General features: G+C 67.2%; 59 protein-coding genes (2 of these 59 cut by a window edge). 38 read left to right on the top strand and 21 right to left on the bottom strand.

The features are described 5' to 3' along the window. Together ACP7AZ_RS05380 and ACP7AZ_RS05375 are read right to left on the bottom strand one after the other, a co-directional pair. Positions 1-894, bottom strand: the 5' portion of a protein-coding gene (locus ACP7AZ_RS05380) for a S41 family peptidase (protein ID WP_426036792.1). It extends 393 nt beyond the left edge of the window; only the first 894 of its 1,287 coding nucleotides appear in the window; its start codon is at positions 892-894; its stop codon lies off the left edge, out of view. A gap of 65 nt (positions 895-959) precedes the next feature. Then, positions 960-1,655, bottom strand: a complete 696-nt coding sequence (locus tag ACP7AZ_RS05375) for an EF-hand domain-containing protein (RefSeq protein WP_426036790.1) — start codon at positions 1,653-1,655, stop codon at positions 960-962. A 129-nt stretch (positions 1,656-1,784) separates the two neighbouring features. On the opposite strand from ACP7AZ_RS05375, the gene ACP7AZ_RS05370 reads away from it, so the two are divergent. From ACP7AZ_RS05370 to rpoH, 11 genes are all read left to right on the top strand, one after another. After that, positions 1,785-2,507 carry a response regulator gene (locus tag ACP7AZ_RS05370; protein WP_426036788.1) on the top strand — a complete coding sequence of 241 codons (723 nt, stop codon included), beginning with the start codon at positions 1,785-1,787 and terminating at the stop codon, positions 2,505-2,507. Continuing rightward, on the top strand, positions 2,504-4,057 hold the full coding sequence (locus ACP7AZ_RS05365; RefSeq protein WP_426036786.1) for an ATP-binding protein: 1,554 nt from the start codon (positions 2,504-2,506) through the stop codon (positions 4,055-4,057). Before ACP7AZ_RS05370 ends, ACP7AZ_RS05365 begins: the two co-directional genes overlap by 4 nt. 106 nt (positions 4,058-4,163) lie before the next feature. Beyond that, positions 4,164-5,171, top strand: coding sequence for a type I glyceraldehyde-3-phosphate dehydrogenase (gene gap / locus ACP7AZ_RS05360; RefSeq protein ID WP_303695268.1), 1,008 nt, complete (start codon positions 4,164-4,166; stop codon positions 5,169-5,171). A 151-nt stretch (positions 5,172-5,322) separates the two neighbouring features. Next, entirely contained in the window at positions 5,323-6,519 is a 1,197-nt protein-coding gene (locus ACP7AZ_RS05355) for a phosphoglycerate kinase (protein WP_426036783.1), read from the top strand. Positions 6,520-6,637: 118 nt separating this feature from the next. After that, positions 6,638-7,204, top strand: a complete 567-nt coding sequence (locus ACP7AZ_RS05350) for a heme NO-binding domain-containing protein (RefSeq protein ID WP_426036781.1) — start codon at positions 6,638-6,640, stop codon at positions 7,202-7,204. Further along, positions 7,201-8,406, top strand: coding sequence for a GAF domain-containing sensor histidine kinase (locus ACP7AZ_RS05345; protein ID WP_426036779.1), 1,206 nt, complete (start codon positions 7,201-7,203; stop codon positions 8,404-8,406). Before ACP7AZ_RS05350 ends, ACP7AZ_RS05345 begins: the two co-directional genes overlap by 4 nt. After that, a complete protein-coding gene (locus ACP7AZ_RS05340) occupies positions 8,364-9,047 on the top strand; it encodes an ATP-binding response regulator (protein WP_426036916.1) in 684 nt (227 codons plus the stop codon). Before ACP7AZ_RS05345 ends, ACP7AZ_RS05340 begins: the two co-directional genes overlap by 43 nt. 84 nt (positions 9,048-9,131) lie before the next feature. After that, positions 9,132-10,217 (top strand): class II fructose-bisphosphate aldolase, encoded by a 1,086-nt coding sequence (gene fba, locus ACP7AZ_RS05335; protein ID WP_426036777.1) that lies wholly within the window; start codon positions 9,132-9,134, stop codon positions 10,215-10,217. Positions 10,218-10,267: 50 nt separating this feature from the next. Beyond that, positions 10,268-11,224, top strand: coding sequence for an RluA family pseudouridine synthase (locus tag ACP7AZ_RS05330; RefSeq protein ID WP_426036914.1), 957 nt, complete (start codon positions 10,268-10,270; stop codon positions 11,222-11,224). Positions 11,225-11,233: 9 nt separating this feature from the next. Next, entirely contained in the window at positions 11,234-11,539 is a 306-nt protein-coding gene (locus ACP7AZ_RS05325; RefSeq protein WP_426036775.1) for a GNAT family N-acetyltransferase, read from the top strand. 223 nt (positions 11,540-11,762) lie between these two features. Continuing rightward, positions 11,763-12,650 (top strand): RNA polymerase sigma factor RpoH, encoded by an 888-nt coding sequence (rpoH, locus tag ACP7AZ_RS05320; RefSeq protein WP_303695256.1) that lies wholly within the window; start codon positions 11,763-11,765, stop codon positions 12,648-12,650. Between the two features lie 74 nt (positions 12,651-12,724). On the opposite strand, the gene ACP7AZ_RS05315 is transcribed toward rpoH, so the two are convergent. From ACP7AZ_RS05315 to ACP7AZ_RS05295, 5 genes are all read right to left on the bottom strand, one after another. Continuing rightward, positions 12,725-13,534 carry a response regulator gene (locus ACP7AZ_RS05315; RefSeq protein WP_426036772.1) on the bottom strand — a complete coding sequence of 270 codons (810 nt, stop codon included), beginning with the start codon at positions 13,532-13,534 and terminating at the stop codon, positions 12,725-12,727. A 94-nt stretch (positions 13,535-13,628) separates the two neighbouring features. After that, positions 13,629-14,924, bottom strand: a complete 1,296-nt coding sequence (locus tag ACP7AZ_RS05310) for an adenylosuccinate synthase (RefSeq protein ID WP_426036770.1) — start codon at positions 14,922-14,924, stop codon at positions 13,629-13,631. An 80-nt stretch (positions 14,925-15,004) separates the two neighbouring features. Then, complete coding sequence (locus ACP7AZ_RS05305) at positions 15,005-16,162, bottom strand: phosphoserine transaminase (RefSeq protein WP_426036768.1); 1,158 nt, start codon at positions 16,160-16,162, stop codon at positions 15,005-15,007. After that, entirely contained in the window at positions 16,162-17,085 is a 924-nt protein-coding gene (locus tag ACP7AZ_RS05300) for a J domain-containing protein (protein ID WP_426036766.1), read from the bottom strand. The genes ACP7AZ_RS05305 and ACP7AZ_RS05300 overlap by 1 nt, the downstream gene beginning before the upstream one ends. 100 nt (positions 17,086-17,185) lie before the next feature. Next, positions 17,186-18,664, bottom strand: a complete 1,479-nt coding sequence (locus tag ACP7AZ_RS05295; RefSeq protein ID WP_426036764.1) for a phage tail protein — start codon at positions 18,662-18,664, stop codon at positions 17,186-17,188. Between ACP7AZ_RS05295 and ACP7AZ_RS05290 the strand changes: the two genes are divergently transcribed. Genes ACP7AZ_RS05290 through ACP7AZ_RS05280 form a run of 3 tightly spaced genes read left to right on the top strand, consistent with a single transcriptional unit; the run spans position 18,629 to position 19,636 of the window. Beyond that, the gene (locus ACP7AZ_RS05290; RefSeq protein ID WP_426036762.1) at positions 18,629-19,036 is read left to right on the top strand and encodes a phage major tail protein, TP901-1 family; all 408 of its coding nucleotides are present in this window, start codon (positions 18,629-18,631) and stop codon (positions 19,034-19,036) included. The two genes, ACP7AZ_RS05295 and ACP7AZ_RS05290, sit on opposite strands and share 36 nt — an antisense overlap. Then, positions 19,033-19,332 carry a GTA-gp10 family protein gene (locus ACP7AZ_RS05285; RefSeq protein WP_426036760.1) on the top strand — a complete coding sequence of 100 codons (300 nt, stop codon included), beginning with the start codon at positions 19,033-19,035 and terminating at the stop codon, positions 19,330-19,332. Before ACP7AZ_RS05290 ends, ACP7AZ_RS05285 begins: the two co-directional genes overlap by 4 nt. 19 nt (positions 19,333-19,351) lie before the next feature. Then, entirely contained in the window at positions 19,352-19,636 is a 285-nt protein-coding gene (locus ACP7AZ_RS05280) for a hypothetical protein (protein WP_426036759.1), read from the top strand. On the opposite strand, the gene ACP7AZ_RS05275 is transcribed toward ACP7AZ_RS05280, so the two are convergent. The 5 genes from ACP7AZ_RS05275 to ACP7AZ_RS05255 all read right to left on the bottom strand — a co-directional run bounded on the left by ACP7AZ_RS05275 (position 19,593) and on the right by ACP7AZ_RS05255 (position 24,709). After that, entirely contained in the window at positions 19,593-20,045 is a 453-nt protein-coding gene (locus tag ACP7AZ_RS05275; RefSeq protein ID WP_426036912.1) for an HK97 family phage prohead protease, read from the bottom strand. The genes ACP7AZ_RS05280 and ACP7AZ_RS05275 overlap by 44 nt on opposite strands. Before the next feature lie 5 nt (positions 20,046-20,050). Next, the gene (locus tag ACP7AZ_RS05270; protein WP_426036757.1) at positions 20,051-20,278 is read right to left on the bottom strand and encodes a hypothetical protein; all 228 of its coding nucleotides are present in this window, start codon (positions 20,276-20,278) and stop codon (positions 20,051-20,053) included. After that, on the bottom strand, positions 20,278-21,426 hold the full coding sequence (locus ACP7AZ_RS05265) for a phage portal protein (RefSeq protein WP_426036755.1): 1,149 nt from the start codon (positions 21,424-21,426) through the stop codon (positions 20,278-20,280). Before ACP7AZ_RS05265 ends, ACP7AZ_RS05270 begins: the two co-directional genes overlap by 1 nt. 204 nt (positions 21,427-21,630) lie before the next feature. Beyond that, positions 21,631-24,111, bottom strand: coding sequence for a PAS domain-containing protein (locus tag ACP7AZ_RS05260; RefSeq protein ID WP_426036753.1), 2,481 nt, complete (start codon positions 24,109-24,111; stop codon positions 21,631-21,633). A 52-nt stretch (positions 24,112-24,163) separates the two neighbouring features. Then, a complete protein-coding gene (locus tag ACP7AZ_RS05255; protein ID WP_426036751.1) occupies positions 24,164-24,709 on the bottom strand; it encodes a YcgN family cysteine cluster protein in 546 nt (181 codons plus the stop codon). On the opposite strand from ACP7AZ_RS05255, the gene ACP7AZ_RS05250 reads away from it, so the two are divergent. The 6 genes from ACP7AZ_RS05250 (at position 24,708) to ACP7AZ_RS05225 (ending at position 32,041) form a co-directional block, all read left to right on the top strand. Further along, positions 24,708-26,525 carry an ABC-F family ATP-binding cassette domain-containing protein gene (locus ACP7AZ_RS05250; protein ID WP_426036749.1) on the top strand — a complete coding sequence of 606 codons (1,818 nt, stop codon included), beginning with the start codon at positions 24,708-24,710 and terminating at the stop codon, positions 26,523-26,525. The two genes, ACP7AZ_RS05255 and ACP7AZ_RS05250, sit on opposite strands and share 2 nt — an antisense overlap. Positions 26,526-27,409: 884 nt before the next feature. Then, a complete protein-coding gene (locus ACP7AZ_RS05245) occupies positions 27,410-28,444 on the top strand; it encodes an ABC transporter substrate-binding protein (protein WP_426036747.1) in 1,035 nt (344 codons plus the stop codon). Then, positions 28,437-29,198 carry an ABC transporter ATP-binding protein gene (locus ACP7AZ_RS05240; protein ID WP_426036745.1) on the top strand — a complete coding sequence of 254 codons (762 nt, stop codon included), beginning with the start codon at positions 28,437-28,439 and terminating at the stop codon, positions 29,196-29,198. The genes ACP7AZ_RS05245 and ACP7AZ_RS05240 overlap by 8 nt, the downstream gene beginning before the upstream one ends. Then, a complete protein-coding gene (locus tag ACP7AZ_RS05235; RefSeq protein ID WP_426036743.1) occupies positions 29,195-29,959 on the top strand; it encodes an ABC transporter permease in 765 nt (254 codons plus the stop codon). The genes ACP7AZ_RS05240 and ACP7AZ_RS05235 overlap by 4 nt, the downstream gene beginning before the upstream one ends. Positions 29,960-30,041: 82 nt before the next feature. Continuing rightward, entirely contained in the window at positions 30,042-30,932 is an 891-nt protein-coding gene (locus tag ACP7AZ_RS05230; RefSeq protein WP_426036741.1) for a hypothetical protein, read from the top strand. Continuing rightward, positions 30,929-32,041: a DUF2336 domain-containing protein gene (locus tag ACP7AZ_RS05225; RefSeq protein WP_426036739.1), complete on the top strand. Its 1,113-nt coding sequence runs from the start codon at positions 30,929-30,931 to the stop codon at positions 32,039-32,041. The genes ACP7AZ_RS05230 and ACP7AZ_RS05225 overlap by 4 nt, the downstream gene beginning before the upstream one ends. 58 nt (positions 32,042-32,099) lie before the next feature. Here the strand turns inward: ACP7AZ_RS05225 and ACP7AZ_RS05220 are convergent, their stop codons facing one another. The 3 genes from ACP7AZ_RS05220 to cysK all read right to left on the bottom strand — a co-directional run bounded on the left by ACP7AZ_RS05220 (position 32,100) and on the right by cysK (position 34,944). After that, positions 32,100-32,507: a MucR family transcriptional regulator gene (locus ACP7AZ_RS05220; protein ID WP_425988274.1), complete on the bottom strand. Its 408-nt coding sequence runs from the start codon at positions 32,505-32,507 to the stop codon at positions 32,100-32,102. Positions 32,508-32,703: 196 nt separating this feature from the next. Next, entirely contained in the window at positions 32,704-33,921 is a 1,218-nt protein-coding gene (locus tag ACP7AZ_RS05215) for a DUF2336 domain-containing protein (RefSeq protein ID WP_426036737.1), read from the bottom strand. A 45-nt stretch (positions 33,922-33,966) separates the two neighbouring features. Then, positions 33,967-34,944, bottom strand: coding sequence for a cysteine synthase A (gene cysK, locus ACP7AZ_RS05210; RefSeq protein WP_426036735.1), 978 nt, complete (start codon positions 34,942-34,944; stop codon positions 33,967-33,969). Between the two features lie 159 nt (positions 34,945-35,103). Here cysK and ACP7AZ_RS05205 point away from each other — a divergent pair, with 159 nt between their 5' ends. The 4 genes from ACP7AZ_RS05205 to ACP7AZ_RS05190 all read left to right on the top strand — a co-directional run bounded on the left by ACP7AZ_RS05205 (position 35,104) and on the right by ACP7AZ_RS05190 (position 38,338). Further along, the gene (locus tag ACP7AZ_RS05205; protein ID WP_426036733.1) at positions 35,104-35,862 is read left to right on the top strand and encodes a LuxR C-terminal-related transcriptional regulator; all 759 of its coding nucleotides are present in this window, start codon (positions 35,104-35,106) and stop codon (positions 35,860-35,862) included. A gap of 160 nt (positions 35,863-36,022) precedes the next feature. Beyond that, the gene (locus ACP7AZ_RS05200; protein ID WP_426036731.1) at positions 36,023-36,796 is read left to right on the top strand and encodes a bacteriorhodopsin-like; all 774 of its coding nucleotides are present in this window, start codon (positions 36,023-36,025) and stop codon (positions 36,794-36,796) included. Between the two features lie 131 nt (positions 36,797-36,927). Continuing rightward, positions 36,928-37,797, top strand: a complete 870-nt coding sequence (locus tag ACP7AZ_RS05195; RefSeq protein WP_426036729.1) for a Brp/Blh family beta-carotene 15,15'-dioxygenase — start codon at positions 36,928-36,930, stop codon at positions 37,795-37,797. A 25-nt stretch (positions 37,798-37,822) separates the two neighbouring features. Next, on the top strand, positions 37,823-38,338 hold the full coding sequence (locus ACP7AZ_RS05190; RefSeq protein WP_426036727.1) for a CBS domain-containing protein: 516 nt from the start codon (positions 37,823-37,825) through the stop codon (positions 38,336-38,338). Positions 38,339-38,579: 241 nt separating this feature from the next. On the opposite strand, the gene ACP7AZ_RS05185 is transcribed toward ACP7AZ_RS05190, so the two are convergent. Beyond that, positions 38,580-40,109, bottom strand: coding sequence for a hypothetical protein (locus tag ACP7AZ_RS05185; RefSeq protein WP_426036725.1), 1,530 nt, complete (start codon positions 40,107-40,109; stop codon positions 38,580-38,582). 169 nt (positions 40,110-40,278) lie between these two features. Between ACP7AZ_RS05185 and fliI the strand changes: the two genes are divergently transcribed. The 4 genes from fliI to ACP7AZ_RS05165 all read left to right on the top strand — a co-directional run bounded on the left by fliI (position 40,279) and on the right by ACP7AZ_RS05165 (position 43,879). Further along, on the top strand, positions 40,279-41,622 hold the full coding sequence (gene fliI, locus ACP7AZ_RS05180; RefSeq protein ID WP_426036723.1) for a flagellar protein export ATPase FliI: 1,344 nt from the start codon (positions 40,279-40,281) through the stop codon (positions 41,620-41,622). Between the two features lie 16 nt (positions 41,623-41,638). Then, positions 41,639-42,049, top strand: a complete 411-nt coding sequence (locus tag ACP7AZ_RS05175; protein WP_303695216.1) for a flagellar export protein FliJ — start codon at positions 41,639-41,641, stop codon at positions 42,047-42,049. 13 nt (positions 42,050-42,062) lie between these two features. Continuing rightward, complete coding sequence (locus tag ACP7AZ_RS05170; protein ID WP_426036721.1) at positions 42,063-43,118, top strand: endo-1,4-beta-xylanase; 1,056 nt, start codon at positions 42,063-42,065, stop codon at positions 43,116-43,118. A 122-nt stretch (positions 43,119-43,240) separates the two neighbouring features. Next, complete coding sequence (locus tag ACP7AZ_RS05165) at positions 43,241-43,879, top strand: SOUL family heme-binding protein (RefSeq protein WP_426036719.1); 639 nt, start codon at positions 43,241-43,243, stop codon at positions 43,877-43,879. A 105-nt stretch (positions 43,880-43,984) separates the two neighbouring features. Here ACP7AZ_RS05165 and ctrA read toward each other — a convergent pair whose 3' ends face one another. Next, on the bottom strand, positions 43,985-44,698 hold the full coding sequence (gene ctrA, locus ACP7AZ_RS05160) for a response regulator transcription factor CtrA (RefSeq protein WP_426036717.1): 714 nt from the start codon (positions 44,696-44,698) through the stop codon (positions 43,985-43,987). A gap of 344 nt (positions 44,699-45,042) precedes the next feature. On the opposite strand from ctrA, the gene ACP7AZ_RS05155 reads away from it, so the two are divergent. Further along, the gene (locus tag ACP7AZ_RS05155; RefSeq protein ID WP_426036715.1) at positions 45,043-45,408 is read left to right on the top strand and encodes a chromosomal replication initiator DnaA; all 366 of its coding nucleotides are present in this window, start codon (positions 45,043-45,045) and stop codon (positions 45,406-45,408) included. Continuing rightward, a complete protein-coding gene (locus ACP7AZ_RS05150; protein ID WP_426036713.1) occupies positions 45,405-46,124 on the top strand; it encodes a DUF6456 domain-containing protein in 720 nt (239 codons plus the stop codon). Before ACP7AZ_RS05155 ends, ACP7AZ_RS05150 begins: the two co-directional genes overlap by 4 nt. Before the next feature lie 86 nt (positions 46,125-46,210). On the opposite strand, the gene ACP7AZ_RS05145 is transcribed toward ACP7AZ_RS05150, so the two are convergent. Further along, positions 46,211-46,639 carry a SufE family protein gene (locus ACP7AZ_RS05145; protein ID WP_426036711.1) on the bottom strand — a complete coding sequence of 143 codons (429 nt, stop codon included), beginning with the start codon at positions 46,637-46,639 and terminating at the stop codon, positions 46,211-46,213. 189 nt (positions 46,640-46,828) lie between these two features. Here ACP7AZ_RS05145 and ACP7AZ_RS05140 point away from each other — a divergent pair, with 189 nt between their 5' ends. Further along, a complete protein-coding gene (locus ACP7AZ_RS05140; RefSeq protein WP_426036709.1) occupies positions 46,829-48,532 on the top strand; it encodes a sensor histidine kinase in 1,704 nt (567 codons plus the stop codon). Between the two features lie 69 nt (positions 48,533-48,601). Here ACP7AZ_RS05140 and ACP7AZ_RS05135 read toward each other — a convergent pair whose 3' ends face one another. After that, positions 48,602-49,474 (bottom strand): hypothetical protein, encoded by an 873-nt coding sequence (locus ACP7AZ_RS05135; RefSeq protein WP_426036707.1) that lies wholly within the window; start codon positions 49,472-49,474, stop codon positions 48,602-48,604. Positions 49,475-49,529: 55 nt separating this feature from the next. Between ACP7AZ_RS05135 and ACP7AZ_RS05130 the strand changes: the two genes are divergently transcribed. The 4 genes from ACP7AZ_RS05130 (at position 49,530) to ACP7AZ_RS05115 (ending at position 51,958) form a co-directional block, all read left to right on the top strand. After that, positions 49,530-49,856, top strand: a complete 327-nt coding sequence (locus ACP7AZ_RS05130) for a DUF1491 family protein (protein WP_426036705.1) — start codon at positions 49,530-49,532, stop codon at positions 49,854-49,856. A gap of 114 nt (positions 49,857-49,970) precedes the next feature. Further along, positions 49,971-50,351, top strand: a complete 381-nt coding sequence (locus ACP7AZ_RS05125) for a hypothetical protein (protein WP_426036703.1) — start codon at positions 49,971-49,973, stop codon at positions 50,349-50,351. 76 nt (positions 50,352-50,427) lie between these two features. Next, on the top strand, positions 50,428-50,847 hold the full coding sequence (locus ACP7AZ_RS05120) for a hypothetical protein (RefSeq protein ID WP_426036701.1): 420 nt from the start codon (positions 50,428-50,430) through the stop codon (positions 50,845-50,847). After that, the gene (locus ACP7AZ_RS05115; RefSeq protein ID WP_426036699.1) at positions 50,765-51,958 is read left to right on the top strand and encodes a hypothetical protein; all 1,194 of its coding nucleotides are present in this window, start codon (positions 50,765-50,767) and stop codon (positions 51,956-51,958) included. Before ACP7AZ_RS05120 ends, ACP7AZ_RS05115 begins: the two co-directional genes overlap by 83 nt. Positions 51,959-51,963: 5 nt before the next feature. Here the strand turns inward: ACP7AZ_RS05115 and ACP7AZ_RS05110 are convergent, their stop codons facing one another. Next, positions 51,964-52,125, bottom strand: coding sequence for a hypothetical protein (locus ACP7AZ_RS05110; RefSeq protein ID WP_426036697.1), 162 nt, complete (start codon positions 52,123-52,125; stop codon positions 51,964-51,966). Positions 52,126-52,306: 181 nt separating this feature from the next. Here ACP7AZ_RS05110 and ACP7AZ_RS05105 point away from each other — a divergent pair, with 181 nt between their 5' ends. Further along, positions 52,307-53,938, top strand: coding sequence for a peptide chain release factor 3 (locus ACP7AZ_RS05105; RefSeq protein ID WP_426036695.1), 1,632 nt, complete (start codon positions 52,307-52,309; stop codon positions 53,936-53,938). 52 nt (positions 53,939-53,990) lie between these two features. Then, complete coding sequence (locus ACP7AZ_RS05100; RefSeq protein WP_426036693.1) at positions 53,991-54,689, top strand: hypothetical protein; 699 nt, start codon at positions 53,991-53,993, stop codon at positions 54,687-54,689. Here the strand turns inward: ACP7AZ_RS05100 and ACP7AZ_RS05095 are convergent, their stop codons facing one another. After that, positions 54,690-55,301, bottom strand: coding sequence for a YczE/YyaS/YitT family protein (locus ACP7AZ_RS05095; protein WP_426036691.1), 612 nt, complete (start codon positions 55,299-55,301; stop codon positions 54,690-54,692). Positions 55,302-55,360: 59 nt separating this feature from the next. Between ACP7AZ_RS05095 and ACP7AZ_RS05090 the strand changes: the two genes are divergently transcribed. Beyond that, positions 55,361-55,615 carry the beginning of a PLP-dependent aminotransferase family protein gene (locus ACP7AZ_RS05090; RefSeq protein WP_426036689.1) on the top strand. Its footprint extends 1,179 nt past the window's final position, so only the first 255 of its 1,434 coding nucleotides appear in the window; its start codon is at positions 55,361-55,363; its stop codon lies beyond the right edge, outside the window.

Genomic DNA, 55,615 nt, shown 5'->3' with positions numbered 1-55,615 from the left:
CGGCATGATCGACAGGGTCACCGGCCGGCCGCTGCGCGACACCCGCGTCGCCCATTCCTGCCGCGCCGGGAGGAAGCAGGACAGGGCCGCGTCGGCCTCGAGCAACAGACCGCCAGGGTTGCCGCGCAGGTCGATGACGACGTCGGTTTCTGGCGAGACCTCGGCAAGGCGTTGCCCCAGCCAGCGGCCGAGGCCGGACTCGAACCCTTCGATCCGCAGCACGACCACGCCGGGTCGCGACGCATCCACGCTGAAGGCCGGGATCGGATCCATGACGCGCGGGGTGACCAAGACACGCTGCAGGGCGCCGGCTTCGTCGGTCAGGTCGAGCTGCAGCGCACGGCCTTCCTCGACGTCGAAATCGACACCCCAGGACTGGCCGTCGATGGCCTGGAGCACCCAGCCCGGCTGGAGGCCCGCTTCCGCCGCCGGAGATCCGACGCGGACATTTTCGATACGCCACTGGTCGCCGTCCTGACGGGCCAGGGAGACCCCCATCACCGCGCGCCGGGTCCGCTGCTGGTCCTGACGGCGGGCGACGGCGGCGGAAATGGCGCCGGCGTGATCGTCGTCCAGCAGGTCCAGCATGCCGCTGAGCGCCCGGTACAGGTCGCGGTCGTCGTCGGCGGCGATGGCCTGGGGTCGCCAGGTCTCGCGGACGGCGTTCCAGTCCAGTCCGTGCAGGTCCGGGTCGTAATACTGGCGACGAACGAGGTTCCAGACCGTGTCGAACACCCGCCCGTTCATGCGGGCGCGGTCGCGGGTCGGGATCGCGGGCGCCTCGATCGTCTCGACCGCCTGGGCGGAAACGGTCGAAGGCGCGAACGCCGCCCCCGTGAGGAGGACGGCGCCGGCGATCAGGGCAAGGAAGGCGCGGCGGGCGGGGAGAACCATCCCCGCCAGCCTAGACCGCCGAACCGCCGCGCCTCAAGTCACGAAACCGATGGCGCAACAGCGGATCAGTCGGCGTGCGGCCGTGCGGGATGTCCTTCGCCTTCGTCGAGGAAGCCATTGTTGTCAGCGTCCATCTGGCCGAACGCTTCGCGCATCGGGGCCAGGAACTCTTCCTGCGAGACCTTGCCGTCGCCATCCTTGTCCATCTCGCCGGGGCCGTCCGGACCGCCGAAACGATGGACGAAGACCTGATGCGAACTCGAACCGCCGGGGCCGGCGTGGGGCGGACCGCCCTCGGGACCACCCTCCGGGCCGCCGTGACGGAAGGAGAAGACGCGGACATCGCCGCCCGGACCGCCGGGGCCTTCGGGGCCGCCGAACATCATCATGCCGGGAGCGCCGTGACCGCCCGGGCCGCCTTCGCGGGTGATGATGTGAACGCCCGGACCACCGGGGCCGCCGGGACCGCCCATCATCATCATGCGATGGCCGGGGCCGCCTTCGCCGTGGCCGGCGGCCAGCTCTTCGGTCGACAGGCGTCCGTCGTCGTTCGCGTCGAGGCGATCGAAGGCGTCGCCCATCGGAGCCGAGAACTCCTCGCGCGTCACCACGCCGTCGCCATCCGCGTCGAGCCGGCCGGGGCCTTCGCCGCCCGCATTGACGATGCGGATCTCGGAGCGGGTCTCGACCCGGGGCGCGGCCTGATCCTGGGGTGCGGCGCCGTTCAGGGCGGCCAGCAGGGCGATGGCGATGACGGACATGAAGTCTTTTCCTTCAAGTTTCTGATGCGCCCTTGGACCATGGCGGGCTTGCCGGGGTATTTCAGGCTCCGGATCAATTGTTTCAGCCGTGAAATGGTACGGTCTATCTGTCAGGGCATGTAGGCGGCCATGAGCGATCCCTCCCCACGCATCCTCGTCGTCGACGACGATCCCGGCATTCGGGAAGTCCTGTGCGACTACCTGGGTCAGCACGGCTATCAGGCGCGCGGCGCGGCCTCGGCGGCCGAGATGGACCGGGCCCTGGCCGAGAGCCCCACCGACCTGATCGTGCTGGATCTGATGATGCCGGGCGAGGACGGGCTGTCGGTCGTGCGCCGGCTGTCGGGCACGCCGCCCGTCGTCATGCTGTCGGCCATGGGCGAGGACACCGACCGGATCGTGGGGCTGGAACTCGGCGCCGACGACTATCTGGCCAAGCCGTGCAATCCGCGCGAGCTGCTGGCCCGCATCCGAGCGGTGCTGCGTCGTCCGCGTGAGGACGAGGCTCCGGCGGGGGCGGCCCTGATGTTCGACGGCTGGCGGCTGGACCTCGTGCGGCGCGAACTGTCGCAGCCCGGCGGAGAGATCGTGACCCTGTCGGCCGGAGAGTTCGGCCTGCTGCGCGCCTTCGCCGAGCGGCCGGGCCGGGTCCTGACCCGCGACCAGCTGCTGGAAGCCGCGCGGGGCGCCGACGCCGACGTCTTCGACCGCGCGATGGACGTACAGATCAGCCGCCTGAGGAAGAAACTCGACGACGGCTCGGGTCGCGAACTGATCACCACGATCCGGGGCGAGGGGTATCGCTTCGACGCGCGCGTCCGACGGGCGGACCGGGCCGGGGCGCGGGCATGAAACCCCGGTCTTCGCCCTTCGGCTCCATGTCGGTCCTGATGCAGGTGGCCCTGCTCTCCGTCTTCGCGGTCGTCGCCTCCCAGGCCGTGGTCTTCGCGGTCGTCCTGACCGCGCCGCCGCCGCAGCCCGCCGGTTTCGGCATTCCGGCCGCCGCCGACGCCCTGGCCGGACGGCCCGCCGAGACCTCCGACGGCCGCGCACTCGTCCGCCGGGTCTCGGACCAGCCGCCCCAACACGACCCCGGTGACGGACCGGTTGAACGCGCGATCAGCATGGGGCTGGCCCAGAGGCTGGGCCGGGGACCGGGCGACGTGCGGGTGTGGCTGTCGCCGGAACGCACGCACTGGCGCCCCGCCCTGCCGCGCGGACCTCGCCCCCCGGATCAGGGGCCGCTGGTCGCAGGCGCCCGCATCACCGGGAGCAGTTCGAGCATTGTCTTCACCCGCCGGGCCGCGCCGGGCGAGGATCACCGGGCGGACCACGACGCCATCATGGCCGAGGTCGGCGAGGTGCTGGCGCGGCGCGGCATACCCTCACCCCCGGGCTCGAACGACGTTCGCGTGGTGACGGCTGGCGAGGGACCGACGCGGTTTACGGTCACCGCCGACCGCCTGACCTTCGCGCCCTTCTCGGCCTCGGTGCGGATGGACGACGGGCGCTGGGCCACGGTCGAGCCGCCGCATGGCCTGATCGACCCGTGGCAGATGCGGCTGCTGATCGCCCTGGGCATCACCGCCCTGTTGCTGGCACCGCTGGTCTGGCTCATGGCGCGTCGGTTGACCCGCCCGATCCGCCAGTTCGCCGAGGCGGCCGAGCGGCTCGGCGCCGATCCGGACGCCCCCCCTCTGGTCCCGTCCGGCCCGTCAGAGGTACGCACGGCCATCGGCGCCTTCAACGACATGCAGGCCTCGATCCGGGGCCATATGCGCCAGCGGACCCAGACTATCGCCGCTATCGCCCACGATCTGCGCACCCCCCTGACGCGGCTGCGGTTCCGCGCGGAACAGGCGCCCGAGGCCCTGCGCGACAAGATGGCCGCCGACGTCGAGGAGATGGACGGGCTGATCGGCCAGGCCATGGCCTTCGTGCGCGGCGAGGTCCAGGCGGAACGTCGCGAACGGCTCGACCTCGCGCATCTCGCCGCCGACTGCGCGGCGGGCTTCGCCGAGACCGGGGCGGCGGTGACCTTCTCGGGCGATCAGCCCCTGCCGGTCGAGGGCGACCCGGCGGCCTTGCGGCGGGCGGTCGCCAACCTGATCGACAATGCGCTGAAGTTCGGCGACGCGGCTCGCGTCGAGGCGGTCCGGTCGGGAGACAGGGTCGTCCTGACCGTCGCCGACGACGGCCCCGGCCTGCCAGAGGCCGAGCTGGACACGGTGTTCGAGCCGTTCCAGCGCGGCGAACGCTCCCGCAACCGTCAGACCGGCGGCGCGGGGCTGGGCCTCGCCGTGGCGCGTCAGGCGGCGCGGGCGGCGGGCGGCGACGTGACCCTGACCAACCGCGCCGGAGGCGGGCTGGAGGCCCGGCTGTCCCTGCCGCTCGCAAGCTGAACCGTTACATCCGATCATCCCTTGTGACGCTGCCGGGGTTGATACTCAGCGCCGCCGGTCCCATTGAAGCGCCAACCATAAAACGCCGCTTCAGGAGCTCGCCCCCATGACCGTTCGCGTCGCCATCAACGGCTTCGGCCGCATCGGCCGCCTCGTCCTCCGTTCGATCGTCGAGCATGGCCGCCGCGACATCGAGGTGGTGGCGATCAACGACCTGGGGCCGGTGTCCACCAACGCCCACCTGCTGAAGTACGATTCGGTCCACGGCCGCTTCCCGGGCACGATCGAGCACGGCGACGACTGGATCGATGTGGGCCTCGGCAAGATCAAGGTCACGGCCGAGCGCGACCCGGCCAACCTGCCGCACAAGGCGCTGAACGTCGACATCGCCTTCGAGTGCACCGGCATCTTCACCGCCCGGGACAAGGCCGAAGCCCACCTGAAGGCCGGCGCCAAACGCGTCCTGATCTCGGCGCCCGGCGACAACGCCGACAAGACCATCGTCTACAAGGTCAACCACGACACCCTGACCGCCGACGACATCATCGTCTCGAACGGTTCGTGCACGACCAACGCCCTGGCCCCTGTCGCCAAGGTGCTGAACGACCTGTTCGGCATCGAGCGCGGCTATATGACCACCATCCACTCCTACACCGGCGACCAGCCGACGCTGGATACGATGCACAAGGATCTGTACCGGGGCCGGGCCGCCGCCCTGTCGATGATCCCGACCTCCACCGGCGCCGCCAAGGCCCTGGGCCTGGTCCTGCCGGAACTGAAAGGCAAGCTGGACGGCTCGTCGATCCGCGTCCCGACCCCGAACGTCTCGGTCGTCGACCTGAAGGTCGTCGCCGGTCGCGAGGTCACCGTCGAGGAAATCAACGCCGCGCTGCAGGCCGCCGCCGACGGTCCGATGAAGGGCGTCCTGGCGACGACGACCGAGCCGCTGGTCTCCACCGACCTGAACCACATCGCCGCCTCGTCCACCGCCGCCCTGCCCCAGACCCAGGTCGTCGACGGCAAGCTGGCCCGCGTCCTGACCTGGTACGACAACGAGTGGGGCTTCGCGACGCGGATGGCCGATACGGCGCTGGTGATGTCGAAACTGATGTAGGCTCTTTTCCGCTCATCCCCGCGAAAGCGGGGACCCAGTCCTTTGGGCGACAATCGCCTTCCGTTTCGCGCACCGCTCATGACCCGGGTCATCATGTCTCACGAAAGCACTGGGTCCCCGCTTTCGCGGGGATGAGCGGAGGAGATTTCGAATGACGTTCCGCACCCTCGACGACGCTGGTTCCCTGGTCGGCAAGACCGCCCTTGTCCGCGTGGACTTCAATGTCCCGATGGAGGACGGCAAGGTCACCGATGACACCCGGCTGCGGGTCGCCATCCCAACCATCAACCGGCTGCGCGACGCGGGAGCCAAGGTCGCCCTGCTGGCCCATTTCGACCGGCCGAAGGGCAAGGTCGTGCCGTCCATGAGCCTGAGGCTCGTGGTCGATGATCTGGAGCATCTGCTGGGCGCCCCCGTTCGCTTTGCCAGCGACTGTGTCGGCGACGAGGCCAGGGCCGCCATCGCCGACATCGACGCCGGCGGGGTGATCCTGCTGGAAAACGTCCGATTCCACGCCGGCGAGGAGGCCAACGACCCGGCCTTCTCCGCCCAGCTGGCCGAACTGGCGGACCTGTACGTGAACGACGCCTTCTCCGCCGCCCACCGGGCGCACGCCTCGACGGAGGGTGTCGCCCACCTGCTGCCCGCCTATGCCGGCGAGTCGATGCGGCGTGAGCTGGATGCGCTCGACGCCGCCCTGGGCAATCCCAGGAAGCCCGTCATCGGCATCGTCGGCGGGGCCAAGGTCTCGACCAAGCTGGACCTTTTGAAGAACCTGGTCGGCAAGCTCGACCGGCTCGCCATCGGCGGCGGCATGGCCAACACATTCCTGTTCGCGCAAGGGGTCGACATCGGCGGCTCCCTGGCCGAGCGCGATATGGCCGACACGGCGCTCGAGATCATCGTCGAGGCGAAGGCGCGGGGTTGCGAACTGCTGCTGCCCGTGGACTTCGTGGTCGCCACCGAGGTCAAGCCCGGCGCGGCCGCCCGCCCCGTCGTCGCCGGCCAGCCGCTGTCGGCCGACGACAAGATCCTCGACGCCGGCCCGGCCTCGGTCGCCCGCCTGATCGACGCCATCGACGCCTCGAAGACCCTGATCTGGAACGGTCCGCTGGGCGTTTTCGAAGTCCCGCCCTTCGACGACGCCACGATCGCGGTCGCCCGCCACGTCGCGGCCCGGACCAGGGGCGGACATCTTGTCGCGGTTGGCGGCGGCGGCGACACGGTCGCGGCCCTGCACCACGCAGGCGTGGCCGACGACATGACCTTCGTCTCTACAGCAGGCGGTGCCTTCCTGGAGTGGATGGAGGGCAAGCCCCTGCCGGGGGTCGAGGCGCTGCGCGCCTAGTCCCCGGCCTGCTGCCAACGTCCTGTTGGACGCTTGAAATCATTGGACCTCTTGCTGCGCGTTAAGGGTCTCGTTTCGCATCAGGGGTAGTTCACCTTCGAGTTCGAAGGAGGATTTTATGAAGGGCGTTGTCTTCAACCTGCTGGAGCAATCCGTGCAGCGCGCATTCGGAGCCGACACCTGGGACACGCTGATCGAGAGTGCCGGTGTGTCGGGGGCCTACACCTCGCTCGGCAACTATCCCGATAGCGAGATCGAGGCGCTGGTGACCGCAGCGATGGAGGCACTCTCGCTGGACCGGAACCAGGTGCTGCGCTGGTTCGGCCAAAGCGCCATACCCGTTCTGGCCGAGCTCTATCCAGCCTTCTTTGAAGGTCCCCGCTCGGCGAGCGAGTTCACGGCCGGCGTCAACACCATCATCCACGCCGAGGTCCGCAAGCTGTATCCCGGTGCCGCCTGCCCCTATTTCCGTATGTCGGATGGGACGGATGGCCGGCTTCTCATGGAGTATCTGTCGACCCGCAACATGTGCGCCCTGGCCCAGGGCTTCGTTGAAGGGGCCGCCGTCTGGTATGGCGAAGAGGTCATGTTCGAGCACGCGGCCTGTACCCAGCGCGGTGATCCGCACTGCACGTTCTTGATCAGCTGGAAAGCAGCCCCAGACCTCGGGGTCGCTGCAGCGTGACCATCGTCCCGCCGCGAACCGGGCAGCCCGATCCCGCCATCCAGATCGCGCGGCTGGAACGCCGCTTCGCGCGCGAGCGCGAGGCGCGTCTGGCAGCGGAAGCCATAGCCGAAAGCGGCATTCTGGCCCTGTATCAACAGCAGGAACGCCTGCGGCTCGTCCAGGCCATCGCGACCGCCGCCAATCTCGGCGACGATCCGGCCATCGCATTCGGCGAGGCCTTGCGGGAAGTCTGTGCCTTCACCGGCTGGCCAGTCGGCCACGTCTGCATGTTCGACGACGACGACCCCTCCCGGCTGGTGTCTTCGGGCGTCTGGTACGGTGCCGACGAACCACACCTGGCACCGTTCCGCGAGGCCTCCGCGCATATCACCTTCACCTCCGGCGTAGGCCTGCCCGGCCAGGTGCTGGCGGCAAAGGCGGGAGTCTGGGTCGAGGACGTGACGCTGGAACCGAACTTCCCACGCGCGCTGGCCGCGGGCCGCAGCGGCCTTCGCGGCGGTTTCGCCTTCCCCGCCCTGATCGGCGAGGAGGTGGGTGCGGTGATCGAATTCTTCCAGCGGAGCGCGATCCCCCCCGACCCCGAACTGCTGGATATGATCAACCAGATGGGAGCCCAACTGGGTCGGGTGGTGGAACGCTATCGTAATGCCCGTCGCCTGCGCATCCACAACGCCGAGCTAACGACCCTCTACGCCGAGGCACAGGGGCAAAAGGAGGCCGCGGAGGCCGCCAACCGGGCCAAGTCCAACTTCCTCGCCGTCACCAGCCATGAGGTGCGGACGCCGCTGAACGCGGTGCTGGGCCTGTCCGAGGCGCTGAAACGCGAACCCTTGACGGTGGCTCAGCATGAATTGAACGACGGCGTGCTCGCCTCGGGGCAAATGCTGCTGCGGCTACTGGACGCGGTGCTCGACATGTCGCGTATTGAGGCCAACCAGGCAACGGCCCGGTTGAGCGATTTCGACATCCGCGCGAAGCTTGACGCCATCATCGCCATCTGGACACCGAGGGCGCGGGAGATGGAAGTCAATCTTCGGCTGGACACATCTCGCCTCGACCTCGATCGAATCCGGCAGGACGAGGGCCGGGTCGAACAGACCCTCGTCAACCTGATCTCAACGCCCTCAAATTCACCCCTGCGGACGCCGAGGTCCGGATCGTCGCCGCCTCCGCGGACAAGCAACTCCGTCTCGAGGTGATCGACGGCGGACCCGGGGTGCCTGAGGCAGATCGGGAGCGGATTTTCGAGGCCTTCGAACAGACCGACTCCGGGCGTGCCGTCGGCGGGGCCGGGCTCGGCCTGTCGATCTGCGTCGGCAATGTGCGGGTGCTGGAGGGACAGATTTGCTCCGACCGCACGGACGACGGACGCAGCCGGTTTTGGTTCAGCTGCCCGGTCGGCGACGCGGCCCCGGCCGAAAATTTGCCCGTAGCCTTCGCGCCGGTCAGGGGCCTGCGCGTGCTCGCCGCCGAGGACAACGCCGGCAACCGTCGGGTGCTGCAGGTCCTGCTGGCACCCGCGGCCGTCGAGCTGACGCTGGTCGAGAACGGGCTTCAGGCGGTCGAGGCTCTTCGAGCCGGTCGATTCGACCTGATCCTGATGGACGCCAACATGCCGGTGATGGACGGACCCACCGCCGTGCGGCAGATTCGCGCCGAAAACATCGCAGGCGTCGCGGCCGTACATATGCTCACCGCCAACGTCTTCGCCGAGGACATCGAACGCTATCTCGCGGCCGGCGCAGACGGCGTGCTGGGCAAACCGATCCAGCTGCCGCAGCTTTTTGCGGTGCTCGCCGAGTGCCACGATGCGGACCTCGGCCCGCGTCGCATCGTCTGATGCGACCTGTAACACGGCGTGACTTCGCCGCCGTCGCCCGCTAAACCAACCGCAAAATAGACACTGGCTCAGGGGTTTCACACCATGGCGCGCATCACGCTGCGACAGCTTCTCGACCATGCGGCCGAGAACGACTACGGCCTGCCGGCCTACAATATCAACAATATGGAACAGGGCCTGGCGATCATGGAGGCGGCCGAGGCCGTCAACGCGCCGGTCATCATCCAGGCCAGCCGCGGGGCGCGCAGCTACGCCAATGACATCGTTCTGGCCAAGCTGATCGACGCCCTTGCCGAGCTCTATCCGCACATCCCGGTCTGCATGCACCAGGACCACGGCAACGGCCCCGCGACCTGCGCCACCGCCATCCAGTATGGCTTCACCTCGGTGATGATGGACGGCTCGCTGATGGAGGACGGCAAGACGCCCGCCGACTACGACTACAACGTCGACGTCACCCGTCGCGTCACCGAGATGGCCCACGCCTGCGGCGTCTCGGTCGAGGGCGAACTGGGCGTACTCGGCTCGCTGGAGACCGGCATGGGCGAGGCCGAGGATGGTCACGGCTTCGAGGGCAAGCTGGATCACTCCGCCCTGCTGACCGACCCGGATCAGGCGGTCGACTTCGTCAGCCGCACCAAGGTTGATGCGCTCGCCATCGCCATGGGCACCTCGCACGGAGCCTACAAATTCTCGCGCAAGCCCGACGGCGAGGTCTTGGCCATGCATGTGATCGAGGAGATCCACCGCCGCCTGCCCGACACCCACCTGGTCATGCACGGCTCGTCGTCGGTGCCGCAGGACCTGCAGGACATCATCAATCAATACGGCGGCCAGATGCCCCAGACCTGGGGCGTTCCGGTCGAGGAAATCCAGCGCGGCATCAAGCACGGCGTGCGCAAGATCAACATCGACACCGACAATCGCATGGCCATGACCGGCGCGGTGCGGAAGATCCTGATGGAAAAGCCGGGCGAGTTCGATCCGCGCGCCTGGCTGAAGCCGGCCAAGGACGCGATGCGCAAGCTCTGCATCGAACGCTACCAGCAGTTCGGCTGCGAGGGGCAGGCCTCGTCGATCCGACCGATGTCCACCGCCCAGATGGCCAAACGATACGCCAAGGGCGACCTTGACCCGGTCTATGGCCGCGAGCTGAAGGCGGCGTCCTGAACGATCCGCTCGAAGACACCGATCCGGACGATACGTCCGGCGGCGAGACTCTGACTGTCGCAGTGACGGTCCCCGGCCAGCGCCTCGACAAGGCGCTGGCCGACGTCGTTACCCATCTGTCGCGCGCCCGGATCCAGGCCCTGATCGCAGACGGTGCGATCAGCCTGAACGGAGTGGTCCTGACTAACGGCTCGTCAAAGGCCTCAGCCGGGACCTATGCCATCGCTGTCCCTCCGGTCGCCTCGGCCACGCCCCTGCCCCAGGCGATTCCTCTGACCGTCCTCTATGAGGACGCCGACCTGATCGTCATCGACAAGCCTGCGGGCATGGCCGCCCATCCGGCTCCCGGCACACCGGACGGCACCCTGGTCAATGCCCTGCTGCATCACTGCGGCGACAGCCTGTCCGGCATCGGCGGCGTCGCTCGCCCCGGCATCGTTCATCGGCTGGACAAGGACACCTCCGGCGTGATGGTCGCCGCCAAGTCCGACCGCGCCCATGCGGGATTGTCCAAACTGTTCGCCGCCCACGACATCGAACGGACCTACATCGCCTTGACGCGCGGCGCCCCGTCGCCGGAGCACGGTCGGATCGAGACCCAGATCGGGCGCTCGTCCTCGGATCGGAAGAAGATGGCGGTGCTGAAGGCCGGCGGGCGAAACGCCGTCACCGACTATGTCGTTCAGGCTCGCTACGGCTTGCCGGCGAAGGCGGGGTCCGCACCTCAGGCCGGGCGTGTCGCCTGCACTCTGCATACCGGCCGGACCCACCAGATCCGGGTGCATCTGGCCTCGAAGGGTTCGCCGATTCTGGGAGACGCCGTCTACGGATCGGGCAGCCCCGCCGCCGCCGTGAAGGCCGCCATCATCGAAGCCGGCCTGATGCGCCAAGCCCTGCACGCTGCCGTCCTTGGCTTCGTCCATCCGGTAACAGGGGAGGCGTTGCGATTCGAGACGGCGCTCCCACCTGATATGCAGGCGCTCGGGACCCTGCTCGCCGCGCTCTAGAGGCCCGTCATGACCGACGCTCAAATCCGCGACAACGTCGAACAGCACCGCTATGAGCTGCCGGTCGGCGATCAGGTGGCGATGGTGACCTACAACCTGTCCGAACCCAATCTGATGATCACCGAAACACTAGTGCCCCAGGCGCTGGAGGGTCAGGGCATCGCCAGCCGCCTGGCCAAACACGTCATCGCCGACGCCACGGAGCGCGGCCTGCTGATCCTGCCGGTCTGCCCGTTTTTCTCGGCCTATTTCCAGAAACACCCGGAACTCGCCCAGGTTGTTCACCCCCGATATCGCGACATTCTGGGCATCTAAACGCCGTCGCGAAAGTAAGTCTTGATAGAAGACTCACTACCCGCTATACCCCTCGTCATGGACGCAAGTGGCGCCAGGGTCACGGTCACGCTGTGGTGTGACGATCCGCCTCTGACAAAGGAGGCAACCCATAGCTACTTGTCATGTTGAGGGGTGAGGAGACCGCGCACATTCGGTGGCCGTCTGCGCTGAGCCTGCTCTTATCTAGGTTCGGAGGGACCAAATGGCTGCACTGAAATCACTCGCGGTGATGTCGCCTGAACAGGGACTGTCGCGATATCTGACGGAAATCCGCAAGTTTCCGATGCTCACCAAGGACGAGGAGTTCATGCTCGCCAAGCGGTGGACCGAGCATCAGGACTCCGAGAGCGCGCACCGCCTCGTCACATCCCACCTGCGCCTCGTGGCCAAGATCGCCATGGGCTATCGCGGCTACGGCCTGCCAATCGGCGAGGTGATTTCCGAGGGCAACGTCGGCCTGATGCAGGCCGTCAAGAAATTCGATCCCGACAAGGGTTTCCGCCTAGCGACCTACGCCATGTGGTGGATTCGCGCCTCGATCCAGGAATACATCCTGCGTAGCTGGTCGCTCGTGAAGATGGGCACCACGGCGGCTCAGAAGAAGCTGTTCTTCAACCTGCGCAAGGCCAAGAGCCAGATCTCGGCCTTCGAGGAAGGCGACCTGCATCCGGAACACCTCTCCGCCATCGCCACCAAGCTGGGCGTGTCGGAGGAAGAGGTCACCAACATGAACCGCCGTCTCGGCGGCGACGCCTCGCTGAACGCACCCCTGCGCGTAGATGGCGAGAGCGAGTGGCAGGACTGGCTGTCGGACGACAACGCGGTGTCACAAGAGACGGCTCTGGCCGACTCTGAGGAGAAGTCGTTGCGAATGGGCCTGCTTCAGGAAGCCATGGGCGAGCTGACCGATCGCGAGAAGCACATCCTGACCGAGCGTCGCCTCAAGGACGATCCGGTCACCTTGGAAGAGCTGGCCGGCCAGTACGGCGTCTCCCGCGAGCGCGTGCGTCAGATCGAGGTCCGCGCCTTCGAGAAACTTCAGAAGGCCATGCGCGCGGCAGCCGAGGAACGGAACCTCGTCGACGCATAGCGCGCTTAACGCGGGCGCAAGAAAACAGGCGCACGAGAGCCTCGCGCGCCTGTTTTGCCATTCGATTTTGAGAGTTAGCCGGCTCGGGTTAATTCCGTGCCCGGGTCGGCCAGGGCGAGGATCGCTCCGATCGGTCCGGCCAGACCGGCCTTGGTCGGAGCGCCCGCGGCGAGACAGCCCTCAAGCCCGGCGGCGGCCACCGCCAGCCGCGTATCGGATGTCTTCATCGCCAATGCCTTGAGCGTCTCCGCCTGCTGTTTGACGGCGCGCACCGCTTGCATCGGATCGCTGTCGAACTGAGCCAGCGACGCCGCCAGAATACGCAGTGCCTGATCCTTGACCGCCAAGGCGGCTCCAGCGGCCGTCGTCGGCTTGTCGGCCTTGCGCTTCTGGGGCCCCGCATACTCCCCCGAATTGAACCGGCGCCGGTCCGGCCCGACGTAGCCGACCGCCTCGATCCAGTCGCGTGGCTTCAGCGCCACGTTCTCGACACGCCGGAACAGATCAGCAGAGGTGAAGGGCTTTCTGAGGAATTCGTGGATGCCGGAATCGCGGGCGCCCTTGATCGAGGACGCCGTCGCATCAGCGGTCATCATGATGATCGGCGCCCGACGGCAGCCCAGATTGGAGCGGCGAATACTTTTCGCCAGACGTTCGCCATCCAGCCTCGCGCCCGAGCGCTCGGTGAAGATCAGGCCCGGCTCCATCTCGCGCGCATGGTCCAGAACGCGGTGCTCGTCGGACTCCGTCACAACCTCGCGCGCGCCCAGACTCTTCATGATGTCCAGCAGCAGCCGCGCCGACGCCAGGTTCGGGTCGGCGATCAACACCCGTCGAACGACCGGCTCAATGCGGTTCAAGGTTTTGGCGTCGGCTGCGAACACTAGGCAACTCCGGGGAGGTCAGCATTGTGGCTAACTGCCGCCGGTTAAGACCGCGTTGAAAGCGAACGGATTTTCGACCCGTTCTTTCTCTCGCTCAGCCCTGGAAGGGGTCCCGCATCAGGATGGTGTCGTCCCTCTCCGGGCTGGTCGACAACAGGGCCACAGGCGCACCGATCAGTTCCTCGATTCGCCGCACATACTTAATGGCGTTGGCGTTGATGTCCTTGAAGCTGCGGGTTCCAGCCGTGCTCTCGCTCCAGCCCGGCAGTTCCTCGAACACCGGCTCGGCCGCCGCCTGGTCCTTCAGGCTGGACGGCAGATAGTCCAGCACTTCGCCGTTCACCCGGTAGCCGACGCAGATTTTGAGCGTTTCCAGCCCGTCCAGCACGTCCAGCTTGGTCAAGGCGATGCCATCGATGCCGTTGATCGCTACCGACTGGCGCACCAGCACAGCGTCGAACCAACCGCATCGCCGCGCCCGGCCGGTATTCACCCCGACCTCGCGCCCCACGGTGGCCAGATGTTCGCCCACCGCATCGTTCAGCTCGCAGGCGAACGGGCCCTCGCCGACGCGGGTGGTGTAGGCCTTGACTATCCCCAGGACATAGCCGACGCCGCGCGGCCCTATGCCCGACCCCGCCGCCGCCTGTCCGGCCACGGTGTTGGAGCTCGTGACATAGGGGTAGGTGCCGTGGTCGACGTCTAGAAATGCGCCCTGCGCGCCTTCGAACAGGATCCGCTTGCCGGCCTTCTGCGCCTGATCCAGCACCCGCCAGGCCGGCTTCACATAGGGCAGGATCTTCGGCGCGATCTCCAGAAGTTGAGCCAGAAGTGCCTGCGGATTGATCGGCTCCAGCCCCAGACCGGCGCGCAGCGGATCATGGTGCGACCTCAGGCGCTCGATCTTGACCTTCAGATCGTCTTCGTTGGCCAAGTCGCAGACCCGGATCGCGCGCCGCCCCACCTTGTCTTCGTATGCGGGGCCAATGCCGCGTCCCGTGGTGCCGATTTTTGCCCCGGGCGCGCTCGCCGCCGCCTCGCGCGCCACGTCCAGCGCCGGATGGATGGGCAGGATCAGACAGGCGTTGTCGGCGATCGTCAGGATTTCGGGATTTATGGTGACGCCCTGGGCCTCGATCTTCGCGATCTCCCCGACCAGATGCCAGGGATCGACGACCACGCCGTTGCCGATGATCGACGGCTTGCCCTGCACCACGCCGCTCGGGAGCAAGGCGAGCTTGTAGACCTTGCCGTCCACGACCAGCGTATGGCCGGCATTATGGCCGCCCTGGAACCGCACAATGATGTCGGCCCTGTTCGACAGCCAGTCGACGATCTTGCCCTTGCCCTCGTCGCCCCACTGGGCTCCGACCACCGCTACGTTCGCCAAGGTTTTCGTCTCCGCCTGATGCGGGCGCAGCCTATAGCGGGGGAATCGGGGAATGTCGTCCCGACCGGGACGAATTCGGCTCAGAGTTCGCGGACAGCCGTCTCGAACGCCCAGTCCAGCCACGGGGTGGCGGCGACGATGTCGTCGGCCTCAACCGTGCAGCCGCACCAGATGCGTAGGCCGGCTGGCGCATTGCGGTGGCTCTCGACATCGAACGCGGCCTGTTCGGCCTCCAGCAGCGTCTTCATCCGCTTGACGAAACCCTGCCGTCCCGCGTCGTCCAGCGCCCTGACGCGCGGATCGACGATCTTAAGGCACACCGAGGTCGTCGAGCGGATCGCGGCATCCTCAGCCAGGTAGTCGATCCAGTCGGTATGTTCGACCCAGTCGTTCAGCGCCGCCGCGTTCGCATCCGTCCGCCGGATCAGTTCCGCCAGGCCGCCTGCGCCCTTCGCCCACTCCAAAGCATCGATCCAGTCTTCCAGCGTCCACACCGAGAAGGTGTTCAGCATCGTGCCGGTGGCCAGGCTCCGGTCGAAGCCCTTGCCGTCACGCAAGCGCAGCACCTTGGGGACTGCACGCGGGGGCTCATAAGCGTCCAGGCGGGCCACGGCGCGGGGCGATAGCGCAGCCACCCCGATGCCCGCCTCGCCGCCCAGCGCCTTCTGGAAGGAGAAGGTCACAACATCCAGCTTTTCGAAATCCATCGGCATGGCGAAGGCCGCCGATGTCGCGTCGCAGACTACGATCCCTTGGCGGTCGTCGGAGATCCAGTCCACGCCCGGCGTCTTTACGCCCGAGGTCGTGCCGTTCCAGGGGAAGACCAGATCCTTCGTCGGATCGACCTTCGACACATCCGGGAACCGACCCCAAGGCGCCTCGAGGATCTCAAGCTGGTCGAGCTTCAGGTGATCCCTGGCATCGACAGCCCACTGCTTCCCGAAATTCTCGAAGGCCATCACCTGCACGGGCCGCTGGCCCAGCATGTTCCACATGGCGGCTTCGACCGCCCCGGTATCCGACCCCGGCAGATAGGCCAGCACCCAGTCCTGCGGGATTTCCAGAACCTCCTTGGTCAGTCGCAGGCCATAGGCGAACCGCTCAACCACCTCCGGCGAGCGGATGCCCCGCCCCAGCAGGTCGTGCGGCAAGGCCTGCGACGACCATCCCGGGCGTTTCGCGGTCGGCCCCGCCGCGAACCAGGGCCGCGCGGGTTTAATGTTCGGCTTGGACATCATCAGCTCTTGCCCGGCTTGTAGGGACGGTTGGCGCGCCAATCTTCGGCCACCCGGTGCAGAATCGGATCGATCACATCCGGCAGGGTTACGATCAGTCGCGCCTTCAGGTCGCCCCGCGCCCCGCCGGCGAAGGCGCCCCGGCCCTTGAGACGAAGCGTCTGTCCGGAGTTCGCCCCGGTCGGCACGGTCACCGAGACGGCCCCGTCCGGCGTCTGGCACTCGACCTTGCCGCCCAGGATCGCATCGGGGACCGAGATCGCCAGGTCCATGGTCAGATCCGCACCCTCGACCTTGAATACCGGATGCGGCGCGATCCGTAGCTCGATCAGGGCGTCGCCCGGCTCGGTCCTGCCAGGCGTTCCCTGGCCGCGCAGCCGGATCGTCTGCCCGTTGGTCGCCCCCTTGGGAATGGTGACGTCCAGCGTCCGGCCGTCCGAGAATTGGATCCGCCGCGTCGCCCCGCCGATGGAGTCCTCCAGGCTGATCTCCAGCGTCGCCCGAACGTCCTGCCCACGACCGAAGCCGGCGGCCCGCCCCCGACCGCCTCCGCCGAACCGGCCGAAGATGTCGTCCAGATCCAGATCCTCGAACGCCGCGCGACCGCCTGGCCCTCCGCCCGCGCCGAAGCCGCCGAAACCGCCGGTCCCCATACCCGCGCCGCCACCCGGCTGTCCGCCGCTGTAGCCTCGATACTGGGGCTGGCCGTCGGCGTCGATCTGGCCGGTGTCGTATTTCGATTTCGTGTCGGGATCGCTCAGAATGTCGAACGCGGCGGAGACGCGCTTGAACCGTTCCTCGGTCGCCTTGTCACCACGGTTCTTGTCCGGGTGCAATTCCTTGGCCAGTTTGCGGAACGCGGCTTTGATGTCGGCGGCGCTCGCCCCCCTGGACACACCCAGTTCCTTGTAGGGATCACCCGCCACGCCGTTCGCCGCTCCGTCACGCTTCGTCGAATCCGGCTCGCGCGTCGCGACCGACCTTCGTCTCGTCAGTTAAGGCATGCGGTGTGCGGCGCAATGCTTTTCAGACGATCAGCGGCGCCTGCGCCTCGACGCCCCACCCGAAACCGGGCCCGTATTGCGCCACCGCCACGACAGCATCCGGCCCGCCGCCGCCGGGGAAATCTTCGGCCATGTCCTCCACAGCATAGAGGAACGACGTCTCCTCCACCTCGAACGTCCGCCGCGGCATGCCGCCGTCAAGGATGCGCACCCGGAACCGGCGCGGATCGACTTCGGCTGGCTCCTGGTCCCATACGTCACCGATCCGGACCCTTGGAGCCCATGACAGTCGCCGTCCGCCGCCCTCCTCCACGACCCTCAGGACTGGACTCCACGGCCTCGCGTGCAGTCGCATCGGCGTGCAGATAGCATCGACGAACCCGAGCCCGCCCGGGGCCCGCCCGTTCGGCCCAACCCGCGCGAGCCGCGCAAGACCGCGTTCCCCCGTCGCCGTCTCGAACCGTCCCGCTCGGGGGTCCAGCAGCACCACGATCGCGCCTTCGGGCGACGCCGCCGCCATCTCTCCTTCCGTCCCTTGCTGCCCTCGCAGCAATCCGCTCAGTCGCCAGATACCGGCGCCCAACAGGGCCGCCTGCCGATAATGCACGATCTCCCACCCCGCCGCCGTCTCCACGGCAGCCAGATTCGCCCCGCCCAGCACCGCGCTCTCCGACAGACTGGCCGGGGCCGCACCCTCCAGCCGCACCACCACGGCGTTCGCTTCGTCCCAGCGATGCAGCACGCCGGGCGTCAGCGTCTGTGTCAGCCGCCCCACTGTCGCAGGCGCCCCGACCGTTCCTCTGGCGGTCAGGGTCTCCGCATTCTCCCCGACATGCACCGTCATCGGCCGCCATGGTTCGCAAGCCACTGCCGCGATCAGCCGATCGTCCGGCTCCGCGCCCGGCAGGGGCGGCAAGTCAAGGATCCGAACGAACGGGGCTCCCGCCGGCGCGATACCCGACCCTCGCCGCCACACAACCGGCTCGGTACCGACGCCCTCACCATCGCGTCTCGCCAAAATCGCCGTCGGCGTCTCGTCCAGCGTCACCCGCTCGGCCCGCCAAATACCCGTCTCACCCTCGACCGCAACCGTGTCTCCGGCCTCAATCCGCAGCGCCTCCAGCGGCCCCAGGGCGACCGTCAACCGATCTTCGCCCTCGCCCTTGAGCAGCCGTCGGGCCAAGGCCTTCGCCAGCCCCACGCCACAGACGGCCGGCAAGTCGGCATCCACACTGCCTCCGTCACCCTCGCCCCGCACCACCGTCGCGCCGGTCTGATAGTCCGCGCCCTCGTCGATGAAACGGATTCGCGCCATGGCCGGCAGGGCCTTCAGTGATCGTATCCGCACCGGTCCCGCGCGTCCGTCCGTCAATCCCAGATCAGCCGGCGCCAGTGTTCCGCCGGCTCCTTCGACCCCAATCAGCGACACCCGTCCGCCCCGCTCACAGGCTTGCATGTCGAACGCGTGCAACAGTGGCTCAAGCGCGTCGCGTGTGCGCATCGGCCGGTCGGTCACATATTCTCGACAGTGGCGGGACTGAGGGCGCGGACAATCTCGCTGAACGCAAGGACTGTGGATGCGACAGACGCGGACAGCGCCGGCCGCTGGCGAGAGCTGCTGGGCGGCGCCGGGGTCAAGTCCGCGGCGGTGTCGGGCCAGGGGATCTTGCGCGACGCGGCGTCCGACGCCCTGATCCGCGAGGCCTTCTTTGACCAGGGGCTGAAGGCATGGCGGCTGGTGGTGCCGGATTTCGGGACGCTTGAGGGGCCGTTCCTTGTTTCGGCGCTGGAATACGCGGGCGACCACGAAGGCGAGGCGACGTTCGCGATCAGCCTGGCCAGCGCCGGGGCGGTCGGGTTCTCGGCCGCATGATCGGGGTGAACAAGGTGCGTGGCGAGGCGGTCGCGGTGCTGGCGGGGGCTGAGCGGCGGCTGTGCCTGACATTGGGGGCGCTGGCCGAGATCGAGACAGCGCTGGACGTGTCGGGCATCGCCGGATTGGCGGAACGGATGAGGGGATTGTCGGCGCGGGATCTGATGGCGGTGCTCGCGGCCCTGTTGCGGGGCGGCGGCGAAGGCGGGCTGGCCGGCGATCTGGACCGGGCAGCGATCGACCCGGTGGAGGCGGCCGAGGCCGTCGCCCTCGCCTTCACGGCCGCGCGTGGTTGAGGCGACGCCCTGGTCGGCCATGCTGCGGACCTCCATGGCGAACGTCGGCGACGGCCAGCCGATGTCCGTAGCCTTCGATCGCCGTCCGATCAATCTCGCCGGCAAGGCCCCGCTCCAGGCTAACAACATGAATCTGTTTGAGATCACCGACGCCGCGACCGTGGCCGACATCGTCTCTGGCGCCCGTCGCTCGACCTCGATGCGCTGGACCTACCTGGCGGAGGCCGGCCCCACGACCGCGTGGTTCGCGCTCGGCGGCGTCACCCGCGCCCTGACCTGGATCGATTGTATGGGCCGACGCTAGCCACCTGAAACCGCGCGCCCGGCAGCATCGGGAACGTCACCAACGACACCTCCCAAAGCTCCACCCCCGACAGCACTCTCAACCGCCTGTGCCTGCGAGCCTTCGCCGCCCGGAACCCGATCGACAGCCCGTCCAGCGCTCCCGCCCGGCTCAAGGCCTGGGCATAGCGCGCCTCCGCCGACCAGTCGGCGATCCGGCCCCGAACAAACAGGCCCCGATCGTCCTCGACGATCTCGTCCCAGACCCCGATCACGGCCCGGCTCTCGTGCTGGTGCAGCATCCGCACCCCGCCTGCCCCGGTCCGCGTCAGGCTGTCGGCGAAGGCGCCCTTCGCCACCACATCCCCGGTCGGATCCGCCACGCCCCACAGGGACGCGTAGCCCTGGATCGCCAATCCCGCCTGGACCAGTACACTCACCGCATCTCCTCCAGCCGCGTCTCGATGCGCGCGACAGCAGCCCGCGTGCCGACGCCTTGTTCCTCCAGCCGGGCCAGCCGTTCGGCGACCAGCCGTTGCTCCCCGACCCGCTCCTCCAGGGTCGCGATCCGCGCGGCCGCCCCACCGGCCCAGACCAGACCGCCGACAGTCTGGATCGCCAGCGCGACGCCCAGCGCCGCCGCCGTCTTCTTCAAATCATCCATCACGCGCCCACCCCTGCCATCCGGCGGCGCTCTTCGTCCGTAAGGAAGCTCGCCGCCGACAGCCGGGCCCACAGCGCGTCCCGTTCGGGCTGCAAGGCCGGCACGGCATCCAGGTCCGTCTCGACCCGGATCCCTTCAAACCGCCCGCTCAACCAACCGGTCAGCGCACCCGCCGTCTTCCGCGCCAGCGGGATCACCGTCCCTCTCCAGAACGCGGCATTGGCCTCGCGATAGTTGGCGTAGGTGGCGTCGCCGGGAATGCCGAGCAGCTGCGGCGGCACCCCGAAGGCCAGGGCGATCTCCCGCGCCGCCGCGTGCTTGCCAGCGATGAAATCCATGTCCGCCGGGCTCATCGACATTGGCTTCCAGTCCAGCCCGCCCTCCAGCACCAGCGGCCGCCCTGCGTTCGCGGCCCCCGCATGCGCCTCGCCCAGCTCCGCTTTGAGCGCCTGGAACTGCATTTCAGTCAGCCGCTCTCCGTCTTTCGACGAGAAGACCAGCGCCCCGCTCGGCCGTGCTGCATTGTCCAGCAGCGCCTTGTTCCAGGCGCCTGAACTGTTGTGCACGTCGATCGCGAACGCCGCCGCTTCCAGCGGCGAGAATCCGTAGTGATCGTCCGTCGGATGAAATAGCTTCAACTGCATCACCGGCATCCAGCCGTCCGCCTCCCGCCCGATCCTCACCGATCGTCCGCCGACCGCATATTCATAGGCATCGGGCCACCCCGCCCGCCCCGGCACGATCCGCACCCGGTCCGGCCTCAGGCTCCACAGTTCGCCGGGCGTCTCGTCGCCCACAGCCTCGACGTAAGCGTTGCCCGCCGTCTGGAGGGCGCCATAGACGCCCTCCAGCCATTCCGGCCCCGACTGTTCCGGGTTGGGCTTGGCCATCAGCCGCGCCACCGGATGCGCGTCGTTGCGCACGCCGTCGACGAACACGACCAGCGGCGCCGAGGCCGCCGCCTCCGCGATCATCCGGACGCAGCGGTAGGCTACGGCGTTCTTGCCGAACCCTTCCGCCGCCAGGCTGGCATAGTCGCGCGGCGTCCACCGCGGCCGCCCTGCGCCGGTCACCGCGATCAGAGGGCCGACGCGACTGTCCTTGATTTCGGGCGCGGCTCGGCCGACCCGCCATGGAAATTTCGGCATGGCTTCTCCCGTGGCCGGGAGCCCCGGCGTGAATTGTGGTGTGCGGCGGTCAAGCGTCCGTCAGAGCCCGGGGCTTCCCCCGACGGCTCTATCAGCGGCCGAAGCCAGTGCGTCGGGGGGCCGGGGTCTCACCCCGTTTCGTCCCCATTTCCGGCCATGCCCAAACTATAGGGGACCAGCGTCACAAGGCGCGTAAAACGGCTCTTAAAAGTTCCGGCCGTTGAAATCGCGGGCGGATTCGGCCGATCCGTTGATGGCTATCGCCGAACCTTCGACAATCACGCCACTCCGGCGTCGCTCTTGTCGACAAAGGGTCAAAGCGCCGGCGATGGCCCCGATCAGGTCGCCCATGTGGATCGGTTTTCCGACATGGCCGTCCATCCCGGCCCGCGCACAGGCCTCGATCTGCTCGGGCTGCACGTTGGCGGTCAGGGCAAGGATCGGTACGCTGGCCCTCGCTCCGTTCAGCGCGCGGATCGCCCGCGCCGCGTCCATCCCGTCCATCACAGGCATGTGCACATCCATCAGGATCAGATCGTAGTCTTCCCTGGATGCCGCCGCGACCGCCTCGGCGCCGTCGCACACCGCGTCCAGTTCGACACCCCACCCCGACAGGATGATCCGCATCAACTCGCGGTTGGCCGGTGCATCGTCAGCCAGCAGGATCCGCGTTCCGGGCTCCAGCACGATCACCTCGCTGACTGCCGCGTCCGCCGGGCGCTCGGCCTCAACCAGCGGGATCTCGAACCAGAAGGTCGAGCCCTCGCCCGGCCGACTGTCGACCCCGATCACCCCACCCATTAACTCGATCAACCTGCGCGAGATCGCCAGCCCCAATCCTGTCCCCCCATAGACCCGCGTCGTCGACGCATCGGCCTGGGTGAATCGTTCGAACAGGGCGGCGATCTTCTCAGACGCAATGCCGATACCGCTGTCGCTCACCGCGACCCTCAACTGCCCGCCACAGCGGCGCACATCCAACCGGATTTCACCCGAAACCGTGAACTTCACGGCATTGGACAGGAAGTTCAGGGTCACCTGCCGCAACCGGCCTTCGTCCCCGATGATCGCGACGGGCAGATCATCGGCGATCTCGACGATCAGACCCACGCCCTTGGCCCGGCATTGGGTCTCCACGATCGCCGCCGCGCCCCGTGCCGTTGTCGCCGGATCGAACGCAGTCGCGTCCAGGCCGACGGCCTCGGCTTCCAGCTTGGAGTAGTCCAGAATGTCGTTGATGACGCTTAGCAGCGCCTCACTGGCCGTCGCGATTCGCTCGGCATAGCGCCGTTCCGTCTCCGGTAACTCCGCACTCTCCTTCAGGAGGCCCGAGAAGCCGATGACGCTGGTAAGCGGCGTCCTCAGCTCGTGAGACATATTGGCCAGGAATTCGGACTTCACCCGCACCGCCGCCTCGGCCACGTCGCGCGCAGCGATCAGTTCTTCCTCCAGCCGCTTTGTCTCGGTGATATCCCGGACCACGTCATGGAAGCCGATCACCAGGCCTTCGGCGTCCCGGATCACACTGGTCCGGGCCTCGAACCAGCGCACCGACCCATTTCTGTGTACCCCACGATAGCGCACGCCTCGCGACGACTGCCCGACCGGCAGCCTCACCAGGGCGCGGAAACTCTCTGTGAGCGCTGGCACGTCTTCGGGCAGGATCATGTCGGTGACCGGACGGCCGATCACCTCGGCCGGCGTCTTCCCGCTGGAGGCCTCAACAGAGGGCGAGACATAGGTGACGATCCCGTCCACCCCATAGGAGATGATGATGTCCGTGGCCCCGTCGGCCAACATTCGGTAGCGGGCCTCGCTCACGACGATCCGGGCATGCGCCGTTTCGACCTCGGTGACGTCCTGGAACACGCCATAGACCGCGACCGACCGGCCATCAGCGTCCCGCTCGACCATGCCACGCGAAATGACGATCCGCTCATCGCCATCGGCCCGGACAATTCTCAGCTTGAACTCATAGTCCTCGCCGGTGTCGATACATCGCGTCACGGACGCCCTGACGACCTCGCGATCCTCGGGATGATAGAAACTCACCGCGTCTTGATAGCTCGGATCGAAGGTTTCAGGCGACGCGCCGTGGATCCGGTAGACTTCCTCGGACCACGACACAGTTCGGGTCGCCAGATCCAGGCGCCAGTTGCCGACGCCCGACATCTGCTCGGCCATTCGCAGCACGCCCAGTTGTTCATCGATCAACCGGGTCGCGGCGGTCTGGTCGAGGATGTCGCCGGCCATCCCCGCCATCAGTTTGAGCGTGTCCAGCATCCGGCCGCTGGGACGCGGACGCGGCTTCGTGTCCAGTACCGAAAAGGCGCCGACCATCCTGCCGTCCGCCGTGGATATCGCTGCGCCCGCATAAAACCGGATCCCGTCCGGCCCGGTCACCATCGGATGGGTGTTGAAAGGAGCCAGCGCCGTGGCGTCCTCGACCACAAGCAAGCCGTCCTGGCCCATGGTCGTGACGACGTGCGACACGCTCTGCTCGCGCGGCATCGACGCCATTGAGATCGGCACATTGCATCGGAAGAACGTCCGGTCGCCGTCCAGCACGGACAGCATGATGATCGGCGCGTCGAAGATCGAGCAGGCGAGCGTCACCAATCGGTCGAACGCCGCCTGATCTCCTCCCTGAGTCCTCTCTTTCACCAACGCGCTCGAGGCGGTCATGTGCGGATCTCCGTCCTGCCGCGGAGATTGCCGTTGAGGTCCAAAGTTTTGGTTAGCGACCTCGGGGGTTGGCCGGCGCCACGCCCCGCTCCTCGATCCAGTCCGACGCATCGTGGTCGATGGCGTCCTCGGGCTCGGCCAGTTCCTCCTCGGAGATCGTCTGCCCCCGGATCGACACGCCGGCCGTATGCACGGTCTCCGGATCGCCCGACACCAGAGGATGCCAGTCCGCCAGACCGCGGCCCTCATGGATTCGCCGGTATCCGCATGACATCGGCATCCACGCCAGCGCCTGGATATTCCACGGCGTCAGCTTGATGCAGTCCGGCACATGCTCCTTGCGGTTCGCATAGTCGGTGCAGCTGCACAGCTGGCTGTCGAACAGCTTGCAGTGGACCCGTGTCGGGAAGACCTCGCCCGTATCCTCATCCTCGAAACGGATCAGGCAGCACAGTCCGCACCCGTCGCACAGGCTCTCCCACTCCTCGCGGGTCATCTGATCCAGGCGCTTCCTCTGCCAGAAGGGCTTGGGTTCGGGGGTCGTACGCTCTACATCCACGCGCTCCCCATACGCCTCTCCGCGTCCGAAAGCATCCATGGCCCCCCGCTCGTCTCCGAGACCTCCTCTCGTCGCACTGAAAGACGTCCGTCTTCAGGATGGCCCGCGTCCCCTGTTCGACGGTGTCGACCTGGCTATCGAGCCGCGCACCCGCTCCTGCCTCGTCGGCCGCAACGGCGCCGGCAAGTCCACCCTGATGAAGGTCGTCATGGGTCTGATCGAGCCCGACAGCGGAACCCGCTCGATCCAGGGCTCGGTCAAGTTCGCCTATGTGCCGCAGGAGCCGCTGATCGCCGGCGACACCCTGCTGGACTACGCCACCTCGAACGGCGCCGAGCACTGGACGGCGGAGGCCTGGCTCGAGACCTTCGGCATGGACCCGCACAAGTCCACCAGGGGCCTGTCCGGCGGCGAGATCCGCCGCGCCGCCCTCGCCAAGGCCTTCGCCGAAGAGCCCGACCTGCTGCTGCTCGACGAGCCCACCAACCACATGGACATCCTGGCGATCGAGCTCCTCGAGACGGAGATCATCAACGCCAAATGCGCCGCCCTGATCGTCTCCCACGATCGCGCCTTCCTGAACCGGGTCACGCAGTCCTGCCACTGGCTGGAAGGCCGCCGGGTCCGAACCCTGAACAAGGGGTTTGATGCCTTTGACGAATGGGCCGCCAAGACCATGGAAGAAGAGGCCATCGCCTTCCAGAAGCTGACCAAGACCATCGAGCGCGAGACTGTAACATTCTACAGTTCGATCACCGCCCGCCGGAGCCGCAACGAAGGCCGTGCCCGCTCACTCGACGCCCTGCGCGCTGAACGGGCGGAACAGGCGAAGGATCGGCCGCGCGAGATGCTGCTCGGCGTCGATTCCGGCTCCACGTCGGGCAAGCTGGTCGCCGACCTGAAGGGCGTCACCAAATCCTTCGGCGACCGCGTCGTCATCAAGCCCTTCACCAGCCGCATCATCCGCGGCGATCGCCTCGCCATCGTCGGCCCCAACGGTGCCGGCAAGACCACCCTGGTCAAGATCATGCTCGGCGAGCTGGAGCCCACAGAGGGCACGGTCAAACTCGGCGCCAGCCTGGAGACCGTCTATCTCGACCAGTCGCGCGACGGCCTGAAGTCCGACATGACCCTGTGGGACGCCCTGACGCCGGGCGGCGGCGACTCGATCATCGTTCGCGGCTTCTCGAAGCACGTCGCCGCCTACGCCAAGGACTTCCTCTTCACCGACGCCCAGTTGCGCCAGCCGATCTCGACCCTGTCGGGCGGCGAGCGGAACCGACTGCTGCTGGCCATCGCCCTGGCCAAACCCGCCAACATGCTGGTCCTTGATGAACCGACCAACGACCTCGACATGGACACGCTCGACAAGCTGGAAGAGCTGCTGGAGCAGTACGACGGCACCCTGATCCTGGTCAGCCACGACCGCGATTTCGTCGATCGCCTCGCCACCTCAACCATCGGCATGAATGGCCGGGGCGACATCGTCGAAACCCCGGGCGGCTGGACCGACTTCATCCGCCAGAACCCCGGCTTCCTGAAACCCCGGACCGCCGCTCAGGCCGGGTCGAAACCCGCGCCGGTCGTCGCTGCGCCCCCGCCGCCTCCCGCCGCCAAGGGCAAGCTGTCCTTCAAGGACCAGCACCGGCTCAAGGAGCTGGACGCCCTGATCCACGCCCTGCCTGTGGACATCGCCGGCCACCAGAAGCGCCTCGATGACGTCAACTTCTATTCCCGCGACCCGTCCGGCTTCGCCTCCACCATGAAGGCCCTGGAGGCTACCCAGCAGAAGCTTCACGCCGCCGAAGAGGAATGGCTGGAACTGGAAGCCAAGCGGGAAGCGCTGGCAGGATAGACCTGATCGTTTGAGGCGGAAGCGCTTCGCGCTTCTGTCGAAAGCGTGACTCAGGCTCTCGCTCATATCTGATGACGGTCCTGCCCTGGGCAAACGGATTCTGTGGACAATCCAGAACGCTGATCTGCCAACAGAAATCTCGTCCGTCCACAGAGGTTAACGCGGTTATGCACCGGCCCCGGGGCGATCCTGCACAGACCGCGCGAATCGACCCCTTGCTGGATCCCGCGTTTGGAGCGAGCTTGATCAGGCCGAGGGCCACGGCGGCGCGGAAACCTAGGGAGACCGGGGTTTCAAGCGGGTCGGTCCGGCTCTCTGACCAAGGGTTCCAAGCCACTTCGGTGGACGCGGAAAGCCCGGGCAGGGTCCAGGCTCCCAGCCTTTAGCGCTTCGGTGCGGGGGGACGGAGAACCAGACCGGGATCGATGGACGACGCGAGGGCCAAAAGCCCGGACGAGACGCCACCGGACAGGAGTCGCCAGGATACAGCCGACCGTCGCCGGGTTCGCCCGCCGGCGCTGACGCCAGGGTCCATAACCTCAATGGCCAAGTCCCAACCCGGACTTGGTGGGGGGACGTAAGCACCGGTTCGTCCGGACTTGCGTCCCCTCGCTCAATTCTGGGTCCTGGCGGCATTCGCGGGAAGTCTACGACCGGGCCTGACGCAGGCGTGTGCCAAATGTCAGCTCCTGGTCTTTGACATTAAAGCTTCAAACCCGACTCTACGGACGATCCAGACTCCAGTTTTCAGAGTTGCCCCCGACCGCTTCGGAAGCTTCGGAAGCTTCGGACGGTATTTTTTTGGGCTTGGCCGTCCGGTCTGCCGCGTAAGCCGTCAATAGGTCACGCTTCCCTTGCAACCCCTCCGGCCCTAGTTTGCGGCGATGCAACGTCGCGCGACTCATTCCGTCGTCAGCCGCCGCCTCGTCCTTGCCGGCGGCGTCGCCGTCACGGTCACAGGCCTGGCGTCCTGCGGCAGCTCCGAGGCGCCTGTCGACGATGAGGGCCGCGTCCGTATCCGCTTCGCCACCGACTGGCGCGCCCAGGCCGAGCACGGCGGCTTCTATCAGGCCCTCGCCTCGGGCGCCTACGAACGGCGCGGCCTGAACGTCCAGATCATCCAGGGCGGCCCCGGCGTGAATGTGCCCCAGTTGCTGGCCTCCGGCGCCGTCGAACTGGGCATGGGCTCCAACAGCTTCATTCCCCTGAATCTCGTGGCGGAAGGCGCGCCGGTGAAGGCGGTCGCCGCCTTCTTCCAGAAGGACCCCCAGGTCCTGATCGCCCACCCCGACCCTGACCTGACCGGCATCGCCGACCTGGTCGGCCGCCCCTTCCTCCTGGCCGACGCCTCGATCACCGCCTTCTGGATCTGGCTGAAGGCCAAATACGGCTTCACTGACGACCAGGTCCGCAAATACAACTTCAATCCCGCCCCCTTCCTCGCCGACGAACGGGCCGTGCAGCAGGGCTATCTGACGAGCGAGCCCTACACGATCGAGAAGGAGGCGGGCTTCGAACCGCGCGTGTTCCTCCTCGCCGATGAGGGCTACCCCTCCTACGCCACAATGGTGATGTCGCCGGACGGGTTCGCCCGCGACAATGCGGCCGCCTTGCGCAGCTTCATCGCCGCCTCGGCCGAGGGTTGGCGCGACTACATCCGGGGCGACCCGGCCGCCGCGAACGCCCTGATCAGGAAGGCCAACCCCGAGATGACCCAGGACATCCTGGACCAGGCCCGCACCAAGCTCAGCGAGAACGGCATCGTCGATTCGGGCGATGCGGCCCTCTATGGCCTCGGGGCCATGACCGCCGACCGATGGCGGGCCTTCTTCGACGTGACCTCACAGGCGAACGTCTATCCCGCCGACCTGCGCTGGCGCGACGCCTTCACCGACGAATTCCTCCCTGGCCGTGGCTGACGGGGACGGGGCGGCGGTCGCCGGCCTTTCAAACGTCAGGGTGGACTATCCCGGCCGCGCCTCGCTTGGTCCGCTGGACCTGACTGTCGGTCCGCGCGAGATCGTCGCCATCGTCGGTGCGTCCGGCGCCGGCAAGTCGACCGCGCTCCGCCTGCTCGCCGGACTCGAACACCCCGCCGCCGGGACGGTCGTTCGCCCCGCCGAACCCCTCCGCACAGGTTTCGTCTTCCAGAACCCGACCCTGATGCCCTGGGCCGACGCGCGCGCCAACGTCGCCCTGCCGCTGGAGCTGTCCGGCGTGCCTGCCGTCGAGGCCCGCCGCCGAGCGGACGACAGTCTCGCCGCCACCGGCCTCGGCGACCGCACCACAGCCCGTCCGCGCCAGCTGTCCGGCGGTATGGCCATGCGGGTCTCGCTCGCTCGCGCCCTGTCGGTCGAACCCGACCTTCTGCTGCTCGACGAACCTTTCGCCGCGCTCGACTCCATCACCCGGCGAGGCCTGATCGAGGACCTGCACCGCCTCTGGGCCGCCCGCCCCATGGCCATGGTCTTCGTCACCCACGACGTGGAGGAGGCCGCCTACCTGGCCGGACGCGTGGTCGTCCTGTCCCGGGCCGACGGCCGAGCCGTCGCCGATATCGCCATGCCCGGCGCGCTGCCCCGCCCCGAAGGCTGGCGAAGCGACCCCGCTCATCGCGCGGCGGTCGAGGCGGTCGCCGAGGCACTGGCGCGCTCGATGGAACTGGCGTCGTGAAACGCCACCTCATAGACGCCCTGCCCGCCCTCCTCCTGACCGCCGTCCTGCTGGCGATCTGGGAGGCATCGTGCCGCCTGCTGCATGTGCCGGTCTATTTCCTGCCGCCACCCAGCGACGTCGCCCGCGCCCTGGTCGAAAACGGCGCGATCCTTGCCGGCTCGGCCTTGCAAACCTTCTGGATGGCGCTGAAGGCCCTGATCGTGGCGGCCCTGATCGGCGGTGGTCTGGCGATCAGCGTCTCCCTCAGCCGCCCGGCAGAACGCGCCGTGGCTCCGCTGGCGGTTACGCTCCAGGTCACGCCGGTCGTCGCCATCGCGCCTCTGGTGCTGATCTGGTTCGGGCTCGACCATGCCGACCGGGCTGTCACGGCGCTCGCCGCCGCCATTGCCTTCTTCCCTATCTTCTCCGGCGTCCTGACCGGGTTGAAGTCCGCCGACCCGGATCTGGAGCGGCTGTTCGACCTCCATGCCGCCTCCCCGCTCCAGCGCCTGTGGCGACTGCGTCTCCCCTCCGCCCTGCCCTTCGCCCTGGAGGGCCTGCGGGTCGCGGCGGGTCAGGCAGTGGTCGGCGCCGTGGTGGCCGAGTTCGTCTCTGGTTCCGGCGCGGCACAGGGTCTTGCCTGGCGTCTGCTCGAGGCCGGGAATCGTCTGCGCACGGCCGAACTTCTCGCCGCCCTCGTCTGCCTCGCTCTTCTCGGCCTCTCGCTCAACGGCGCGACCCGGCTGATCGAGCGCCGCCTGCTACGCGACCGGGCCTGAAGTCTTTACGCATGTTAGCGCGGGGTTAAGCCCGGGCTGCCTAGGGTTTCCGCGATGTTCGCCTCGAACGGGAGCCCCGCCTTTGCAGCACCGCACCGCCCGAATTCTGACGCTGCTCCTGGCGACGGCGGGCGCGTGCCTCGCCGCCTCGGGCACCGAGGCCCAGTCCAATACCGACCCCGCTCCCGCGCCGGGCCGCTACCTGACCTGGGCCAACCGCCCGGCCAATACGACTCCCGCCAATGTCGTTGCCGAGCAGATTCGCGCCCGCAACGCCATGATCCCACGCCGCGTCGCGCCGTCACAGGCCCCTTACCGGCCCATGATGCAGCCAACGTCGACGCCGCTGCCGGCGTCGCGCGGCCTGACCCCCGCCAGCGCCTGGCTGGGCCCCCGCGTCGCGCCCGCCTTCGCCCCGGGCTCACCTGACCCGATCAGCTACGCCACGACCGAGATAGCCTCCGCCCCGATCTATTCGCCACCCCCGCCCGCCCCCGTCGAGCACGCCGCGCGCGCTCCGGTCGAACGCGTCGCCGACGATCTCATGGTGCCCCGCCGCGACGCCCCGGTCTTCAACCTCCCGCGCCAAGGCTCGGCCGCGCAGGCCCCGATGCCGCAAGAGGCGCCGTCACCCGTCGCCGACACCAGCGACCCCATGGCCCCGCGCCGCGATGCTCGCATCTTCCAGATGCAACAGGGCCAGCCCCAGGGTCAGGAACAGGCCTCGCTTCCTGCGCCGACCCAGGCCGCGCCCTCCGGCCAATCCTCGGTCCAGTCCGGCCAGTCGGGCGCCCGATACTATTCGGTGCACCGCGACGCGGGCCATCGCCCCGATCCCACGGTCCTGCCCGAACCCGTCTATTTCGACAGCGTCACCCTGGACCTCGCCGAACCGCCCGAGAACGAGCCCCTGATGCGGGACCCCCAAGGCCGCCGCCGAGCGGTTCCCAATGCCGATCCGAGCCTGCCATGACCGACGCCGCCTTCGCCCCGGTCGAGACCGGATCGCGCCTGCCCGATCTGATCGTCCTGGCCCAGGAAACCTCCAGCGAGAAACGGCGCGCCCTGCTGCGTGAGCTGACCGAGCATTTCTTCGGCGCCGGAAAGCGCAGCGCAGGCGAGGACGCCCTTTACGACTCGGTCCTGACGGACCTGACCGCCGAGATGGATACCGCCGTCCGCGCCGAGCTCTCGGCCCGATTCGCCCTGTCGCCCGACGCACCGCGCGGCCTGATCCGGCGGCTGGCGAACGACGAGGTCGCGGTGGCCGAAGCCGTCCTGCGCGCCTCCACCGTACTCACCGACGACGATCTGCTGGGTGTCGTCCGCTCGAGGGGCCAAGCCCATCTGCGCGCCGTGTCGGAACGCGCCACCGTGTCCGAGGCCGTGTCCGACGTGATCGTGGAACGCGGCGACGACGAGACCCTGGGCACGCTTCTGCGCAACGACGGGGCCCGCTTGTCGCGCGCTGCGACCGAGACCGCTGTCGAGCGCGCCAAGGTCAATCCTGACCTTCATGAAGCGGCTGTCCAGCGCAAGGGCCTGCCCGCTGACCTCCTGAACGACATGTATTTCGTCGTCGAGGGCCGGCTGCGTCAGCAGATCCTCGAACAGAACGCCGCAATGGATCCGGTCCTGCTGGAAAGCGCGCTCGCCGCCGGACGCGCCCGCGTGGCCACCGGGGACGGCGCCCTTCCCGCCGACTACTCTGAATGCCTCGCCTATGTGGAAGAGCTGAAGGCGGCCAACCAGCTGAACCCGACCATGCTGGCCCGCTTCCTGCGTTCCGGCAGCCGGACTTCCTTCCTGATCGCCCTGGCCCAGCTTGCCGATGTGGACTTCCACACCGCCAGCCAGATCGTGGAGAAGAAGGAACTCGACGCCCTGGCGGTCATCTGCAAGGCCGCCGACCTCGATCGCTCCCTGTTCCTGACCTTCGCCGTGGTCATCATGGGCGGTGAGGACAATGCGATGGGCAAGGCCCACAGTTACGCCAAACTCTATGCCGAGCTGCAGCGCGACGCCGCTCTCCGTACCCTCCGCTTCTGGCGAATGCGCCGAGGCACGGCTGCTGCGGCCTGAAACAGAAACGCCCGCCTCCTTGCGGGAGCGGGCGTCCTGATCTTCGAACCTTTAAAGACTACTTCTTGGCGGCGCGGGGAGCGGCGCGGGCGGGTTTACGGCCACCCTGGCCGAGGCCCATCTGCTTGGCCAGGTCCGAACGAGCTTTGGCGTAGTTCGGGGCGACCATCGGGTAGTCCTTGGCCAGGCCCCATTTGGCGCGATATTCTTCCGGGCTCATGTCGTATTTCGTGCGCAGGTGCCGCTTCAGCGACTTGAACTTGCGGCCGTCTTCCAGGCAGATCAGGAAATCAGGGCTGATCGACTTGCGGATTGGCACCGCCGGTTCCTTGACCTCGGGCTCGACCTCGACGACGCCGGTCGAAACCTGGGACAGGGCAGCGTGGATGTTGGAGATCAGCGACGGCAGATCGTTCGCCGACACGCTGTTGTTGCCGACATAGGCCGACACGATGTCAGCAGTCATTTCGAGCAGTTCGGACCGTTCGTCCAGTCTTGCAGCGTCCACGAGCGTTTCCTTGCCTAATCTTGCCGGACAGTGGCGATTGTGGCTTTGGGAAATACGGATGTTCGGCGATGAAAGCAATGCGCCTCCAGACATCGGGCGTCATAATGTTCCGGACAGTCTGGCGAACTATAGTCTCACTTCGATCCGAACCCGCTTAACGACCGAAGTTTTCCGCCAGCGCCATCATGGCCGCGCGTTCTGGCGTTGAATAGTCATCCAGCGCCAGTTCATCACCCTCGCGGATGGCTCTCAGCAGGTCCGGTGACAGGGCCGAGGACAGAGACCAGTTCCAGTAACGCAGCACCGTCTGGGCCCGATCGACAGCCAACATCTCAAAGGTGACCTGCACGCGGTCCCAGTCGGGATGGACCCGGCCGTCCGGCGTGGTCTCTGGGCGACGCACCGAGCGCCAGAGGTTCTGAAGATCGATCCGCGACATGCCGGTGGCCTTGCACAGGATGGCGAGGGGCTCTCCACCGACGTCGCCCATGATCTTGGCGCCGGTCAGAGGCTTGATGCCCGCCAGATAGGCGATCTCCGCCGCGACCTCGCGGTTCAGCCCCTCCCGCGCCGCGACAGTGACCGCGTGTTCCAGGCTGTCGTAGGGGCTCTTGTCGATGGCCGCACGGTTCCGCTGGCGGCGCTCAATAAATTGCAGGGCCTTCCTGGACACCGGATCCTGCCAGCCCTCCTCGGCGGCCATGGCGAAGACGTCCTCGACGACCTCCTGCATGACCTCACGACTGACGGCGAAACGCTGGAGGATGGTCTTCCTGTCCTCGGCCGGCGCCCACCAGAACATCACATAGGCGCCGGACGGACGAAGCTCGGGCCGGCGCAGCAGGTGGCCGCACAGGAGGGGCATCTGGCGGCTCAGTCCCACGATCGCTTCCACTCCGCTCTGCGACAGGCGGGCGGTGGTGTTGCGCAACAGGCATTCGAGAACACCCTGCTCACCGAAGCCGATCAGGGTCTCGGTCACCACCTCGGTCAGGCCGCGGCGGCCTGCCATCAGGAAGCGGTGCTCCGCCCCCGTGTCCCGGGCGCAGGCGACCAGGTCGGCGTCGGTCAGCGACGCGCACTGCTCCAGCAAAAGCCCCGCGATCGCCGGTTCGTCCCTGAGCAGCATCCGCGCCAGGCTGTTCGGCAGTTCGGCCAGCGGGGCCAGTCGCGCCGCCACCCGCTGGCGTTCACGCGGAGCCGCCAATCTCAGCATCTCGACCAGCAGGTCGCCGGTCACCGCGCGTTCGAAGGCGTTCACCCGACTGCCCGGCAGGGAGACGACATCGGCCAGGCGCTTCAGCAACGCATGCCGCGCCCGGAAGGCCGGCTGCGGAGCCTCTTGGTCTGGAACGGGCGCCGGATCGGTCATGATGCCGCCAGCCTAGCGGTGGACGGGTTAACCGCCGGTGACGGCCTATAATCCGTCGAACAGTGCCGTCGACAGGTAGCGTTCGGCGAAACTGGGGATGATGGCGACGATAGTCTTTCCGGCATTCTCGTCGAGGGTCGCCAGGCGGAAGGCGGCGGTCAGGGCGGCGCCGGACGAGATGCCAACCGGGATCCCTTCGACCCGGGCGACCTTGCGCGCCATTTCGAAACTGTCCTCATTGGAGACCTGTTCGACGCCGTCGATGATCGAGCGATCGACGATCGAGGGGATGAAGCCCGCGCCAATGCCCTGGATCTTGTGCGGCCCGGGCTCGCCGCCGCTGAGGACAGGCGAGGCGGTCGGCTCCACTGCGATCATGCGGATCGAGGGCTTGCGGGCCTTCAGCGCCTGGCCAATGCCAGTGATGGTGCCGCCTGTGCCGACCCCGGCGACGACGATGTCCACTGCGCCCGCCGTGTCGTTCCAGATCTCTTCCGCCGTCGTGGACTTGTGGATAGCGGGGTTGGCGGGGTTGTCGAACTGCGCCGGGCTAACGGCGCCCGGCGTGCGTTCGAGCAGTTCGGCGGCCATGGCGATGGCCCCCTTCATCCCCTGCTCCGCCGGGGTCAGCACCAGTTCGGCCCCCAGCAGAGCCAGCATCTTGCGACGTTCGATCGACATCGACTCCGGCATGACCAGGATCAGGCGATAGCCCTTGGCGGCGGCCACGAAGGCCAGGGCGATGCCTGTGTTGCCCGAGGTCGGCTCGATCAGGACACTGCCCGCCGAGATCTTGCCCTCCGCCTCCAGCGCCTCGATCATCGCTACGCCGATCCGGTCCTTCACCGACGAGATCGGGTTGAAGAATTCCAGCTTGGCCAGCACCCGGGCCTTTGGCGAATACTCCGCAGACAGGCGCGGCAGGCCGACCAGAGGTGTGTCGCCGATGGTGTCGATGATCGATGCATAGACCTTGCCGCGGCCTTGGGTGGTGCGGCCGTTTGGGGCGTCGTAGTCGGACATGGGGGGAGAGTCTCCGGCTGGAAATATGCACCATCGAAAACAGGGTGCGGTTCGAGCGCATCATGCGGTTCGACAGGACGCGACCGAGACCGCGCACCCCGTGACATAGGCCGTAGTCCATGGTGCACAAGCCAGAATATCTGATCCCCACCATGCGAAATGCTCGAACCGCTTCCTCACGGAACCGCCCGAGCGAATGCTGACCGGCTCTCTGATTCCGCCCAACCTGCGACGACTGGTTCAGCTTCGCTTTTGCTCTACCCGGGCCTATGCTGTGACCATGGGGACGGCGACGCGGTGATCGACTATGATTTGGACGAGGACGGCAGCGCGCTGTTGTTTTCTATCGTCAACAGTCCGATCGCCTCGGTGATCAGCAATCCCCGCCTGCCCGACAATCCGATTATCGCGGTAAATCAGGCGTTCTGTGACCTGACGGGGTATCGCGACGACGAAATCGTGGGGCGGAACTGCCGCTTCCTGGCCGGACCGGCGACAGAGCCGTGGCTGACAGAACGCATCCGTCAGGGCACGCGGGACCGGAAGCCGACCCTGGTCGAAATCCTGAACTACAAGCGCGATGGACAACCGTTCCGCAACGCCGTCCTTGTCGCACCGGTCTTCCTGCCGGATGGAGAGCTGGAATACTTCATTGGCTCTCAGGTCGAACTGGATCGGGACGCCGTCGGACCTTCGTCCAGTCGTCACCACCATGCGGTCGAGGTGGTGCGGACCCTGTCGCCTCGACAGCGCGAGGTGCTGCAGCAGATCGCCGCCGGTTACCGCAGCAAGCAGATCTCATTCAGCCTGAACCTCAGCGAGAAGACGGTGAAGATGCACCGCGCCCTGATCCTGGAAAAGATCGGCACCCACAATATCGCTGATGCCATTCGGCTGGCGGTCGAGGCCGGCCTTTAGCAAAGAGCCGCCCGATTGGGACCGGAATACGGCCTAAAGGCCGTATGGTGCGACATCGCCCAACTGCTTAACCCTCTGCCACGGCCAAAATCCGGAGTTCGCTGCCTTCGCGCAGTTTCTGATCCGGAGCCAGAAACGCCGATAGCAGAGGATGACTTCAATGCCGACTGTCGAAATCGGGCAATACCTGCTCGTCTACAATGCTTTTTCATTCACATTCGCAACCATGGCGGCGGCGACGCTGTTCCTGTGGTTCGGCCGGTCCCAGGTTGGCCCCGCCTACAAGACAGCCCTGACGATTTCCGGATTGGTGACAGCCATTGCGGCCTATCACTATTTCCGCATCTTCGAGAGCTGGGAGTCCGCCTACGAAGTCCGTAACGGCGTCATCACCGTGACGGGTCTGGCGTTCAACGACGCCTATCGCTACGTCGACTGGCTCCTGACGGTTCCGCTGCTGCTGATCGAGCTGATCCTGGTCATGCGCCTCAGCCAGGAAGAGACGATGTCGAAGTCTCTGAAGCTCGGCTTCGCCGCCGCCCTGATGATCATTCTGGGCTATCCCGGCGAGATCGCCGATGACAACACGACCCGGGCCATCTGGGGCACCTTGTCGAGCATTCCCTTCGTCTACATCGTCTGGGAACTGTTCAAGGGTCTGGGCGCCTCGATCGAGCGTCAGCCTGAAAGCGTGCGCGGATTGATCAAGAAGGCCCGACTGGTGACGTTCGCGTCCTGGGGCTTCTATCCGATGGTCTACATGATCCCCTACACCAACATCGGTGGAGCCGCCGCCGAGACCTATGTCCAGATCGGATATACGATCGCCGACATCATCGCCAAGGCCGGCGTCGGCGTGATGATCTACATCATCGCCGTCCGCAAATCGCGGGTCGAGTACGGTGAAGCCACCCACGAAACCGCTTCGGTCTGATTGACCCAAGCATGACAGGCCCGGGCAGGCTGAGCGCCTGCCCGGGCTTTGTCACAACGGAAGGCACAGTCATGATCTCGTCATCGGGCCACCCAGGCTCTGGAGCGAAGACGCCGCCCGGGGCGCGGCTTATGCTCGGCGCACTGGTTCTGATGCTGGTGGGATTGTGGCTCGGCGTGCCGCTGTCCGGACCGACGGCAACGACCCTGGCCTGTCTGGCCTTGCTGGTCTTCGGACTGCCTCACGGCACCCTGGATCTTGAACTCATTCGCGCTCACTCGTCGGGTCCCTGGACGGGGATGTTGGCGCTGGTGTCGATCTATCTGGCGCTGGCGGCCTCAATGTACGGCCTGTGGCGGGTCGAACCCGTCATGGCCCTGGCCGCCTTCATCGGGATCGCAGTCGTGCATTTCTCGGAAGACTGGCAGGGGGCGGGCTCGGTCCTGTTGAGAGCCGGTCTCGCCCTGGCCCTGTTGTCGGCCCCGACCCTGTTTCACCGGGGTGAGTTGGACACGATCTTCATTGGCCTGACCGACCGGGTCGAGGCAACCATCGTGACGGATGCCCTGATGCTGGTCCTGCCCATCACGATCGGAGTGGGCCTGATCGCCGTGGCGTCCCTGTGGCGCGCTGGCCGGCGTACCCAGGCCCTGGGCGGACTGGCTGCACTGACAGCCATGATCGTCTTGCCGCCCATCTTGGGGTTCGCACTCTACTTCTGCCTGTTCCACTCGCCCCGCCATTTTCACGAAAGCCTGACGACCCTGTCGTGGGTCAACCTTCGACAGTGGTGGGGCGTGGTTCTGCCGCTAAGTCTGGCGGCGGGAGCGGTCGCCGCTCTGATCTTCGGGCTGGAACTGAGAACCGCGCTCCCGGACCGGGTCATGGCGGCCAGTTTTATGACGCTGTCGATCCTGACGGTGCCGCACATGCTGGCCCCGCTGATCGCCGCCCGACTGTCCCGCCAGGACACATTGCTGATTGCCAACCCAACCGCCTGAAATGGGCGCCCCACTGGAGAGAGACATGAAAATCAAGGATAGACCGGAGTTTCGAAGCAAGGCAGCGGTGCTGACTTTTGGTCCAAAAGCGATGGTTTCCGAAGCCATCGCGGTGATGAGCGAGAAGAATTACGGCGCCGCAGTGATCGTTGACGCTGATCGGAGGCCGCTCGGCATCGTCACGGAACGCGATTTCATGCGCCGTCTGCTGAACAAGCGGTTGAACCCCGACGAAACGACGCTCGAACAGATCATGACGATGGACCTGAAGATAGCGGGGGCCGACGACGACCTGCTTGACTGGTTGCGTCTGATGTCCAACGAGCGATTCCGCCACCTGCCAATCGTCGATGACCAGGGCATCATCATCAGTATGATGAGCCAGGGCGACTTCGTCAGCTATACTTGGCCCGAGTTGATGGGACGGTTGGGAGAACAGGCCAGGGCCACGTTCGACATCAGCCCATCGATCGTGCTCATGATCGCCGGCGCCGCCGTCTTCGCCGCATCGGTCGTGACGATCTTTACCCAACTTCGCTGACTTTTGTCTGGGGTGACCCGCGTCAAGCGAAGGAGAAGCTGGCCAAAAGACGCGCCTTTCGGCACCCGCCTTCAACCTTCTGCGTCCTGCTTTCGGCCGCAGTGGCGGGGCCGCCCCGGCTGCAGGAGCAACTGAGTAGTCTGCAAGGGCCGGCGGTCGCCTGCATCGTCGCGGCCTCGGTCGGGGCGATCCTGACGAACGGCCAGGATGAAACCCGCACGGCGGCCGGTCGTCGTGCGGCTCAGGGGGCGCCGAACTGGGGGCGGAACAGCTGGTTGAACACCGCGGGATGGGAGAATCGGGCCTGGCCGCTGCGCCACTGCGAACTGTCGTCCAGCGAGTGCAGCCAGCCCAGCATCACATTGGAGTCGCCCCGCGACCGGGGTCCGCCAAGCGCCCGTTCCACCGCCTCAAGGCCCTCGGCGTCGAGGAAACTCAGCTTGGTCAGCTGCACCGTATTGAAGGCCGGCGCGAACCCATCGACCGTCCACCGCTGGGCCGGGCTCGCATAGGCGTCGTCGACGATGCCGAGTTGCTGGTGATTGAAATCGGCCAAAGTCACTGCATGACCGTTCGGCTGGGCTGAGACCCCGCTCATCACCTCGTCGAAATAGTGGTCCGGCCGGGCCATGTAGTCACGCCATTCCTCGGTCGTCAGACCCGTTGCGCCCCTGACCATATAGTCGAGCGGCTTTTGCAGCAGGGCACCCAGGGCGTCGATCAGGACCTGGGGCAACAGGGCCTCGGCGATCTGCGATGGTGCATAGGCCACCGCGACAGCGAAGTCCGGAGCCCCGGCCATCGACCACAGATGCTGGCGGGCATAGCGATTCAGAATGCTCGCAGCCCCCGCGAAGTCGGCCTGGTCGGGGTAATAGATGATCTTCGCGGAAATCTCGGCGCTGACCGCCGGCCAGGCGCGCAGGCCGGCGTCGATGTCCTCGATCCAGGCCCGCTTGTAGGCGAGGGTCGCCCAGCTCTCCGTGCCGGCATCGACATCGGCCTGCAGCCTGTTCCTCAGCCGCGAGAAGATCAGGGGCGCCGACGCGTTGGTCGCCTCCTCGTCGCCGAGCAGCAGCTGCCGCTCCAGCACGCTGCCCGGACGCGCCGCGACCATCTCGTCATGAATGAAGCCGTCGACGCCGCGGATACTGACCGCCAGATCATGCCGGACCTCCGGCGCGCGCTTGTCAAGATAGCCCTCCATGACGATGTGCCGGATCGCGTTCTGGCGCGGGTCCAGGGTGAAGGCTCCGCCCGAATAATGGTTGACGTAGGTGTGGGCGAAACTGTCGCCGGCCGCATGGGTCAGGAAGCCGCTGACGAAGGCGCGCACCTCGGGCGAGGCGTCCCCGCCATAGGACCGGGTCCACATATGGTTCAGCCATGCATCGCTGCCGATCACGCGGCCGCTGTCATCCTTCGCGACCTCGGGGTGGATGATCTGCTGGCCGGTCATGATGTCCGGATAGGCGTCGGGGCCCAGAACGCCCGCCCGATATCGATCCGGCGCGGCTTTCAGGGCGGCGAGGATCTGGGGCGAAACCGGGAAGTCGCCGAGCGGACCGAGGATCGCCCCCGTGCGCGGATCGACCCGCATGATCGTTACCCGCCCGTCGTCGAGCGCGTCCTGCAGCGCAATCTCCGCCAACTGCATATGGGTGGTCGGCTTCCACGCCAGGGCTAGGCTCGGGGGCAAGGCACTGAGAAGTATCAACAGGATGCCGGCCGCTGCTCGCAGGACGCGGCGCAGTTTGGCGCATTCGTACATGACAACCTTCCCCTAACGCCGTTCGATTTTGCCTCGATCAAGGCCAAGCCGCAACCTTCCGGCCAGCCTGATCATCGATCACCGTCCACAGCCGACCCGCAGGGCTTCACGCCGCGTTAACCACGTTGGACCAGAGGTTAACGCCTCCGTTTCCTCTTGCAGGCCCCCGTTGCTTAACCTCGTCACCGCCGTCGAAGCGATCGATCCGCTGGTCGTCACCGGCAAGGTGGCGGGCGTCAGCGGCCTGCTGATCGAGGCACGCGGCGGCCTGTCGCGACTGGCCGTGGGCGCCCGGGCCGAGATCAGGCGGCGCGGCACGACGCCCCTTCCCGCCGAAGTCGTGGGCTTCCGAGACTCCAAGGCCCTGTTGATGCCGTTCGGCCCCGTCGAGGGCGTGGCCCCCGGCGCTGATATCCACATCATCGGCCAGGCGGCGGCGGTCAATCCGACCAAGGCCTGGCTGGGCCGCATCATCGACGCCTTCGGCCAGCCGATCGACGGCAAGGGCCCCCTGCCGCAAGGCCCTGCCCCGTATCCCCTCCGCGCCTCGCCGCCGCCGGCCCATTCGCGCGGCCGGGTGGGCGAGCGGCTGGATCTCGGGGTCCGTTCGATGGACGTCTTCACCACCACCTGCAGGGGCCAGCGCCTGGGCATCTTCGCCGGGTCCGGGGTCGGCAAGTCGGTGCTGCTGTCGATGCTGGCCAAGCAGGCGACCTGCGACGTCGTCGTGGTCGGCCTGATCGGTGAACGGGGCCGGGAAGTCCGCGAGTTCATCGAGGAAACACTGGGCGAGGAAGGTCTGCGCCGCGCCGTCGTCGTCGTCGCCACCTCCGACGAACCCGCGCTGAAACGCCGCCAGTCGGCTTATATGACCCTGGCCATCGCGGAATATTTCCGGGACCAGGATCTGGAAGTCCTCTGTCTGATGGACTCGGTCACCCGCTTCGCCATGGCCCAGCGCGAGATCGGCCTGGCCGCCGGCGAGCCGCCCACGACCAAGGGCTACACCCCGACCGTCTTCACCGAACTGCCCAAACTGCTGGAGCGCGCCGGGCCCGGCCCCGTCCGGCCCGACGGCACCACCGCCGGGCCGATCACCGCCCTGTTCACCGTGCTGGTCGACGGCGGCGACCATGACGAGCCGATCGCCGACGCCGTGCGAGGCATCCTCGACGGCCACATCGTCATGGACCGCAAGATCGCCGAACGCGGTCGTTTCCCGGCCATCGACGTGCTGAAATCCGTCAGCCGGACCATGCCCGCCTGCCAGACGCCGCCCGAGCGCGAGCTCAACAAGCGCGCCCGCCAGTGCCTCTCGGCCTACGCCTCGATGGAAGAGCTGATCAAGATCGGCGCTTATCGCGCCGGGGCCGACCCGATCACCGACAGGGCCATCGCCCTGAACCCCGCACTCGAGGCCTTCCTGGGTCAGGACAAGGACGACTCCACGCGTCTTTCCGATTCCTTTACCCGCCTGGAGGCAATTCTGAATCAGGGCATGGTCCCGCAGTAGTGACTGGATTTTACGCATGACCGCCTGGGCCCACTCGCTGATCCGCATCTCCAACTACGAGGTCGAGACGCTGCAGAAGCGCCTGGCCGAGATCTCCAGCCGCAAGGTCACCGCCGAGATGCGCCTGGCTGTCCTCGACGCAGAGGTCGAGGTGGAACGCGAGCGCGCCCGGGCCGACGCCGAGGCCAACCTCCTGCTTCAAGCCTATATGGCCGGCTGGAAGGCCCGAAAGGGCGCCGCCGAAAGCGACCTCGTCACCCTCGACGCCGAGGAGGAAGGCGCCCGCGACGCCCTGACCGGCGCCTATTCCGAGCTGAAGAAGTTCGAACACGTCGCTGAAACCACCCGCCTGAACGCCCTCATCGCCGCCGGCAAGCGCGAGACCGCCGCCTTCGACGAGATGGGCCTGCGTCGCCGCAGCGCCTGATCGCCTGCGTGGCATGATCGACCGCCGCGCCCTCCTCGCCTCCGCCCTCGCGTTGGCCGCCTGCGAGAAGAACGCCTCTGCGGCGCCCGCGATCGCGGCGACCCCGCTGAAATCGATCGCTCCCTTTCCCATCGGGACCTCGGCCATGACCGGCCAGTTCGAGGACCGGGCCTGGGTCGACCTCTGCCTGACCCATATCTCCCAGCTCACGCCCGAGTGGGAGATGAAGATGGAGTACATCCTGTCGGAGACCGGCGAATACCGCTGGGACGCGCCCGACCGGATCGCGGAGTTCTGCACGACCCACGGCCTGCGCCTCTTTGGCACGACCCTGATCTGGTATTCACAGGATAGCGCCTTCTTCCGCTCGCTCGACCCGCAGCGGTTCCGCACCGAATACGACCGCTACATCCAGACCGTCGCCCAGAGGTATCGCGGCCGCGCCACCGGCTGGGATGTCGTCAACGAAGCCGTCGCGGAGGACGGCAATGGCCTGCGCTCCTGCCTGTGGTCCGAGGCCCTGGGCCAGGACGGCTACATCGCCCGCGCCTTCGAACAGGCGAAACTGGCCGATCCCGACGCGGTCCTGTTCCTCAACGACTACAATCTGGAGAACCTGCCGACCAAGGGCGCCACCTTCCTGCGCCTGGTCGAGCGTCTGCTGAAGGCCGGCGTCCCCATCGGCGGCATCGGGACCCAGTCGCACCTCGACATCGAGATCCCCGCGGGCCAGACGGCCGCCTTCTTCCGCGAGGCCGCCCGGTTCGGCCTGCCGATCCATGTCTCCGAACTCGACGCCTCTCTCCGCGCCAAGGCCCGTTTCGACACCCGGTCGCAACGCCAAAAGATCGAGCAGCAGACAGCCCGCGTCGCCGAACTGACCTCGGCCTTTATGGACCTGCCGCCCGCCCAACGCTTCGCCTTCACTGTCTGGGGCCTGCGCGACACCGATAGCTGGCTGCGTCGCGACGCCCGCGACGACGGCAAGGACAGCCCCCTGCTTTTCGACGCGGCGGGGCGGGCCAATCCGATGTTCGGCGCCGTGGCCGAAGCGATACGGGCTGGATGATCCGTCCACGAACTCCGTTCGTGGAAAGGGCCGCCGTGGCCAAAGAGCGCGGGTCATCCGCTGGGCCGATCCGTGCGCTAAGGTAACCAGCGATGCTACGCTCGTTGAACAAGGCTTCTATCATGAGACATGGGCTGGTCGCCGTCGGTGCGGCCCTTATGACGACCGCCTGTTCAACGGTTGGCGTGCGATCCGGCACGGAGGAGCCAGCCTATCAAAGCGTCGCAACCGTCGGCGAGATCGACATCCGCCTGTATGGGGAGCGAATAGCCGCCCAGACCGAGGTTACGGGCAACAGCGACGCCGCCCGCAACCAGGGCTTTCGGCGTCTGGCAGGCTACATCTTCGGCGGAAATGCGGAGCGAGCCTCCATCGCGATGACAGCCCCGGTCTCACAGGCCGGCACGGGCGGCTCACAGACGATCGCCATGACCGCGCCCGTGGCCCAGACCCCGTCCGGGGTCGACCGCTGGACAGTCCAGTTCTTCATGCCGGCTGCCTATGCGATGGCCGAACTGCCGATTCCGAACGACCCGACAGTCGAGCTGGTCGTCGTCCCGGCCGAAACCTATGCGGTGGTGAGATTCAGCGGCGTCGGCTCAGTGCGCGCCGTGGAGACGCACAAGGCCCAGTTGTTGGCCGGACTGGCCGGCAGTGGATGGACCGTCCTTGGAGAGCCGGTAGTCTGGTTCTACGACCCGCCCTGGACCCTGCCGCCGATGCGCCGCAACGAGGTCGCGATCAGGGTCGAGCCGAGATAGAGTCGGGGCTCGGCACAGACGGCCGACCCGACCGCTCCTGAAAGCAAAACACCCGCCGGTCTCCCGGCGGGTGTTTCTGTGTTCAGCGCCGAGAGCCGAAGTGGATCAGGCGGCTGCGCTCTGCGGAGCAGGCGCCGACGTCTCCGACGGATCGCGCAGGACGTAGCCGCGGCCCCAGACAGTCTCGATATAGTGTTTGCCGCCGGCGGCCGTGGCCAGCTTCTTGCGCAGCTTGCAGATGAAGACGTCGATGATCTTCAGCTCGGGCTCGTCCATGCCGCCGTACAGGTGGTTCAGGAACATTTCCTTGGTCAGGGTCGTACCCTTGCGGAGCGAGAGCAGCTCCAGCATCTGGTATTCCTTGCCCGTCAGGTGGACGCGGTGGCCGTGCACCTCAACCGTCTTGCCATCCAGGTTCACGGCGATCTCGCCGGTGTGGATGATGGCCTGGGCGTGGCCCTTGGAGCGACGGACCACGGCGTGGGTGCGCGCGATCAGCTCGTCCTTGTGGAAGGGCTTGGTCATGTAGTCGTCGGCGCCGCCGCCGAAGGTCTTGACCTTGGTCTCGATCTCGGTGGAACCCGACAGGATCATGACGGGCGTGTTGACCTTGCCGACACGCAGCTGGCGCAGGACTTCAAGGCCGCTCATATCCGGCAGGTTCAGATCAAGTAGAATGAGATCGTAGTCATAGATCTTGCCCAGATCGATGCCTTCTTCACCCAAGTCCGTCGTGTAGACGTTGAAGCCTTCGGACTTCAGCATCAGCTCGATGCTCTGCGCTGTCGCATGATCGTCTTCGATAAGCAGAACGCGCATTCATGCCCCTCCAGGCAAAAGCTAGACCATATGGCCCGATGGGAAGTTCCGGGTAACCTTGTTCCGGAGTTAACCGGTCAAAACCTTAAGAACCGTTAACGGCACCCCATGAAGGCGAATCTAGGCTGATTTGCGAATCGACGTCGAGAGTCACGATTCAACGATTCGAATTATTTCAAAGGCCGGCGTTCGGCAGGCTGGATTCGCCTTGGTCCTGGCCATGCGCGCCCCACCACGACTGGAGATACGACCGCTTCTGACGTCGAACAGGATAATGTTCCTACCGTCCCGTTTTACCGCCCCAGAATGGGGACGTCGCGCGCATCGGGATCGGGAGAGACGTCTTGAATACACCCTATCGGATCATCGTGTCGTCGGAGGATCGCGACCGGGCCGACCTGGTCCAGCAGATCGTGGCCCTGCGGCTCGGCACGCCGATGGAAACCCTGCAACGCAAGGCCCGGCTGACACAGTCGGCGCTCCGGACGCGGCGGGTGTCTCTTTACCTGGCCCATGTGGCGCTCGGCTGGCCGCTGGAACGGGTCGGCCACGCCTTCGGGATCAACCGCCAGACGGTCGGGACGGCCTGCACCCGGATCGAGCAGGCGCGAGACGAGCCGCATCTGAACGACCTGCTGGATCAGCTGGCCGAGACCATCCAGACGCTGTGCGAGACGCCGCCGGTCACCGACCTGCCGGAGGTGGCGTGAGCGGCCCGACGGCGCGGGCGCGAGGCCTTCTGGCGCGCGGCGGCTGGATCGATGTCGCGGGGCCCGAAGGAACCTATGCCCTGCGCGTCGGCGGCGACCGGAGAGCGCGTGCGACGATGACGCTCAATGAAACCACCTTCCGGGACTTGATCGAGACCCCCGGCCTGAAGGCACGCGCCGGCGGCGGCGGCTGGATCGGGCGGGCGGCCCCGACAGTATCCTCGACGCCGCCCCCGGGAGCACCCGGCCGGATCGAGGGCGAGCGGCCGATCATGGATCCCGACGGCCGCCTCACCCTGCGTCGCGCCAACCTGGGGGAAAGCCCCATCGCCTGGCTGGCCCGTCGCAAGGATGCCGACGGTCGCCCATGGCTGACCCCGGCCGAGATCGCCGCGGGCGAACGCCTCAGGCTGGACGACGAACTCTCCCGGTCCGGCCCCTCCCTGACGATGCGCTGGGACGCCCTGCCGCGCACGGGCGGCAGCGGCTCGTCGGCCCGGGTCGAACCCGGCGACCGGGCCATCGCCGCCGGTCAGCGGCTCGCGCGCGCGCTCGCATCACTGGATCCGCGAACGCACGCGATCGTCGAACAGGTCTGCATCCGCCAGGGCAGCCTTCAACTCGCCGAACGGGAGGCAGGACTTCGCCGACGTGAGGGGAAGACGGTTCTCAAGGCAGGGCTTCGAAGGCTCGCGGACCACTACCGGATCGGCTGACCCGATAATCGGAAAGAAGCGCCTTTGGTTACCCTGAATCGTGTCGCCACGCCTCTGCGCCGACCGCGCGGAGTGCGTGCGGGAGCTTACCCGGCCGCAATGGCTTCCTGCCGGATCCGCCCCACCATGGCGTTGAGGCCGTTCGCCCTCTGTCGGGTCAGGGCCTGGGGCAGGCCCAGCCGGTCCAGCGCCGCCCTGGCGTCGAAGGCCAGAATCTGGGTCGCAGGACGGCCCGAATAGAGTTTCAGCAACAGGGCGACATTGCCCTTGGAAATGGCGCTGTCCGAGTCGGCGCGGAACGTCAGCCGGTCACCGTCGCGCCCCGACGCCAGCCAGACCTGCGCCGCACAGCCCGGCACCTTGTTGGCCTCGGTCCGGTCGGTGTCCGGCAGCGGGGCCAGATCCTTGCCCAGGTCGATGACGTAGGCGATGCGCTGTTCCCAGTCCTCCAGCACCTCGAAGTCCTCGGCCAGTTCGTCCAGAGTTGCGTCGATGCTGTCGGCGGGTTCGGTCATGGGTCGCCAGATAGGCCGCGCGCCGGTTAACGACAACCAGCCCGTCCATCCCCAGTTGCGAGCCTCGCCCCCCACTGACGGAGTCGCCTCCTACGGGTGCGGGCTTTAGACGACTCGGCTGCGACGCTAGTCTGCGCGGTCGGCGCGCTCCCCTGACCGGCTCCTCGCCAAGGCCGCCCGGACACCTGTTTGAACCCTGTCCCCAACCCTGACCCGGACGCCTCTCCACGGCCCGCGCGCGCGGTGGGCGAGGGCCTGTCCGCCCTGACGGCCTGGCACGCGGCCTGGGCCGCGGGCGCCGCGCTGTCCGCCATGTCGGGCGCGGGCCTGGGCTGGTTCGGCGGCTCGGCGATTTTCGGCGCGACGGCCATGGTCTTGCCCGGACTGGCGGGACTGGCCCTGCTGTGGCGAGATGGCACGGGCGAGCGGGCGCTGCTGCTGGTTGTCTGGACCCTGGCGGCCGTCGCCGCAGCGATGTTGTCGGGCGGGCTGGCCGGGCCGCTGGTGGGCTATGTAATCATGCCGTTCGTCGCGGCCCTGGCGCTGGGCGGACCCCGCCACGGCGTGCGGCTGGCACAGGCTGGCGCGATCGGCGCGGGCGTCGCGGCCCTGGGCGGCCAGCTGTCGGCCCTGCTGATCGGGCCGCCGGGAGGCGGGCCGTTACCGGCCTCGATCTCCGTCATCCTCGCCACGGTCGCCGCCGTCCTGGCCGTGACGCTGGCCTGGCGACTGCGCGAGAACAAGCTGAACGCCGCCGAGGCGATGACCCTGCGTGTCGAGACCCTGTTGGCCGCCCAGCCCGGGCTGACCCTCGTACTGGAGCCATCGGGCCGGGTGCTGGCCGCCTACGGCTCGGCCCCGCCCGCGCTGGAGCCTCAGACCCTGTTCCAGTCCGGTCTGTTCGCGGCGGTCCACGCCCCCGACCGCCCCGCGATCCTCGCCGCCATCGACCGCGCCCTGGCAGGACAGGAGGGTCAAGCCCAGGTCGCCCCTCGCATCGCACTGGACCGCCGCGTCAATCTGATCATCCGCCGCATGGACGACGGCGACGGCGGCGCGCGCGTGATAGCGCAGGCCTTCGACGCCACCCGCCAGTTCGCCACCGAGATCGGTCTGGAAGCCGCCCGCGCGGAGGCAGAGGCGCGCGACACCGGCAAGACCCGCTTCCTCGCCAATATGTCCCATGAGCTGAGGACGCCGCTGAACGCCGTGCTTGGCTTCTCCGACATCATGCGCCAGCGCCTCTTCGGTCCCCTGCCCCAGAAATACGCCGACTATGCCGACAGCATCCATGAGGCGGGCGGTCACCTGCTGGACCTGATCAACGACGTGCTGGACGTGTCCAAGATCGAGGCCGAGCGCTACGAGCTGTCGCGCGAATCCTTCGATGCGCGCGAAGTGGTCTCGGCGGCGGTCGCCCTGGTGCGGGTCACCGCGACGGACAAGGGCGTGGGTCTGTCCAGTCTGGTCCCGGACGAACCCCTGGCCGTTGAAGCCGACCGCCGCGCGCTGAAGCAGATCACGCTGAACCTGTTGTCCAATGCCATCAAATTCACCCCGGCGGGCGGATCGGTGACCCTGACCCTTGAGGTCATCGGCCCCTATCTGGAGCTGGTCGTCTCAGACACCGGCGTCGGCATCGCCGCCAAGGATTTGAAGCGGCTGGGTCGTCCGTTCGAACAGGCCGGTGCCGTCGAGCAGAAGGTCCAGGGCACCGGCCTCGGCCTGTCGCTGGTCCGATCCCTGGCCGAACTCCACGGCGGCCGGATGAGCCTGGACTCGACCCTGGGCGAAGGCACGGCGGTCACGGTGCGGCTGCCGGTGGCCGTCGCCGTCCGCCCGGAGGCGCCGGAGGGCGGGGCGGAGGTCATCCCGTTCAACGCAGGCGGTTAGAGCCTGATCGTTTGAGACGGAGGCGCTGCGGGCTTCTGTCGAAAGCGTGACTTAGGCTCTCGCTGAGATCTAGACCGTCCCCAGCGCCACGAACGCTCGCGCCGCCGCGAAGTCCCCGGCCTCGAAGGTGGCGGTCGCCACGCTGCCGTCGCGGAACAGGAACTCGATCAGGAAGGGCTCGCGCGGGTCGAGGCGGGACAGGCGGTCGCCGGCAGCGGCGGGGAAGGTCCAGGTCTCGCCCTGGGTCTTGCCCATGGCCAGCAGGGTGGCCGCGGCCGGGGCGGTTCCGGCGGACCAGACTTCCTGGCGCGCGCTCTCGGGCGGCAGGACCGCGCGGCCGGCGGCGGTCAGCCACGGACGCGCGGCCAGGGCTGGGTCGCGCATCACCATCCGCGCCGCATAGGGACGCGGGCGTCCGACGAAGGAGACGACGGCGGACAGGGTCTCTTGACCCTCGGCCGAAGCGCCAAGGCCGAACCGTACGGGTGAGGCGCCGGTCACCGAGGTCTGAACCAGACGCCAGGTCGCGGCCTCGCGGCGGACGCGGTCGGCGGTCCAGGTCGCATGGTCGCTGTTGAAATCCATGCGCGGGATACGCTGCCAGCCGGCGAAGGCGTCGGCGACCCTATCACGCACCATGGCCAGTTCGGGATTGGCGCAGGATACCTGACGCGCCCGCGACCGGGCCCGACTGGCGGTGGCCTGCAGCGTCGTCTCGGCGGTTCCTGCACGCAGGGCCGCGCCCCGCGACTGCAGGGTCGCCGCCGACAGGGCCCCGGCGACGGGCGCCCGGAACAGCTGGCATTTCTCGTGCGCGGCGAGGACGAAGGTCCGGTCGTAGAACGTCCCTGTGCCGTCGGCGAAGGCGGCCACGGGGATCCCCGCCATCATAACGGCGGCGGTGATGGCTCTGGCGATGCGGGTTGAATGGCCTATCCTCATGAGCTCACCGTAACGCCACGTCGTTCCGGTCCCGTTTCCGAGCAGGGTTACCGATTTGCTTCTGAACTCAGACCTGTGGGTCGGCGCCCTGATCCGCCGCGCCCAGATCGAGGGGGCCAACGCCACCGTCGTGCGCAAGGGCGACATGCGCGCCGGCACCGTGATCGTGAAGGCCTACAATACGTCGGAGCGGACGGCGCATCTCTATAGCGAGGCGTTCGGCCAGGACGGCGAACGCCTGTGGATCCAGCCAGTGACCGGGACCGAGAGCGAGCTGGACGCCTATATCGAACGCCAGCGCGCCTATGACCCCGACCTCTGGGTGGTCGAGGTCGAGGACCGACAAGGTCGGCACTTCATCACCGAGAAGATCCAGGACTGAGCCGACCGTCGCCGGTCGCAAATCCTTAACGACGTTCGGGAACGGAACCGAAAACCACTGGGGTCTAGGGTCAGGGTGTCGGCGAGAAACGTCGGCGTCAGGCGAGTGCCCAATATGCTGTTTCTCATGAACGACGTGGTGTTCGACCTGAACGAGGCCTCCCCGGTCACGTCGGCCGACGCGCGCCGGTTCGAGAAACTGGGCTTCGACTACCTGATGGAGCTCGGTTGCGAGTTGTTCGCCGAGGACCCGCTGCTGCACCGCAACGACCCGGAACGGGCGCGGCGTCTGGCCTGGCTGATCCACGATCGCTCGCCGGACGTGAACGCCGCCCTGTTCGCGGCGCCCGAGACCGACTGCGACCCAGCCCTCGTCGAACCCCTGTTCTGCGCCCTGCCCGCCACCGTGCTGGACCAGCTGATGTCGCGCGGCCGCAAGGGCAAGCTGGACGCGGTCGCCGCCGACCGCGCGGTCTGGGGTCGCATGGCCGCCTGACGCCAGACCGGCAATGCCTGCACTTGTCTATCGGACGCACGCCCCGCTAGGTTGAAAACCTCCTCGGAGTTCAGTCATGCGTATCTCGGTCGCCCTGCAAGGTCTTGCGCTCGCCCTGGGCCTTGTCCTGTGCGCCGCCGCGCCGGCTCGCGCCGACTTCCTGCGCGCCGAGACCGAGCATTTCGTCATCCAGGGCGAGGTCAGCCGCGGCGACATCACAGAATACGCCCGCAAGATCGAACGATTCCACGAGATGCTGGTAATGTTCCGGCCGCCCGAGACTGACGAGCTCGAGGCGCCGAAGCTGTGGATCTATCTGGCAGCCAACAACGCGACGATGCGGCAGGTCTGGCCCGGTGTGCCGACGACGGTGGGGGGGGTTCTACAGCCGCAACGACGGCCGGATCTACGCGGTGGTCGATCTGAGCAACGAGAACAGCGACACGATCCTGTTCCACGAATACGCCCACCATTACATGTTCCAGTACCACAATGAGGCCTACCCGGCCTGGTTCGTGGAAGGGTTCGCCGAATATCTGGCGCCCTCGGACCTGCGGATGGGGCGCATGCGGTACGGTCTGTGGAGCGAGGGGCGACTGAATTCCCTGGCCCAGACGAACGGCTGGATCCCGATGCGCACCGTACTGAGCGCGCGGCCCAATCTGGGCTCCCGGCAAGGTTCCGCCTACTACGCCCAGGCCTGGCTGCTGACCCACTACATGCTCGGCACGCCGGAGCGGAAACGCCAGTTCAGCGCCTATCTGGCCGCCGTCGGACGAGGCGAGGAGTCGATCGCAGCCTTCGAGGAACAGACGGGTCAGACCCCCGAGCAACTGACGACCAGCTTGCGTTCCTATCTGGGGCGCGGCGTGACGGTCTACACCCTGACCCAGTCCTTCCCGGTGGCGGAGGTGACCGTGACCGCCCTGCCGGCGAGCACGGAGGACGCGATCTGGCTGGATCTGCGTTCGATGCGCTCGCTCGGCGATGACAAGGACGCCCTGCTCCAGCGAGTTCATGCGATGGCCGCGCGGCATCCGGGCGAGCGGCTGCCGACAGTGACCCTGGCCAAATACCTCATCAAGGCCGAACTGCCCGCAGAGGCGATCAGGACGCTGGAACCGGTGATCGCTGCGGACTCTGCTGATGCGGAGGCTCTGTGGCTGATGGCCAGCGCGGAGATGGACGTCGCCGACGAGACTGAGGACGCCGTCGCGCGCACGGCCCTGATGCGTCAGGCACTCCGTCGTCTGGGCGCCGCCTATGAGGCCGATCCGTTCGACTTCAGGATCTACATGGCGATGTCGCGGAACCGCCAGGGCGCGCCCGGCTACCCCAGCGACAACGACCTCACGATCGCGGAGTCAGCCTACCGCCTGGCGCCCCAACTGGGTTCGACGGCGATGCGGGCTGCGCAGGTTTTAATGGCCAAGGAAAAGTATCTCGAGGCGGTTCAGCTCCTGTCGCCGCTGGCGAACAACCCGCACGACGGCGGCGACCTTACCTCGGTGCGCGATCTTCTGGCGCAGACACGGGAGCGCGCCGGTCTGGAGCCGCTATCGACAGAAGCGCCGCCTGCTGTCGAGGAGACCGAACCGGCCGACTGACGTCCCTACATCAGGACGTTGAACACCACATGCACGAAGCCCGCCGCCCCGATGATCACGCCGAAGCCTGCGAGCAGGCAGATTGCGGGGTGAAACTCGCGTTCCGTGAACCGCTTGGACGGCGCCCGGACGGTCGAAACGCGGTGTGCTGAATCCAGCATAGCCATGGCCGTTTCCTTCTTCCCTGCGGCGTCCGGCTCATGTCCGGATCGTCTCGCATTCGAAGGATGACCCCAAAGACCCTCATTAGCGAGGGGATTTAGCCTGCACTATCGACACATCTTCGAGAGCCGGCGAAGGCGCCCGCCCGCGTGACTTTGGCGCCATCGCGCGCTACCTCCCGCCCCCATGTCGAAACTGACCCTCGATCAGGAGGCCGCCCGCAGGCGGACCTTCGCCATCATCGCGCACCCCGACGCCGGCAAGACGACGCTGACGGAACATATCCTGCTGTCCGGCGGGGCCATCCGGGCGGCCGGCGCGGTGCGGGCACGCGGCGAGAACCGTCGGACCCAGTCCGACTGGATGAAGATCGAGAAGGAGCGCGGCATCTCCGTCTCCGCCTCGGTCATGACGTTCGAGCACGACGGCAAGATGTTCAACCTGCTCGACACGCCCGGCCACGAGGACTTCTCGGAAGACACCTACCGCACCCTGACCGCCGCCGACTGCGCCATCATGGTGCTGGACGCCGCCAAGGGTATCGAACCGCAGACGCTGAAGCTGTTCGAGGTTTGCCGCCTGCGCGACATCCCGATCATCACCTTCATCAACAAGCTGGACCGCGAGGCCCAGGACCCGATGGCCCTGCTGGACGAGATCGCCTCGCGCCTGCAGCTCGATCCCTCCCCGATCTGGTGGCCGGCCGAGAGCGGCAACCGCCTGCGCGGCATGGTCGAGATGGGCACCGGCCGCTTCCAGCCCTACGCCAAGAAGCCGGCCGGCTCGAAGGATGAAGTGCCGCATCCGGACGCCCTGCCGCTGGCCGACGCCGGTGAGTATTTCGAGGCGGGCGAACATCAGGCCCTGATGGACGCCAAAGAACTGGTCGAGGGCGGCTACCCGGCGTTCGACCGCCAGGCCTTCCTCGAAGGCCATATGACCCCGGTGCTGTGGGGTTCTGCGCTGCGCCACTTCGGCATCGACGAGCTTCTGGCCGCCATTGGCGACTGGGCGCCGCCGCCCAAGACCATGCCGGCGCTCAAGGAAGCCCCGCCAGAGACCCGCAACGCCCCCGCCCCCTTGGAACTGACGGTCGAGCCGGGCAATGCCGAGGTCACCGGCTTCGTCTTCAAGGTCCAGGCCAACATGGACCCCAACCACCGGGACCGCATCGCCATGTTCCGCATGGCCTCGGGCAGCTTCAAGCGCGGCATGAAGCTGAAGGTCCAGAACACCGGCAAACAGCTGTCGGTGAACGCCCCCATCATGTTCTTCGCCTCCGACCGCGAACTGGCCGACGACGCCTTCGCCGGCGACGTGATCGGCATCCCCAACCACGGGGTCCTGCGGGTCGGCGACAGCCTGTCTGAAAGCGGCCTGATCCGCTTCGCCGGCCTGCCCAATTTCGCGCCCGAGATCCTGCAGCGTGTCCGGGTCAAGGATCCGCTCAAGGCCAAGCACCTGAAGAAGGCGCTCGACGGCCTGGCCGAGGAAGGCGTCACCCAGCTGTTCCGCCCCGAGATCGGCGCGGACTTCATCGTTGGCGCCGTGGGCCAGCTGCAGTTCGAGGTCATGGCCGACCGGCTGGGCGAGGAATACGGGCTGGAGGTCATCTTCGAACACAGCCCCTATGCCGAGGCCCGCTGGATCGACGGGGAGAAGGTCGACGTCGAGGACTTCATGTCCAAATACCGCGGCCAGATGGCCCGCGACATCGACCAGGCCCCGGTCTTCCTGGCCAAGTCGAGCTGGGAGACCGGCTATGTGATGGAGCGGTTCCCGAAGGTGGCGTTCACCAAGACGAAGGAACGCGGCTGAACCTCTGTCGCCTGCCATCGTTTTGTCGTTCAGGCATGATCGACAGGACGACATGATCGAACGAGCGAAGACCTGCGGAACGACCCTGGCTCTGGCGACCGGAGCCCTGCTTCTTGCGAACGCCGCATCGGCTCAGCAAGGCCAGAGCTCGGCGACGACCCGGTCGCTGAACATCGCACCGGCCCAATCGACTCTCACGCCCCGCCCCAATGCCCAGCCGCCACTGAGTGTCGCCGAACGCCCGCAACCCGCTCCTCTCCAACCCACGGGGCCGGCGACGACGCCATCCAGCGACCGCACTCTGGAAGACCTGCTGGGTTCCACACGGGACCAGACCCCTGAAGTCGCCGAACGCCCCGCTGGCGTCACCCTAGCGCCCGGCGAGACCGAGCCCGAGCCCATCCCCATGACCCTTGGCTACTACGTTCGGGGCGACAAGGACTGCGACCAGGTCTGGCCCGGCGAGGGCGACCTGGCCTTCGTGACCCCGACCGCATTCACCATCGACTTCGGCGGCTGCGAGCCGGGCCAGTTCCTCCAGACCGGGCCGAACAGTTGGGGCGAGGCCCAGCGTTGCAGGACCGAACGCGGCGGCGACGCGGGCGCCTACAACGTCACCTATGAGGTCATCGGCACGGATGTCATCAAGCGCACCGCCCGGCTGGGCGACGATGTCGACAGCGCCGAGGACGACCTGTGGAATTTCTGCCGTCTGGACGACGTGCCGGAGAACGCCCGCTTCGGTTCCTGATCAGGGCGTAGCAGGGGCGGAGACGGGCGCTCTCTCAAGTCGGATCTCGAACATCGGCAGGAAGATCTGCAGCAGCGGCCCGTTCGACAGGGCGTAGGCCACTGTGCCGACCCCGATCGTGCCGCCCAGCATCCAGCCCATGCCGAGCACCAGCCCCTCGATCGCCATCCGCACCCAGCGGACTTCCCAGCCCGTCAGTCGCACGCCACCGGTGGTCAGGCCGTCGCGCGGCCCCGGTCCCAGGCCCGCGCCGATATAAGCCCCGGTCGCCGCGCCGTTCAGCAGGATGGCCGCGACCAGAAACCCGATCTGCAGCGCCAGACCGTTGATCTCGGGCAGTAAGCGCAGGCTGACATCCGCCACCGTGCCGATCACCAGCACATTGGAGATCGTCCCCACCCCCGGCTTCTGCCTCAACGGGATCCAGATCAGCAGCACCAGGGCGCCGACGACATTGACGACCAGACCCAGGCTGAGCCCCGTCATCTCGGATAGACCCTGATGGAAGACGCTCCACGGATTCAGCCCGAGGTCGGCTCGGACCATGAGGGCGAGCGACCCTCCGTAGAGAAGCAGACCGATCTGGAGCTGGATGAAACGACGGATGAACATGGATAGAAGCTAACTCGACCGGCCTTGTAATCCATAGCCACTTTGGCGACGGTGGCCTCATGTCCATCGTCAATCTGAACAGCCTGTCCCGCCATCTCGGCGACTGGCGTGCCTCCGGCGCGGAGGATGTCGCCTACCGCAGCCTGGCCGATGCGTTGAAGGGGCTGGTGCTCGACGGTCGCCTGCCGCTCGACGCCCGCCTGCCAGGAGAGCGCCGCTTGGCCGAAGCCCTCGGCATCAGCCGCATCACTGTCAGCGCGGCCATGGTCCGGCTGCGCGCCGACGGCTTCCTGACCAGCCGCGTGGGCTCCGGG

This window comes from Brevundimonas sp. DC300-4, assembly GCF_049897365.1.
In the GTDB taxonomy this organism is placed as follows: domain Bacteria; phylum Pseudomonadota; class Alphaproteobacteria; order Caulobacterales; family Caulobacteraceae; genus Brevundimonas.
This window is presented reverse-complemented; position numbering and strand designations above follow the sequence as displayed.

Coding starts and splice junctions, on each gene's coding strand:
- ACP7AZ_RS05375 (WP_426036790.1), bottom strand. CDS start 1,655: ATGTCCGTCATCGCCATCGCCCTGCTGGCCGCCCTGAACGGCGCCGCA.
- ACP7AZ_RS05370 (WP_426036788.1), top strand. CDS start 1,785: ATGAGCGATCCCTCCCCACGCATCCTCGTCGTCGACGACGATCCCGGC.
- ACP7AZ_RS05365 (WP_426036786.1), top strand. CDS start 2,504: ATGAAACCCCGGTCTTCGCCCTTCGGCTCCATGTCGGTCCTGATGCAG.
- gap (WP_303695268.1), top strand. CDS start 4,164: ATGACCGTTCGCGTCGCCATCAACGGCTTCGGCCGCATCGGCCGCCTC.
- ACP7AZ_RS05355 (WP_426036783.1), top strand. CDS start 5,323: ATGACGTTCCGCACCCTCGACGACGCTGGTTCCCTGGTCGGCAAGACC.
- ACP7AZ_RS05350 (WP_426036781.1), top strand. CDS start 6,638: ATGAAGGGCGTTGTCTTCAACCTGCTGGAGCAATCCGTGCAGCGCGCA.
- fba (WP_426036777.1), top strand. CDS start 9,132: ATGGCGCGCATCACGCTGCGACAGCTTCTCGACCATGCGGCCGAGAAC.
- ACP7AZ_RS05325 (WP_426036775.1), top strand. CDS start 11,234: ATGACCGACGCTCAAATCCGCGACAACGTCGAACAGCACCGCTATGAG.
- rpoH (WP_303695256.1), top strand. CDS start 11,763: ATGGCTGCACTGAAATCACTCGCGGTGATGTCGCCTGAACAGGGACTG.
- ACP7AZ_RS05305 (WP_426036768.1), bottom strand. CDS start 16,162: ATGATGTCCAAGCCGAACATTAAACCCGCGCGGCCCTGGTTCGCGGCG.
- ACP7AZ_RS05295 (WP_426036764.1), bottom strand. CDS start 18,664: ATGCGCACACGCGACGCGCTTGAGCCACTGTTGCACGCGTTCGACATG.
- ACP7AZ_RS05285 (WP_426036760.1), top strand. CDS start 19,033: ATGATCGGGGTGAACAAGGTGCGTGGCGAGGCGGTCGCGGTGCTGGCG.
- ACP7AZ_RS05280 (WP_426036759.1), top strand. CDS start 19,352: ATGCTGCGGACCTCCATGGCGAACGTCGGCGACGGCCAGCCGATGTCC.
- ACP7AZ_RS05270 (WP_426036757.1), bottom strand. CDS start 20,278: ATGGATGATTTGAAGAAGACGGCGGCGGCGCTGGGCGTCGCGCTGGCG.
- ACP7AZ_RS05265 (WP_426036755.1), bottom strand. CDS start 21,426: ATGCCGAAATTTCCATGGCGGGTCGGCCGAGCCGCGCCCGAAATCAAG.
- ACP7AZ_RS05260 (WP_426036753.1), bottom strand. CDS start 24,111: ATGACCGCCTCGAGCGCGTTGGTGAAAGAGAGGACTCAGGGAGGAGAT.
- ACP7AZ_RS05250 (WP_426036749.1), top strand. CDS start 24,708: ATGGCCCCCCGCTCGTCTCCGAGACCTCCTCTCGTCGCACTGAAAGAC.
- ACP7AZ_RS05255 (WP_426036751.1), bottom strand. CDS start 24,709: ATGGATGCTTTCGGACGCGGAGAGGCGTATGGGGAGCGCGTGGATGTA.
- ACP7AZ_RS05245 (WP_426036747.1), top strand. CDS start 27,410: ATGCAACGTCGCGCGACTCATTCCGTCGTCAGCCGCCGCCTCGTCCTT.
- ACP7AZ_RS05225 (WP_426036739.1), top strand. CDS start 30,929: ATGACCGACGCCGCCTTCGCCCCGGTCGAGACCGGATCGCGCCTGCCC.
- ACP7AZ_RS05220 (WP_425988274.1), bottom strand. CDS start 32,507: ATGACTGCTGACATCGTGTCGGCCTATGTCGGCAACAACAGCGTGTCG.
- ACP7AZ_RS05215 (WP_426036737.1), bottom strand. CDS start 33,921: ATGACCGATCCGGCGCCCGTTCCAGACCAAGAGGCTCCGCAGCCGGCC.
- cysK (WP_426036735.1), bottom strand. CDS start 34,944: ATGTCCGACTACGACGCCCCAAACGGCCGCACCACCCAAGGCCGCGGC.
- ACP7AZ_RS05205 (WP_426036733.1), top strand. CDS start 35,104: ATGCTCGAACCGCTTCCTCACGGAACCGCCCGAGCGAATGCTGACCGG.
- ACP7AZ_RS05200 (WP_426036731.1), top strand. CDS start 36,023: ATGCCGACTGTCGAAATCGGGCAATACCTGCTCGTCTACAATGCTTTT.
- ACP7AZ_RS05195 (WP_426036729.1), top strand. CDS start 36,928: ATGCTCGGCGCACTGGTTCTGATGCTGGTGGGATTGTGGCTCGGCGTG.
- ACP7AZ_RS05190 (WP_426036727.1), top strand. CDS start 37,823: ATGAAAATCAAGGATAGACCGGAGTTTCGAAGCAAGGCAGCGGTGCTG.
- ACP7AZ_RS05185 (WP_426036725.1), bottom strand. CDS start 40,109: ATGTACGAATGCGCCAAACTGCGCCGCGTCCTGCGAGCAGCGGCCGGC.
- ACP7AZ_RS05175 (WP_303695216.1), top strand. CDS start 41,639: ATGACCGCCTGGGCCCACTCGCTGATCCGCATCTCCAACTACGAGGTC.
- ACP7AZ_RS05170 (WP_426036721.1), top strand. CDS start 42,063: ATGATCGACCGCCGCGCCCTCCTCGCCTCCGCCCTCGCGTTGGCCGCC.
- ACP7AZ_RS05165 (WP_426036719.1), top strand. CDS start 43,241: ATGAGACATGGGCTGGTCGCCGTCGGTGCGGCCCTTATGACGACCGCC.
- ctrA (WP_426036717.1), bottom strand. CDS start 44,698: ATGCGCGTTCTGCTTATCGAAGACGATCATGCGACAGCGCAGAGCATC.
- ACP7AZ_RS05145 (WP_426036711.1), bottom strand. CDS start 46,639: ATGACCGAACCCGCCGACAGCATCGACGCAACTCTGGACGAACTGGCC.
- ACP7AZ_RS05135 (WP_426036707.1), bottom strand. CDS start 49,474: ATGAGGATAGGCCATTCAACCCGCATCGCCAGAGCCATCACCGCCGCC.
- ACP7AZ_RS05125 (WP_426036703.1), top strand. CDS start 49,971: ATGCTGTTTCTCATGAACGACGTGGTGTTCGACCTGAACGAGGCCTCC.
- ACP7AZ_RS05120 (WP_426036701.1), top strand. CDS start 50,428: ATGCGTATCTCGGTCGCCCTGCAAGGTCTTGCGCTCGCCCTGGGCCTT.
- ACP7AZ_RS05110 (WP_426036697.1), bottom strand. CDS start 52,125: ATGGCTATGCTGGATTCAGCACACCGCGTTTCGACCGTCCGGGCGCCG.
- ACP7AZ_RS05105 (WP_426036695.1), top strand. CDS start 52,307: ATGTCGAAACTGACCCTCGATCAGGAGGCCGCCCGCAGGCGGACCTTC.
- ACP7AZ_RS05100 (WP_426036693.1), top strand. CDS start 53,991: ATGATCGAACGAGCGAAGACCTGCGGAACGACCCTGGCTCTGGCGACC.
- ACP7AZ_RS05095 (WP_426036691.1), bottom strand. CDS start 55,301: ATGTTCATCCGTCGTTTCATCCAGCTCCAGATCGGTCTGCTTCTCTAC.